Origin of the sequence: Rhabdonatronobacter sediminivivens (assembly GCF_013415485.1) — a bacterium.
Taxonomy (GTDB): Bacteria; Pseudomonadota; Alphaproteobacteria; order Rhodobacterales; family Rhodobacteraceae; genus Rhabdonatronobacter; species Rhabdonatronobacter sediminivivens.
In genome coordinates this window covers 1-42,594 of the sequence record NZ_JACBXS010000031.1, presented here as the reverse complement: position 1 = coordinate 42,594, position 42,594 = coordinate 1, and the positions used below count along the sequence as shown (strand labels likewise).

Annotated in this window: 35 protein-coding genes, 2 pseudogenes and 1 CRISPR repeat array; of the genes and pseudogenes, 16 read left to right on the top strand and 21 right to left on the bottom strand. The window is 64.0% G+C overall.

Going from position 1 to position 42,594, the window contains the following annotated elements:
* Positions 1-416: 416 nt before the first annotated feature.
* From HUK65_RS13820 to HUK65_RS13785, 8 genes and pseudogenes are all read right to left on the bottom strand, one after another.
* Entirely contained in the window at positions 417-1,835 is a 1,419-nt protein-coding gene (locus tag HUK65_RS13820) for an OmpA family protein (RefSeq protein ID WP_179906860.1), read from the bottom strand.
* A gap of 171 nt (positions 1,836-2,006) precedes the next feature.
* Positions 2,007-2,639: a DUF6441 family protein gene (locus HUK65_RS13815; RefSeq protein ID WP_179906859.1), complete on the bottom strand. Its 633-nt coding sequence runs from the start codon at positions 2,637-2,639 to the stop codon at positions 2,007-2,009.
* Positions 2,636-2,932, bottom strand: a pseudogene (locus tag HUK65_RS19270) (head-tail joining protein). The gene HUK65_RS13815 and the pseudogene HUK65_RS19270 overlap by 4 nt, the downstream one beginning before the upstream one ends.
* Before the next feature lie 14 nt (positions 2,933-2,946).
* Entirely contained in the window at positions 2,947-3,960 is a 1,014-nt protein-coding gene (locus tag HUK65_RS13805) for a major capsid protein (protein ID WP_179906858.1), read from the bottom strand.
* Between the two features lie 25 nt (positions 3,961-3,985).
* Positions 3,986-4,357: a head decoration protein gene (locus HUK65_RS13800; RefSeq protein ID WP_179906857.1), complete on the bottom strand. Its 372-nt coding sequence runs from the start codon at positions 4,355-4,357 to the stop codon at positions 3,986-3,988.
* A gap of 6 nt (positions 4,358-4,363) precedes the next feature.
* On the bottom strand, positions 4,364-5,461 hold the full coding sequence (locus tag HUK65_RS13795; protein WP_179906856.1) for a head maturation protease, ClpP-related: 1,098 nt from the start codon (positions 5,459-5,461) through the stop codon (positions 4,364-4,366).
* Positions 5,462-5,465: 4 nt separating this feature from the next.
* A complete protein-coding gene (locus tag HUK65_RS13790; protein ID WP_179906855.1) occupies positions 5,466-6,989 on the bottom strand; it encodes a phage portal protein in 1,524 nt (507 codons plus the stop codon).
* A gap of 2 nt (positions 6,990-6,991) precedes the next feature.
* Complete coding sequence (locus HUK65_RS13785) at positions 6,992-7,207, bottom strand: phage head-tail joining protein (RefSeq protein ID WP_179906854.1); 216 nt, start codon at positions 7,205-7,207, stop codon at positions 6,992-6,994.
* A 93-nt stretch (positions 7,208-7,300) separates the two neighbouring features.
* Here HUK65_RS13785 and HUK65_RS13780 point away from each other — a divergent pair, with 93 nt between their 5' ends.
* Positions 7,301-8,197: a DUF1186 domain-containing protein gene (locus tag HUK65_RS13780; protein WP_179906853.1), complete on the top strand. Its 897-nt coding sequence runs from the start codon at positions 7,301-7,303 to the stop codon at positions 8,195-8,197.
* A 24-nt stretch (positions 8,198-8,221) separates the two neighbouring features.
* Here HUK65_RS13780 and HUK65_RS13775 read toward each other — a convergent pair whose 3' ends face one another.
* The 9 genes and pseudogenes from HUK65_RS13775 to cas6 all read right to left on the bottom strand — a co-directional run bounded on the left by HUK65_RS13775 (position 8,222) and on the right by cas6 (position 19,410).
* Entirely contained in the window at positions 8,222-8,839 is a 618-nt protein-coding gene (locus HUK65_RS13775) for a DUF1989 domain-containing protein (protein ID WP_179906852.1), read from the bottom strand.
* Positions 8,840-8,923: 84 nt separating this feature from the next.
* Positions 8,924-9,475: pseudogene (locus HUK65_RS13770) on the bottom strand (terminase gpA endonuclease subunit); the annotation flags it as partial.
* A gap of 226 nt (positions 9,476-9,701) precedes the next feature.
* Positions 9,702-9,935, bottom strand: a complete 234-nt coding sequence (locus tag HUK65_RS13765) for a hypothetical protein (protein ID WP_179906851.1) — start codon at positions 9,933-9,935, stop codon at positions 9,702-9,704.
* 652 nt (positions 9,936-10,587) lie between these two features.
* Positions 10,588-12,696 carry a hypothetical protein gene (locus tag HUK65_RS13760; protein WP_179906850.1) on the bottom strand — a complete coding sequence of 703 codons (2,109 nt, stop codon included), beginning with the start codon at positions 12,694-12,696 and terminating at the stop codon, positions 10,588-10,590.
* Complete coding sequence (locus HUK65_RS13755) at positions 12,689-13,207, bottom strand: hypothetical protein (protein ID WP_179906849.1); 519 nt, start codon at positions 13,205-13,207, stop codon at positions 12,689-12,691. Before HUK65_RS13755 ends, HUK65_RS13760 begins: the two co-directional genes overlap by 8 nt.
* Complete coding sequence (locus HUK65_RS13750) at positions 13,204-14,655, bottom strand: RAMP superfamily CRISPR-associated protein (protein ID WP_179906848.1); 1,452 nt, start codon at positions 14,653-14,655, stop codon at positions 13,204-13,206. Before HUK65_RS13750 ends, HUK65_RS13755 begins: the two co-directional genes overlap by 4 nt.
* On the bottom strand, positions 14,633-16,759 hold the full coding sequence (locus tag HUK65_RS13745; protein ID WP_179906847.1) for a hypothetical protein: 2,127 nt from the start codon (positions 16,757-16,759) through the stop codon (positions 14,633-14,635). Before HUK65_RS13745 ends, HUK65_RS13750 begins: the two co-directional genes overlap by 23 nt.
* Positions 16,756-18,435 carry a Cas10/Cmr2 second palm domain-containing protein gene (locus tag HUK65_RS13740; RefSeq protein ID WP_179906846.1) on the bottom strand — a complete coding sequence of 560 codons (1,680 nt, stop codon included), beginning with the start codon at positions 18,433-18,435 and terminating at the stop codon, positions 16,756-16,758. The genes HUK65_RS13745 and HUK65_RS13740 overlap by 4 nt, the downstream gene beginning before the upstream one ends.
* Before the next feature lie 156 nt (positions 18,436-18,591).
* Positions 18,592-19,410: a CRISPR system precrRNA processing endoribonuclease RAMP protein Cas6 gene (gene cas6 / locus HUK65_RS13735; protein WP_179906845.1), complete on the bottom strand. Its 819-nt coding sequence runs from the start codon at positions 19,408-19,410 to the stop codon at positions 18,592-18,594.
* Between the two features lie 237 nt (positions 19,411-19,647).
* Positions 19,648-19,949: direct repeats of the CRISPR family, unit length 36 nt; unit sequence GTCTCTAGGCGTCCCACAACAGGACGCTCTGACAGG.
* Between the two features lie 560 nt (positions 19,950-20,509).
* Between cas6 and cas1 the strand changes: the two genes are divergently transcribed.
* Positions 20,510-22,252 (top strand): CRISPR-associated endonuclease Cas1, encoded by a 1,743-nt coding sequence (gene cas1, locus HUK65_RS13730; protein WP_179906844.1) that lies wholly within the window; start codon positions 20,510-20,512, stop codon positions 22,250-22,252.
* Positions 22,253-22,274: 22 nt separating this feature from the next.
* On the top strand, positions 22,275-22,541 hold the full coding sequence (cas2, locus tag HUK65_RS13725; RefSeq protein WP_327787129.1) for a CRISPR-associated endonuclease Cas2: 267 nt from the start codon (positions 22,275-22,277) through the stop codon (positions 22,539-22,541).
* Positions 22,542-22,965: 424 nt separating this feature from the next.
* Here cas2 and HUK65_RS13720 read toward each other — a convergent pair whose 3' ends face one another.
* Complete coding sequence (locus tag HUK65_RS13720; RefSeq protein ID WP_179906842.1) at positions 22,966-23,946, bottom strand: MYG1 family protein; 981 nt, start codon at positions 23,944-23,946, stop codon at positions 22,966-22,968.
* 117 nt (positions 23,947-24,063) lie between these two features.
* Here HUK65_RS13720 and HUK65_RS13715 point away from each other — a divergent pair, with 117 nt between their 5' ends.
* Together HUK65_RS13715 and HUK65_RS13710 are read left to right on the top strand one after the other, a co-directional pair.
* Positions 24,064-27,267, top strand: coding sequence for a DNA-directed RNA polymerase (locus HUK65_RS13715; protein ID WP_179906841.1), 3,204 nt, complete (start codon positions 24,064-24,066; stop codon positions 27,265-27,267).
* A gap of 54 nt (positions 27,268-27,321) precedes the next feature.
* Complete coding sequence (locus HUK65_RS13710) at positions 27,322-28,719, top strand: hypothetical protein (protein ID WP_179906840.1); 1,398 nt, start codon at positions 27,322-27,324, stop codon at positions 28,717-28,719.
* A 36-nt stretch (positions 28,720-28,755) separates the two neighbouring features.
* Here the strand turns inward: HUK65_RS13710 and HUK65_RS13705 are convergent, their stop codons facing one another.
* Positions 28,756-30,393, bottom strand: a complete 1,638-nt coding sequence (locus HUK65_RS13705) for a hypothetical protein (protein ID WP_179906839.1) — start codon at positions 30,391-30,393, stop codon at positions 28,756-28,758.
* 231 nt (positions 30,394-30,624) lie between these two features.
* On the opposite strand from HUK65_RS13705, the gene HUK65_RS13700 reads away from it, so the two are divergent.
* From HUK65_RS13700 to HUK65_RS13650, 11 genes are all read left to right on the top strand, one after another.
* The gene (locus HUK65_RS13700) at positions 30,625-30,975 is read left to right on the top strand and encodes a hypothetical protein (RefSeq protein ID WP_179906832.1); all 351 of its coding nucleotides are present in this window, start codon (positions 30,625-30,627) and stop codon (positions 30,973-30,975) included.
* A gap of 104 nt (positions 30,976-31,079) precedes the next feature.
* Entirely contained in the window at positions 31,080-31,859 is a 780-nt protein-coding gene (locus HUK65_RS13695; protein ID WP_179906831.1) for a VWA domain-containing protein, read from the top strand.
* Between the two features lie 283 nt (positions 31,860-32,142).
* Positions 32,143-32,325 carry a hypothetical protein gene (locus tag HUK65_RS13690; RefSeq protein ID WP_179906838.1) on the top strand — a complete coding sequence of 61 codons (183 nt, stop codon included), beginning with the start codon at positions 32,143-32,145 and terminating at the stop codon, positions 32,323-32,325.
* 32 nt (positions 32,326-32,357) lie between these two features.
* On the top strand, positions 32,358-34,556 hold the full coding sequence (locus HUK65_RS13685) for a helicase HerA-like domain-containing protein (protein ID WP_179906837.1): 2,199 nt from the start codon (positions 32,358-32,360) through the stop codon (positions 34,554-34,556).
* A gap of 215 nt (positions 34,557-34,771) precedes the next feature.
* Positions 34,772-35,236, top strand: coding sequence for a hypothetical protein (locus HUK65_RS13680; protein ID WP_179906836.1), 465 nt, complete (start codon positions 34,772-34,774; stop codon positions 35,234-35,236).
* A gap of 1 nt (position 35,237) precedes the next feature.
* A complete protein-coding gene (locus HUK65_RS13675; RefSeq protein WP_179906835.1) occupies positions 35,238-35,549 on the top strand; it encodes a hypothetical protein in 312 nt (103 codons plus the stop codon).
* A gap of 57 nt (positions 35,550-35,606) precedes the next feature.
* Positions 35,607-35,900 (top strand): hypothetical protein, encoded by a 294-nt coding sequence (locus HUK65_RS13670; RefSeq protein ID WP_179906834.1) that lies wholly within the window; start codon positions 35,607-35,609, stop codon positions 35,898-35,900.
* Positions 35,897-37,834, top strand: coding sequence for a transglycosylase domain-containing protein (locus tag HUK65_RS13665; RefSeq protein ID WP_179906833.1), 1,938 nt, complete (start codon positions 35,897-35,899; stop codon positions 37,832-37,834). The genes HUK65_RS13670 and HUK65_RS13665 overlap by 4 nt, the downstream gene beginning before the upstream one ends.
* Positions 37,835-38,011: 177 nt before the next feature.
* A complete protein-coding gene (locus HUK65_RS13660) occupies positions 38,012-38,362 on the top strand; it encodes a hypothetical protein (protein WP_179906832.1) in 351 nt (116 codons plus the stop codon).
* 104 nt (positions 38,363-38,466) lie between these two features.
* Positions 38,467-39,246: a VWA domain-containing protein gene (locus tag HUK65_RS13655; RefSeq protein WP_179906831.1), complete on the top strand. Its 780-nt coding sequence runs from the start codon at positions 38,467-38,469 to the stop codon at positions 39,244-39,246.
* A gap of 296 nt (positions 39,247-39,542) precedes the next feature.
* Entirely contained in the window at positions 39,543-40,187 is a 645-nt protein-coding gene (locus tag HUK65_RS13650; RefSeq protein ID WP_179906830.1) for a PIN domain-containing protein, read from the top strand.
* Between the two features lie 69 nt (positions 40,188-40,256).
* On the opposite strand, the gene HUK65_RS13645 is transcribed toward HUK65_RS13650, so the two are convergent.
* The gene (locus HUK65_RS13645; RefSeq protein ID WP_179906829.1) at positions 40,257-42,125 is read right to left on the bottom strand and encodes a phage terminase large subunit family protein; all 1,869 of its coding nucleotides are present in this window, start codon (positions 42,123-42,125) and stop codon (positions 40,257-40,259) included.
* On the bottom strand, positions 42,073-42,594 hold a 522-nt coding region (locus tag HUK65_RS13640), incomplete at its 5' end, for a hypothetical protein (protein ID WP_179906828.1). The genes HUK65_RS13645 and HUK65_RS13640, both read right to left, overlap by 53 nt.

Genomic DNA, 42,594 nt, shown 5'->3' with positions numbered 1-42,594 from the left:
GAAAGTGTTCCTCTCCGCCGTCGCGCTCGCCGCAACCGTCCTCTTCTGGCTTTGAATATCAATGAGTCTGGAGCCTAAAAGAATCTTCCCCAGATCGGAGGCTCATACCAGAGAGAGTTCGCGGCAATAGGCGATTGGCTTGCTGTGATAGAAGACGGAGAGAAAGGCCATATAGGAATGCGCCCCCGGCGCGCCTGCAAATCTGGGAATGATTGGTGGTCTCATGGTTATCGATATGGAGTGCGCTCTGTCATCTTTGGGGTTTTCTGCAAGCTCGGAACTCCCCCTGACGAAACAGGTCGCGCTGGCAGCCCTCTCGATGCAACCGCAAAATTGCAGATGGCGCTATTGTCGCGCAGTTGGTCCGCCCCTTCCGGGACGGACCATGTCATGTCTGCACACAAGAGGAAGACTCGTTATTGGGCAGCGGCGTGTTGTAGCAGCGGGGTGATCCGGCGGACAGTCGCCCGGCGGTTGGCCAGCTCTGCTTCTTGGGTTTCGACCTTGAGAAACTGCTCACCATAGCCCTGTACAAGCAGGTTTTCCGGCGCGATAGCAAAGTTCTCGATCAGGGCGAGCGCTACTGTTTCGGCCCGACGGTCCGAAAGGGTGAGATTGCTCACCGCGTCGCCCACTGCGTCAGTATGGCCCTCGATCATGAAGACCTCACCTGGCGTGGCGCTCAGTATCTCTTCCAATGTGGCGCCTACGCTTCTCAGGGTTTCGACATCACCTTGGCGAAGCGCGGACGATCCGGTAGCGAAGTTGATCGTATCGAGGTCGATGCCGGCCACGAGGTTGCGCACTTCTTCATTCTCTCGGATCTGGCGCACGGTGAAGCGACGGTCCGGATTCGTCTCGGACATCAGAGCCGTGCGCAGCGCCGCTTGATCAGCAGTGCTGAAAAGAATGCTGTCGGCCCTTGCGTAGTTGGCCAGTTGCGAGGCGTCGATGGCCTGGGCTTCTATCGTGTCGTCGAATAGCCGCACTTCTGTGCCGTCTGTGGCAACCTGCGTCCGGCGCAAAACACGGCCTTCCCTGTCGCGGATAGTGACAATCTGGCCACCATCAGCACGTGCCACGAAAGTTCGTGTCGAGCCGTCCGCGAACGTCTCGGTGCGCACATTTGAACCCTCGCGGAACAGCAATGCATTGTCATCTTTGTAGACAACCAGCTGCCCGTTGCGGTTCACGACCACACGGTCGCCTGTGTTGGCGACGACTTCACTGCCATCATTGAGTAGCGAGCCTACGGCGACGGCACCAAGCCCAAGCATGAGCGCTTGATCGAAGCGGGTCATGCCGTCATCTGCGGTCGATGTCGTCCCGGCACTCGCGCCAGTCTCTTCACCTGCCACAACGGCGGAGCCATCGATCTGCGTGTCAAATTCTTGTGTGCTCGTACGTACGCCACCAGTACCGATGGTGCCCTCGGTGACCTCAGTCGGCTCGGCATCGGTGCTTGCGTCTGCTACGACCCCTTCCTGTGGGTTGGTCTCAACCTGCGCGCTGGGATCCGCTGTTACCGCTGCATCAGCATCTGTGCCTGCTGCGGCCCCTTGTGCGTTAGGGTCCACCTGCGCGCTGGGATCCGCTGTTACCGCTGCATCAGCACTTGCGCCTGCTGCGGCCCCTTGTGCGTTAGGGTCCACCTGCGCGCTGGGATCCGCTGTTGCCGCTGCATCAGCACCTGTGCCTGCTGCGGCCCCTTGTGCGTTAGGGTCCACCTGCGCGCTGGGATCCGCTGTCGCGTCCTGCGCCAGCGCGACATGGGGAAAGCCCAAGGCGAGCGTGGCCACAAGAGCCGTTGTCGTGTAATAGTTTCTGCGTGACATTTTGATTATCCTTGTCTGTGAAACCTCAGATGGTTCATATGTTTAATCGTCATGGCGCTTGTTTCGTTCCGCCACCGTCCGCGCGGGGTTGTGACGAGTAGTAGGGCGATTGGACTTGATGCTACCTCAGTTGGCTGTTGGAATGCAGATCCGGTCATCAAATGATGAGCTTCACGGTATCTTGCCGTCTGCCCACTTCGCCACGATCAGCCCCGGCAGCGCGTCCTGCGCCTGACCGGCATCCCGCGCCAGATCGAGCCGCTTGGGCAGCCTGACCTGCGGCACCAGCAGGAAGATCGGCACCGTGGTCACGCCCCGCCCGGTCTTCGATCTGGACGCCACAGCCCGCCCGTGCGCGTTCAGTCGCCCCTCTGCTACCAACAGGCTGGGTCCCGCACGCCGATAGACAAAGCGCAGGCGCAGCCCGGACCGCCGCTCCCATTCCGCTGGGGTGATCTTGCCACCGCGCGAGGATTTTCCGGCGGCGGGCGTGGGGATCGTCAGCCAGAACCCGCTTTTCGAGCGAATGAGCGGCCCGGTATCATGCGCACCAACAATCACGGGCGCTTTCGACCACACCAGCGCCGCCGCGTTCAGGCTCGGCTTTCCCTTCGGGAACTGCTCCGACCGGATGGTGCGGGCCAGCCTCTGGCCCAGCCCTGCGCCGGTGATCTGCGCGCGCCAGGCGGATTTCAGGTTGTTGCCAGCCTCGCGCGTGGCAGTGCTGACGGCGCGTTCGCCCGCCTTGATCTCGGCGGCCATCATGGCGACCATGTCCGGGGTGATGTCGATCTTCAGCTTCATGCTGGCCTCAGATCGACGGTCCAGATCAGCCGCTCGCGGTCGCGCACCGGCTCGCCCTGGATCAAGAAGGGCTCGCCCTCGATCTCGACCCGGTCGCCCGGACGCGGATCTACCACTTCCGCCACGCGCAGATCAACGCGCGTGGTTTACGACCATAGCCGGGCGTCACCGAAGCCCGTGACCTCGTCCGCGCGGCGGGTGACCACGCGGACGAGTTGGGGCGCGCCACCGTCGGCAATATAGATGCCATAGCGGGCGATGTTGCCGTCCGCGAACAACGCATCGAGCGCCATGCCGACGGCGTTCATCAGGTCCGCCTTGCGCTGCGCAACACCTGCGGGCGGGTGCAGATGGGCAGCGGGTTGCTCTCGATCTCCAGCCGCACCCATTCATCGCGATCGCGATCGGGGATCATGCGCGCATAGAGCGGCTGTCCGACGGTGTTGACCGTCTCGAAGGTGTCGGCGGGGGCGTAGTAGATCTCGAACAGCCCCTCGACGCCTTCGGGATAGAAATACGCCTTGTCGGTCGGCACGCCGAAACCGAGGCCGCCCCGGTAGCGGCGGAAGGTGATGCCGCCAAAGCTGACCTCTTCGCCCACACGCCCACGCAGATCAGCGGCGGCGGCAGTGTTGAGATAGGTCTCGCGCACCTCCTTGTGGGCCACCAGATCGGCGAAGAAGGCCGAGCCGCATTCGGCGCGCAGCTGCACCTGACCGGCGGCAAGTCCACCCAGCGTATCCTCGACGCTTTCGATCAGCGCCTGGCAGCGCTTGCGCAGCGCGCCGGAGCCGGGCGTGGCATTGTCGAGGTCGAAATCCACCTCTGCAGCGGGCGTGATGTTGAACTCGGTGTAGTAGTTGATCACCGTGGCCCCGTCCCTGGGGTCTTTCACGACGCCCTGAATGCCGTTGAAGAGGTGGAATTCGAAGGTGGCCTCGGCATCATTGCGCAAGCGGCCCAGCTTGCGGGCGACCTCGGTCTGCACCTGCTGCACGGCGGTTTCCGAGCCGTGATCGCGCACACTCTGGATTTCCGAGGCCCAGAGCACGTCCTGCTTCTTGAACTGGCGCACCACAAAGGCGCGCATTTCACGCCGCTCGGGGATCTGGGACTCGTAAGCCGAGCCGCGTTCCGAGAACGGGATCAATTGCAGCGTGCCGTCGCGGCTCTCGATCATGACGGTGCGCGTGCGCACGCCGCGCGATCCGAACAGCGCTGCGCCCGAGAGGATCGCGGGTTTGAAGGGGATGTTTTCGAGCGCGCGGGTCAGCTCGATGATGGAGAAGGCATCGCCTTCAAAGATGTCCATGGTGGCCATGGGTATGTCCTTTCCTCTGTTGCGCTCAGCGCTGGATGATGCCGAGGGCTGCGAGCGCCGTCAGTGCGGTGTTGGTCTGGCCCTCGGTGATCCCCTCGGGCCAGATGATCTCATGGCGGTTGACGATGGCGGGGCCGCGGACCAGCACCACAGCGGGCGCATCGGCATCGGTGGCATCCGCCTGGCTCCAGAGGAGGCCGGCGGCGGTCTGACTGCCATTCGAGGCACCCGGCGTCAGCACAGTGTAGTTGCCGCCCGTGGTGATCCGGCCCAGCACGGTGCCGGGGGCGAGCTTGCCTGCGCCGGACGTGATGGTGACAGTTTCACGGGTGAAGTCGCGCAGGACTTCCCAGACGAGGAAACCGCCGGGGTATTGGCCTTTCACAAGCGTAGTCATGGGAGATCAGCCTTTCAGTCTGAAGGTGCGGGCGATGACATCGCCCCAGGGGCGCGCGGTCGGGTTCGGCCCGGGTTGCGGGTGATGGGAGGTGATCAGCGGGGTGGCTTCGGCCCTGGCGGCCAGCAGCTTCGCGCGGACGGCGTCCAGGCTCGCATCCTCCTCCAGAAACTTGCCTGCCATCTGCGGCTGGCCCGCCAGGCGGCAGAGGTCGATCACGGCGCGGGCATGGGCAATGGCTTCGGCGCGGATCGTGCTGGCATCAGGGGCTGCGTTGGCGGCTGCAACGCAGCTCTCCGGGGGCGCGGCGCATGGGAGGGTGTTGGCGTCTGCAACACCCTCGCCTTGCCCGGTCGACAGCGATGGATCGGCGACAGATGCCACCGGATCAACGTTCCCGGCGGGAACCTTGGTCGCGGGATCGGGTGCGGTGAGCGGATCGCCCCCCGCCGCAACATCGGCACCACCCGCACTGCTGTCAGGCTCTGCAGGCCCGTGATCCGGTTCCGCAATCGCCTCGACCAGTTCAGGCGGCGCATTGCGAAACTGCCCGATGTCGAAACTGGCGGCAATGCGCACCGGCTCCGCCATGCGCGTGGCGAGGCCCAGTTCCAGCGCGTCCCTGGCGTCGAACCAGGTCTCTGCGGCCATGAGAGCGGCAATCTCCGCCTCGGGCTTGCCCGCCTTGGCCGCATAGCCGCGCGTCATGCTGGCGGCCAGTTTGTCGAGCGCCCCGGCCATGTCGCGCATGTCCGCCGCCGTGCCCATGACAATTCCAGACGGGTCATGGATCATCAGGAAGGCATTCTCGGGCATGATGATCTCATCGCCCGCCATGGCGATGTAGCTGGCCGCCGAGGCGGCAATCCCATCGATCCAGACCGTGACAGTGCCTGCATGCCGGGTCAGCGCATTGTAGATCGCCACCGCATCGAAGACCGACCCGCCGGGGCTGTTGAGGCGCAGATCGATGGGCGCGTCCTCGGGCAGCGCGCCCAGTTCGGCCAGAAACCCCTTTGCGCTGACGCCATAGGCGCCGATTTCGTCATAGATCAGCACTTCCGCCCCGGAAGCCCGGGCGCGGATCGTGTACCAGCTGTTCATCGCTCTACTCCTGATTTGTGGTCCCGCCGCCCGCCGTCGCATCTGTGCGCTCGGTATCGTCGTCGGCACTGCCCGCATCGGGCCGCCGCGACGGTGTCGCCCGCGCGCCCTGCGTTTCACCGGGGCTGGTGCGGTAGCGCAGGCCAAGTCCCTCGGCGCGTTTGGCATCAACCGCATTCTCGCGGTCGACTTCCTCGACATCGTAGCCGGTGCCCTCGACCACCTTGCGCCGCGAGGTGATGCCCGCTTCCATCGCAAGGATCTGCGCCTGGATATCCTTCAGCGGATCGACCCAGTCCCAGCGCGGTGGGATCCATTGCACCGCGCGCGCGGCAACCGGATCGGACAGGTCGAGTCGTCCGGCCAGCTGCGCGGTCTCCAGCCAGCGCGCCCATATGGGCCGGCAGAGCTGATGCGCGATCACGCCATGCTGCAACTGCTGCACACGACGGCGGAATTCGACCAGTTCCGCGCGCAAGCTGGAATAGTTGGCCTGCCGCACATCGCCGGTCACCAGATGATAGGGCAGCCCCAGCGACGCGGACACTGCCAGCAGTGTCCGGTACTGAAACGCCTCATAGCCGCCGCCGACGTCCGCCGGGGACGAGAACTTCACGTCTTCGCCCGGCAGCAGAACCTGCATGGTGCCGGGCTCGAGGCTGGCGATCGCTGCGCCGTCAAGATCGGCAGCACCTTCGCCCATCATCGGCTCTTCGGGTGCCGTCTTGGTGATGAAGCCCGCGAACATCGCCGCGGTCTTCTTGCGGTCGAGTTCGGCATCGTCGTACTGATCGAGCAGGAAGAGCCGCACCATCGCAGGTGCCACATGCGGCAAGCCCCTGATCTGGCCTGCATCCAGCGGGCGGTAGATGTGCAGCACGTCCTCGGCGGGCACGCGCACGGTCTCTGGCACAGCCACGAGCCGATCCGTGCTGTCGCCCGGATGGCTGCGGCGGAAGTGATAGGCCACGCGCCGCCCGATCAGGTCGAACTCGATCCCGCAGCGGATGCGGTTGCCATTGGCCGCTGTCTCGGTCTTCTCAAAGGGCAGCATCTCTGATTGCAGCAGCTGCAACTGAAATGGCACCAGCAATCCGTCCTCGGCGCGGCGCGGTCGCAGGCGCACGAAACACTCGCCCGCGACAAACATCTCGCGCGCGACCATGGCCTGCAGGCCGTAGAAGTCGGTCAGCCCGTCGGCATCCGCCTCGTCGGTCCATGCCAGCCAGAGCTTCTGCACCCAGTCGCGCAAGGTGGCGTCGTTGATAAGCGAGGACGGCTTAATCCCGTCGCCGACCAGATTGGCAGCGAACGCTTCGCAGGCATTTGCGGCATAGCCGTTGGTGACGACAAGTTCCCGCGCCCGGGCCAGGAGGCGCGGGCCGCCGGATGCCACCAGCGCGTTGATATTCTCCAGCGGCGGGTTCCAGCCGCGCAACCTGCGGCGGGACATTGCGCCCTCAAGCCGCGCGCGAATGGCTTCCGGGCCGACGGTCGTCCGGCGGCGGAACCTGTCGAAGAATCGCATGCTCACAGCCCCTTGGACGTGGTGACGCGCACCTGCCGCACCATGCGCCGCCCCTCGACGCTTGCGATTTCACGATCCAGCGCCTCGAGCGCACGGTCGATCTCTGCCACGCTGCGGTACTCCACGGTCTTGCCGTCGTAGCTGACCCGGGCCACGCCCGAGGACCGTTGCGCGGCAAGTGCGTCGCGGCGGGCGCGGAGTTCTGCAGCCGTGGTCATGGATGGCTCCTGGCGGCGTTTTTCCCGGTGGCGGAGGCGCCGCGGGACGGATACTTCCTTCCGAAAATCCGGAATGGGAATCGGAGATCAGGCATGTCCCCCAATGAAATCTTCACCACCCTGGCCGTCTCTGAAGGCCTCCCGCGCGACGCCCTGGTCGCGGCGGGCGAGCGCCGTGACGAGATGGTTCCGCTGTTTCTCGACCAGATCGAGCGGCTGCGAAATGCAGACGCCGACACGTCCAGCGAAGCAGACATCTCCGCCTTCCTTTTCGTCTACTACCTGCTCGGCGAATGGCGCGACGCCCGCGCCTATCGCCCGCTCGCCGCGTTGCTGCGGCAGGATCCTGACTTTCTCGAGCTGCTTCTCGGTGATACCATCACCGAAGGCACCAAGCGCGTCATCGCCGGTGTCTTCGATGGTGACCTGCAGCCGATCCTTGACGCGATCGAGGATCCGGCCGCCGACCAGTTCGTGCGCTGCGAGATGATTGACGCGCTCGTTATCATCGCCCGGCAGCACCCCGAAACCCGACCGGACGTCGAGGACTACTTTGAGCGGTTCCATGCGTCCGAATTCGAGAAGCCGGAGATCCTCTGGGGCTGTTGGGCCTTCGCTATCGCCGACCTCGGCCTTGCGCATCTGGAGCCGCAGGTGCGGGAAGCCTTCGAGAAGGAGTGGATCTCGCCGGAAGATGCCGACTTCGACTTCTTCCAGCAGGAGCTGCGCAAGTCAGTGGAGGGCGTCCAGTCGCCGTGGTTCCACCGCAGCCGCGAAAGCTGGCTGATCGACAGCGCCGTCGACGAACTCGCGCGTTGGCATTGCTTCTCCGAAGAGTTTCTGAAGGCGCGGGCGAAGGAACGTGCCTCCGGTACCGCGCTGCCGCAGTTCTTCAGCGACTCCTTCGAACGCGAGACGCCCAATATCGGACGGAACGACCCCTGTCCCTGCGGCAGCGGCAGGAAGTACAAGAAGTGCTGCCTGCAGTGATCGGTCCGGGCGTTCGTCTGCAGATCAGCTTCGCCGATCGAGGATCATGTAATGCGCCTCGGTGGGCTGACAGGCCGCACCGTTGATCGGCAGGATATCCTGCGGGCAGGCCGACATGGCGACCACGCAGTCCATCCGGGCGCGCAATATGACATGATCACCCGGTTTCGACAGGGGTTCGCCCCAGCCGGTGACGCCATCGGCCCCGACCGGGATGTTCATCCACAGGTTCAGCGGGCTGGGGCACTCCGGCGCCTCAAGCCCGATCTGCCGCATCGCGGCGTGCAGATTGTCGGTGCAGTTGTCGTGATACTCGGTGCAACCGAGCAGGCCGTAGCGATAATTGTCGCACGCCGCCATCAGCGTGTCATGGCGGCCGGGGGACGTATCCTCTTCCATGACCATGATCGGTCGGCGTCGGTTGGTGATGAGGACATCGCCCTTGCCGGGCCACAGCTTGCCGAGGGTCGGACGCATGTGCTCGTTCGACAGGAATTCCGTCAGGTCTTCGGCGCTGAACACCCATGTATCCACGACCTGGGAGCCATGCGTATTGATGATCTTTATCGCTTCGCCAGTGCCGAGCCGGATTGCGCGTCCCCGTCGCGCCGGAAGCGTGAAGACTTCAGGTTCACTAGACAATATCCTTCCTCCGCTCTTTGGTGCGCACAGCCAGACAGAGAAAAGGCAGGCTCGCAAGCAGGCCTGCCCCGTCCACTCCCGATTTCACCCCATGTAACTTGATCGCACTGTCCGCCGTCGCGCTGGAGCCCGAGACGACGCAATCGCTGCTGCGACCTGTGATAAGGTCCTTGTTTCCACCGCCAACTGTCGCTCCAACTCCTGCCACCGCGCTTCAGACCACCGATCCGTGCCGGCAATCCAGGCGGCGGCGCGCGCATAGACACGGCAGTCCAACGCTTCGTTGCGCTCGCGCAGTTTCTGCCATTCGAGCTTGCTGAACCCACGCTTGCTCTTGACCGTGATCAGCTGTTCCGCCGTCAACTGTTTCAGCCATTCGCCGTCGGCCCATGATGGCAGATGCACACTGCCGGGTGGACACACGGCGCCTGCTGCGATCTCCTCCACTGTTGGTCGGTCCTGCCGCAGGAAGCGATAGGTCTCGGCCTTGAAGGTCGATGTCGCCACGGACCACAGACGCGCACCGCGCCGCAGGCGCTTGCCGCCAATGGTGGCATCAACATAGGTCGGGCCGGTGACAGGGCTGGACCGGTTGAACCCTTCCAGACCCTTCACGGGTGCGACCTGCGCAAAACCCCGGAGGGGATGGGTCTGAGATCGAACGTTCTCTACCATGTAAGCTATTGTTTTAATTGATATGACTGATGGTTTGAATCGCCATTTGGTTCAGTCGCGACTGGCAGCGAAACGCGCGCCAAGGCACCGTCGTATTTCAGGTTCGGATTTTTCGCGGCCACAATCAGGACCCAGCGTTTTTGCCCTTCCTGAGCGGGGTGCCAAAATGTAAGCGAGGCCCATCACGCTAAAATGGCGGCATTTTTTTTAAGGCGCCGTGGTGGAGCCTGGCAAGATGAATTCGACGTTCTCCCTCCTGGTCGTCTTCCTGACCCAGCTTTTCATGCCGCGGCACAACGCGCAGCTGAGGCTGCTCAAGGCCCAGATCCAGATCCTGCGGACCCGCGTCCCGACGCAGAGGATAATCCTGTCTCCCGAAGAGAAAGCCGAGCTGCTGCGCATCGTAGCGGAATTCGGGCATGATATCGACGGGCTCATGGAGGTGGCAAAGCCCGCGACCTACAAGCGTTGGCTCGCCCAGATGCGCAGTGGGCGCCCCTTCAAGGCCGTGGGCAGGCCGCGCCTGACACAGGAGTTGCGCGACGTTGTCATTCGCATCGGGTCCGAAAACCTTCTGTGGGGCTATAAGCGGATCGCGGGGGAGTTGAAAAAGCTGGGGCTCTACGCCGGCGCCAATTCTGTCAGACGCATCCTGAATGAGGCAGGCATCCACCCGAGCCCTGAGAAGCACAAGAAGAAGCCTGCACTGCCATGGACCACTTTCGTCCGGGCACATATGGAGAGCATGGTTGCCTGCGACTTCTTCACCAAAACTGTGCTCACTGCCCGTGGGCCGTTGACAACTTATGTGCTGATCTTCATCCACCTCGGCAGTCGCCGCGTGTATTGCAGTGCTCCGACCTATGCCCCGGACTCGGCATGGGTGACGCAGCAGGCACGCAACACGCTTATGTGGTGCACAAATCAGGGAATCGCGCCGGACTTCCTCATCCGAGACGCCGACCGGTTGGCACCCTCCGGTCGCTGTTTGCTGCAGCGTGCCATGACGGTTTCGAGCAAGGGAAGCTGGAAGCCCGGTTGGCGCCCTCCGGGTGTTCGCCATAACGTTGGGCCTATAAGCGTCGGCTGCGCGAGTCGCGGGCCTCCTGTCGTCGTAGATTGGTGTAATGGGCGTAGATGGAGCGGCCGTTGCGGTCAGTCGCGGTCGGATAGGCGGCGTATGTGCGCCCCTTGTAGCGGTGAACGTCCAACCAAGCGGCCAGGACTTCTGGGGCAATCGGGATCGCGCTGAAGGCGTCAAGGGCGTCCGCCCCGAGGCCTGCATCCGCATCGAGTTCGCCGGTGACGGGGTCATGCTGGTGCAGGCTGTCGATATCGACCCGGATGCTGCCCAGGCCCAGCGGGCGCCCATGGCCCAGTTTCACCGCGAAGTCAGGGGTCTTGTTGTTCGGCTCGGCCAGGGGCGCCGCCGGGTCCTCCAGCAGCTTCGGGCAGAGCGCGGTCATCAGCGCTCCGAGTTCCCACAGGCGCAGGTCACGAAAGCGGATCGTGACCCCGAACTGCGCGCCGGGGCTGGAGATGAAGCGGGCGAGACCGGCCTGGTTCTTCTGAATGATTTCGAGATCTTCGGTATGGTTGGGGTGGCAACGGTAAAGACTCGGATGTTTGGCGGCGTCGGGCTGGTGAAGAGGGAAGATGCGGGCCAACTCGCCGGTTGGGTCCGATGGCAGATGGCCATAGCCGGCCCCTTCGAGACGATCGAAATCATTGGATGCCTTTGGCCCGCCCAGAATGCGCAGCGGCACCACGGCGCCCTGCTTGCCGCTGCGAAACCGTGTGATATCGGCGGCCTGCGCATCGCTGACGCGCTCTACCGCATGCCCTGGCGCGATCCGACCCGCCAGCTGGGTGAAATCGCCTTTTCCGATCCCGGTGGTCGATGAGTTGCGCGTCTCGGCGACATAGCCGAAGAGCAGCCGACCCGCAGTGAGCGCCTCGGGCGGGCTGTGCTCCATATCCGGGTCGAGCACGCGTCGCTCGGATTCCAGCGGCAGAAGAATGGGGCGCTCCTTGCCCTTCGGGCCACTGCGTTTGCGCACGCTGTTCTGCTTCATCCAGTAATAGCGGAAATTCTGGCCGAGCGAGACGACCCGCATTTCCCCTGCCGGCATCTTCTCAACTTCGACATAGATCAGCTGACCGGGCCGGCGGATGGTTTTCTTGCGGCGCTGGATGCCGTTCGCGATCTCCTGTTTCCGTCTGGAAAAATTATCGCCGCTCAGCGGATGGCGCGCGCTCAGATGCCCCTGTTGCGCGTCAGCCAGCTTGTCGGCTGTCATGTCGTGCCAGGCGAGCACATCTGCGGTTACGTCGAGGTTTTCCCCCGCCTCGAACTCCGCCGCCTTGACCAGCGCGTGCCGATAATCCTTCGGCGCGCCGAAAACCCGTGCCAGTTCGCCCTCTCCATCCGTTCCGGTGGCGTAGGTGAAGTGAACCCAGTCATTCAGGTCCAGTTCTTGATGACGCGACCCGGGAAGAATAGTGGTGGTTTTCTGATTTCCTCGTCGGTCAGGCTTGGGATATTGAAGGCCCGTCATGGCAGCGCTTTGCCGACCGCCGATTTCAGTATTCAGCCTCGCGCCCGCTTTCGCCGTTGCAAACTTGACCTGAGATCGATGCATCTGCGGCAGCACCCGGATAGTCAGCGTGTCATTTTCGTCTTGGTGCTTCAGGACGACAGCCACTCTGGGCTCCAGCCGCGCATTCTTGTCGCTGCTGGAGACGTCCAGATTGGGCCGGTAGAAAAAAAACTGCTCCTCCACCCGAGTCATGGGCGCGCCCATGAGGGCTGCCAGCGAATGGTGCAGCATGCCTTTCAACCCGCTGCCTGAAAGCACGATGCGGCCACAGGGCAGACGCCACGGCTCAAGGACTGTCTTGTCACTGGCGACCGGGACGGGAACGCCCCAGTCACTGGGCAGTTCGACCATGCCATCGCCGCAATCACGGGCGCCTTTCACCGCTTTGGCGCTGAAGTGCTCATTGGCGACCAGAAGCGGGGTGAGCGCCGTCAGCGTGCAGCGCAACTCGCCGGAGACAAGCTTTTCGTCGGCCCTGCTGCCATCGTGGAAAACGGGCGACGCCGTCACGGATAGCGGATTTGCGCTCTCGTCCGTAGGGATCAAAACCCTTGCATAGGGGTGCGGCGGTTTTTCAGCCATTCTGTCGTCCCTGTTGCTCTGGCGAAATCGTCAGCCACCAAGCCACGGTGCGCGGCCCCCGATCAAAGCGGCGCAGAAACATCTCGGGCAGATCGCTCGCCCCGTTCGCACCGGGAGCGAGGAACCGTCTAGAGAGATCGTTGCGCCAAATCACCTTTTGGTCCGCGGCTGCACGCACCCCGGGGACCGGGGCGGTCTGTGCCGCGACGGGACAACGGACTGCCTGTGGCTGGACACCGCAGGCGACCCACCGGATACCGTGCGCGTCCGCGACAAGGTGAACAACTCCATCGCGCCAGCACAGCCGCAACTCGGCGACCGGCGCGCCCATGAGATCCGGTGGCCCGAGTGTTACCGTGCGCAAGTTGCGTAACGGCCCACCCCGCCCATTATTGGTGATCGACACGGCTGGCTCGAAAAGGGAAATCTCGGGGGCAAGCGCCTCGACGAGATCATCGAGCAGCGTATCGGACGGTAGCACGCCGCTCGCGGCATAAAGCGTCTCTGTCATGTCGTGACCCCGATGAGCGGCTCGGGCTCTACACTGCCCGCCCGGTAGAAAACCGGGGGATCGAATGCCCAAGCGGGCCATCCATTGCCGCTTGTTTTTCTGGCACCGATCGGCAAATGCCCGTTCTCGGCCGTTTTTCGCAACCCGGCGAGCGCTTCATGGAGCCTGGTGTCGTGCAGCAAGGTCAACGGCGCATCGATGACCATGCGGACGGCGAATACCCCTTCTGTCAACACCAGGCGATCATATTTCGCCGATTTGTAGACCCCACTGGTGAAATCATTCGCTGCATGGTGCTGCAGCCAGACCCCCCGCCAATCGGGCGTCTCTGGGTCAAGATGCGCGTCGCGCACGAGGAGGGCAGAGCTGGTCGATAGCGTGCCGAACAGCCGTTCTGCGGGATCGCGTTCTTTTCCGCGTTTTTGTGAAAGCGTTGCGTTTGGGTCACCCACGGCCACGCCGCTGCGTCGCAGCCCACGTGAGAGGGCATGGCGCAGCGGACCGCGTAAGGACGACCCCGGAATGAGCGGCTCGGCAGCCTTTTCAGGGCCAGAGCGCGACATTGCAATCGTGGCATCAGGGGCGAAGCGCAAATCCGCGAGGTCTTTCGGTCGGTCTATGTTCTCTAAGCTCTCCCAAAACAACTCAGGCACCGAATTGCCGCTGACGGCCAGTGTTTCGAGCCCATAACCATCGTCGCGCAGGCCGAGCCGGATGCGCGCGGTTATCTCCAGAAAGCCCCAGCGGTCACTGACAGGCATGCCTGCGAAGGTTTGCTCGAATTGCGCCGCCGGAGCCCACTCATCCGGCAGGTCAGCAAGGATTTCCCGCGGCTCCTTGCTGTTGTCCGGCCACAGATCGACCGCGCTGGTATCGAGTCGCAGTGCCTCGAGATCTCGCAAGGACACCCATCCAAGGCCGCGCGCGACATCGCCACCAAGCCAGGCCCGGCCGCGCGACCACTCAAGCAATGCCGCCGCAGCAAGTCGCTCGGCTTCGGCCCCGGCGCCGGTGCCATCGGGGTCAAACGTGTCGACTTCCATCAGGAAGTCCCACGATGTTCCGCGTGGCGTCACCTCAACATCGTAGAGCACGCCGGCGGCGCGCGCACCGGTGTCCTGACGTATCCCCACCCCGGTTCGCAACTCGGTGCGGGTATCAGGGGCGCAATGCGCGTGATGAAATATCCAGCGCGAGCGCTTGAGATCCCTGTTGGTGGCCCCGCCACTGATATGGTCCGGAATATTGCGCTGGATCCGACGCAGGGTGCTCAGCAGCGCGCCGGCCAGCCCGGTTCCACGAACGGTCAGGCGCCCGGCGCCGTCGCGAAAGAACGGGCTATCCTCGATCTCAAACTCGTCGTGATCGCCGGATATGTTCAGCGCGGAAGTCTGAACCAAGGTCCCGCGGAAGAGGGTCGTATACCTACCCATGACCGCCGTCCCCATTCATGTCGTCTTTTTCGGGGCGGCTCATCATCGCCAGGGCAACCACATAGAGCCTTGCTTCACGCAAGTGCAGTGCCGCAACCCGATCATTGTCGTCGTCGGGGCCGTCCGCCATGTCCTGCGTCGCGGCCGCGATGTCAGCGATGGCCTCTTTCATGGCGACCAGATCGACCTTCTGCCAAGCCACGCCACCGAGTTTCTCGGCATGGTCCAGACGCGTGCCGATCAACGCGTTAAGCTCATCAACGGAAGATGCGCCAAGCGCCTGCTTCGCGAAATCGGTCCACTGCTTCCGGCTTGGGCCATTTGGCTCGATCAAGCGTCTGTCCGCCTCGGCACGATGCAGCGCACGTTCGTTAAGCGACACGATCGGATCGGCAGGCTTGTCTTCTTGGGAGGCACGCGCATCGCTTGACTCGACACGTATCCGGCCGAAGCCCTCTTTCGAGCGCTCCCCCAGCACCGGGCGCGCACTCAAGGCGGCTGCCAGCGCCCGCAATGCCGCCTCTGGACCGGTGACCTCCAGAACCGAACCGCGCCTCAGGGCAATGGCCGGTTGGCGCGGCCCGGCACTGACGGGGTTGAAACCGTGAATTTCGACCGTATCGAATGTGGCCCGCTCCTCTTTGAGCTTGGCCGCTTGCTCCGGATCGAAACCGGAAGCGTCCGCGAGCAACTCTAGATCGAGCTTGTCGCGAAATCCCAACAAGGGGCCGCGCATGATCAGATCGCTGTCGAGTATCACCCGAAGGCCCTTGGGCGGACGCTCGCTCCTGTCGCGTGTCGATGGCTGCTGCGAGGAAAGCCATTCGGCCTTCAGGATGCGCGCCAGCCCGCCTCCACGCCCGAGAGTCAACCAGGACTTCCCCTCGATCACCGCCGCGAAAGCCAATTCGAAGGATCGCGCCTGAGCCGGATCCGTGAAGATGATTTCGGCAAGGAAGAGCGTATGCTCGGCGATTTCCTCGACGGTGTAGAGTTGCTGCTCGTCGCCTGTCCGCTGACTATGGCCGGCGTCATTTCGCATATATGGACGGATCAGCGGGATATATCTTGTGTATGACTCGGCCGTATTCGACCGAAACAGGAACTCGTGGTCGCCCGGTCGCTTGGGTTTCGCAGCTGTCTCATCCTGCGTCTTCTCGGACGCGCTCTCGGCCCACCACGGCCAGCCGCTGTCACTCTGAGGTGGCGGTTTGGACGTCATCGTATCGAGCGGGACAGGCCGGACATCAAGGCTTTGCATTGCTGCCTGCGCGCCGACCGGATCGAGTATAGGCAACGGATAGGAATTGCTGAATTCCGGCGCATCCTCAGTTGCCAACAGTTGGGCTGCCGCCACGGGCTGTCCCCGACGTAGCGCCCAGCTGACAAAGGCACCCTGCACAGCCTGCCCGCGAACATAGCATTCCGTCGGGATCACGTTATCGGGCGTTGCGGTGTTCGCCATGCAGATCGGCTCTTCCGCACGGATCAGCAGGCGCAACCGACAGGTGCCCGCTTCGGGCTCACCGGTGACTCCACAAGCCGTGGGCGCCGCCTTTTCCGGCAAGGCTTGAAATTTCGCCAGAATCGTGCCGTCACCCCGCGTCCGGTTTGCGCCGATCGCACTGACCCGGCGCATGCATCGCTCAAGGAGCGGTGTGAGTTCAGGGTCGAGCAATTCCATTTCGGCGGCGAATTCGGTATGAGCCGCGACATGCTCCTGCAGTCGCAGTGTGTCCTCCAACGGCCCGCGATCAAGCGAGCGCCGCGCGGTGCTCGCAATCTGGCGCAGCTCATGCCACACACCGGGCGAAAGACGCAGCGAACTGATCAATACCGAGCTGCGTGTATCATTGCCGGGCTGCCCGAAGAGACGGTTGACGTCCCGCATGGTCGCCGCGCCCATCTTGACCAGAGCATAGCCCTCCTCACGCAGCAGTCCACGCAGATGACGGTCGCGGACCACGGGGTTGCCATACCGATCCCGCTGTTGCACTGCATCAAGCTCATGAACCGTGCTACCGCTGCCGCTGTGCATATCCTCAAGGAGGCGGACCGACAGGCTGAAACGCTGCGTGTCGGGCTTGACGGAGGCGGAGGCGGTGCCCGCGCCAGTCATGAAGCCTCGGCGGTCGGTCGGCCCGCCGTCGCAAGCCGATCGATTTCGAAGATCTCGACAAGGTCGGGGATCGGGGTGATCCAGCAGCCCGGGGCGCTCTGCCGCCAGGGCTCTTGCAGCCCGACTTTGGCCGTGTCGCCCAGTATCTTGAGCAGATCACTCGGGGCGTCGCGATAGGTGAACGTGCTCAACCGGCGCCCACGCCCCAGCGCGGGCACCAGCGCGCGCAGCTGCGAGCGCGCCACGCGGTGGGCATGCAACTCCGCTGCCGCATCCACCAGCCCGTTCAGACAGCTCAGGTCTGGTCCAACCTGCTCTGCTTCCCCTTGCCCTTGGCGGCCCGCGGCATCGGGCAGGATCGGTATCGGCCGCTGGATGGTGACGCAGTGCTCTCGGCCATCAGGCGTTTCACTGACGATCAGGTGATGGCGCCGTCGCTGTGCCAGTGGGTCATTGCTCCAGCTTCCGGTCTCCACATGCCAGTCGATGACACTTGCCGGTCGCCTCACGCCTTCCAGGCATCGATATAGACGCTTCGCGCTTGCCGTTAATGTCTCGGCAAGTCCATTCAGGTGATGGAATGGCACGTTCGGCGAGGCGATCGCCACACCAACGCCAATCGTCGGTGCCCCAGAGAGTTTTTTCAACTCTTGGGTGATCTCCAGGACCAGTCGCATCGCATCGCGGGCGCGGCAGACCATGAGAAGATCGTCGCCACCAAGCATCAGCAACTGGTATGGGCGGGTGCGACCCTCGGTCTTCGGATCCCCATCCTTGCCAGCAAATCTGCCTTTCAGCGCCGTGTTCACTGCCTTGCGAAAGGCGAGTCTGTTCTCGAAGAAAAACTTTTCGACCGCCGCCTCGCGAGTGAGGAAAGAGGCGTCATCGTTGACGATGTGGCGATCGATGATCTGCTTGACCGCGTTACCGATACTGTTCCCGTCGGCATGAATCACCGCCATGTATTCTCGGCCGCAAAGCGCCTTCAGGTCTTTGGGCAAGCAACCATGCTCGCGAAGCCCGGGCTCCATGAGCCCGATCACGTCGCCGGTCGTCGCGGCGGCCCTCTCACCGAAATTCCGGAAATCCTCATACGCCTGGCGCCGGTTCAGGACGCCGTCGGAAACCGGCTCGTTCCTGTATGTGTCTACGGCGCGCCCGCTGCCAAGGCCCGAGCATACGGCGAACATCGGTGCCGCGATGATCGCATCCTCCTGCACATGGTCGACCGCCTCGTCGAACGGAACCTTCTGATCGTGGGCGAATTGCCCTGCCGCGAGATCGCGCCAGTGGATGGTGAAACGCAATCCTGGAAGCTGGCTCAACAGGAACGACTGCGCGTCGCTGCAAAACGCCTGCGCGGTGGAAAGATCAGGAAAGCAGGCCCGGAAATGACCGCCCTCGCGTGCCAGGATGCCGTATCGCGCCAGAGCTGCCGGATCATCGGAATCGAATTCCTCACCCGCCCGCGGCCTTGCCGGATCCTCGGGGTCCGCGCCGGGGAGTTGCAGATCGAAAGCGGAAAGATCGGCGCTGCCGTGTCTGATCGCCTTACGCGTCAGGCCCAGCCGGATGGCCTCGCCCAGCATCACGTTAGCGCCGACCATGTCCCGCAATTTCGGCGACGCGAAAAGGAAACCCTGTATGCGCCGAAGTTTTATCTCGACAAGAATCAAAGCTCGTCCACCCGGAAATCAGCAGATTGGAAATCTGTTCAGAGACAAAAGGGGTCCTCCCATAAAAAAACTGCTTCGATGGGTAAGCTAACAAGAAGCAACACCTGTGTCACGCTTTTGCGATCAGTTCTGTTCCACAAAGGGGAGGGCGGCGCATCAGCTCACCGCGCAGCACAACCGACCCGCACCCTGCGCCGTCATTGATCCGGCGTGGAAAACCTCGGCAAAGGCAAGCAGCGGCATGAACGGCATCGGGTTGCCGATAAAGACAATGCTGCCGCCCAACATCACGAATTGCATGCCCTCGGGATGCGTCCGGCTGTAGCGCTGATAGTTGACGGGGTGCAGCCGCGCCTCATGCACGCGCAACCCCTGCGAAAGCGGCCCCGGGCTTGTCACATCCACCCCGGTATCTGTCCAGAGGCGCGAGAGCCAGTGAAGCCGCCGCGCAATGACGTGCGGCAGAGGGTCAAGACTTCCGGCGACGCCGTGGCGCCCGTGTCGCAGCAAAAGGGGCGTCACAAGGCGGATATGCAGCCGGGTCGCGCTGCCCGGCCCGCATGGGGTGAAGCCGACATGCCGTTCGAACACCGGGTCCTCGCATTGCAGCAGCGCCCGGCGCTTGTTATTTGGCGCGACCCGGATGCCGCCCTGCAGCGCCGCGACCAGCCCCGCTCCTGCGGCATCAAGCAGACTGGCCGCGCCGCCAAGCAGGTTGAGGGTCACCTCGGTCCGGCCGCCCCTGCTGTCGCATTGTATCGTGAAAGGTCGCAGGCTGCTGCCATCTTGCGCGACCGCGCCGAACAGGATGCGGTGCAGGGCGGCGGCATCGCGATGCGTCTTGTGATCGGCCAGCGCCCGGCCCAGCGCGCCCCGGATGCGATCGGGCAGCGTGACACTGTCCCGCAGCGGTTCAGGCGAGGTGGCGCTGACCTGCACCCGCGCCCATTCGATGGCATTTCCCTGCGCCGACATAACCGTGCTGCGCCCCTGTTACTGCGCCGAGCATCGCGGTTGGACACAGCGCGGTCAAGGAGCGCAGGAGGGAAATGCCTTGAAAAGAGGCAGTTGCCGCGCGAACTTTGGTTGGCCCTTTGGCCGGATCAATCAGCGCGTCGAAGCCGACCCCCCCCGTTGCTGATCGCCAATCCTGGTGGCGCCCACAACAGGACGCTCTGACAGGCTCTACAACGCGGTTGGCAGAATGCTCGAGTCTCTAGGCGTCCCACAACAGGACGCTCTGACAGGTCGAATTGCATATCACGAATGGCAAGGTCAGTCTCTAGGCGTCCCACAACAGGACGCTCTGACAGGTTCCGGAAAAAACTCCTAGAGGCGGAGAAAGGTCTCTAGGCGTCCCACAACAGGACGCTCTGACAGGTCATGAAAATCACAATGCCGTTCGGCTTTTGTCTCTAGGCGTCCCACAACAGGACGCTCTGACAGGGAAGAAAGGGTCTCTCATGGAGATTAAAAAAGTCTCTAGGCGTCCCACAACAGGACGCTCTGACAGGACCACCTTTACAAGTCCTTGTCAACAGAATACTAAAACCGGCGAAATCGACCGATTCAAGTCGAAAAATCAATATTCTTGCCAAATTCAACCACTCCATCGAATTCTCCAAAAAACACTCTTTAAGCCTCGCATATCCGGTCAGGGCCGGCTGCCCGCTCTTGCACAACACCCACCGCCTCCACCGATCGGTCATGCCTGAACTGCGCTATCCGAATCGACCGAGTAACGCTATGTTCTTAACATCGCTCTACAACAAGCAATACTCCATCGATCATGTCACCTGCCGGACACGCTGACAACGCCCTACCTGATCCTCGCCCGGCCCATGTCGTGGCCGGTCGCCCGCGCTGGGCAGCGTCGCAGAGCGGAGACTATTTCGCCCGCCTGATCGCCCCGGACGCGCTTGAAGCCGGCTGGGCGCGTGTCGCGGCTAATGCTGGTGGCCCGGGCGGTGATGGTGAAACTGTCGCCGAATTCGCCCAGCACGCCGGGTCGGCGCTCCGTCAGCTTGGCTTCGATCTGCGCCGAAAACTCTACCGGCCAGGCCCGGTCAAACCCATGCCAATCAGAAAGGGCAATGGCGGAACACGATGGCTGCGCATCCCCTGCGTGCGTGATCGCGTGGTGCAGAGCGCCGCGCATCGGTTGCTGTCTGAGGGGTTGGAACCGGAATTCGAGGCATGGAGCTTCGGCTACCGGCCCGGACGCTCAGCGGCACAGGCAATTGCGCTGGCGCAAGAATGGCTCGGGGCTGGTTTCACCCATGTCATCGATGCCGATATCGAGAATTTCTTTGATTCGGTTCCACATCGGCCTTTGCTCGACCTTGCGAAGACGGCAACCGCCGATCCCGATCTTTGCGAGCTGGTCTATTACTGGCTCGACACGGCGGCGCCGATGGGCGTGGGACTGCCGCAGGGCTCTCCGATCTCGCCGATCCTCGCCAACCTCTATCTCGATGAACTGGATGAAGTCTTTTCCGGTCATGGCGCGCGCATGGTCCGCTTTGCGGATGATTTCCTTATCTTCCTGCGCAGCCCGGACGATGCGCGACGTGCATTGCGCCGATTGACCGCGTTCATGGAAAACTCCGGCTTGCGTCTGCACCCCGAAAAGACACGGCTTGTACCACCCGGTGAGGTGCTTGCCTTTCTGGGTGGGGTGGTCGGGCGCGCAGTGGTGAACCCCGAGCGCCCGGTGCTGGCGCCGCTGGGCGATGTGCCCGATCTGGTTGCCGAGGACCCGGCGCTTGCCAAGGCCGTGCCACCTGCTGCTGCGGGGCCGCTGTTCCTGTTTGAACCAAACCGCCGCCTGAGCCGCACACATCAGAGCTTTGTCGTGCAGGACACGGGCACAGAGGTTGCACGCATCCACGCGGGCCTCGTGCAGCGCATCGAGGTTGGGCCATCGGCGGATATCGACAGCGATGCCTTGCGGCTTGCGATCGAGCGCGGCATCCCCGTGACGCTGCTCTCCGAAAGCGGCATGCCCGAGGCCCGGGTCCATGCCGCACGCGAGCGACACGGCGCGCGCCATCTGGCGCAGGCACGTGCCTGTCTTGACCCGGCGCGCAGCACGCACCTCGCTGCCGCACTGGTGCAGGGGAGGATCAATGGGCAGAAGCAACTGCTTTATGATATTCGTCATGCATTGCGGCGCAGCGCGCCAGAGGATCCGCGCGCCGAAGAGGTGCGCCGCGCCGCGCGAAACCTGACCCGGCTGATCCGACAGCTGCAGAATGCTGAAAGCGTCGCGCAGGTGCTTCAGATCGAAGCCCGGGCTGCCGCGATCTACTGGACACATTATGGCATGGGACTGTCCGAGGGCTTTGAATTGTCGCGCCGCGCGCGGCGCGAACGGACATCGCCGACAGCGCTGCTACTCGATCTCGCCTCGGCCCTGCTGCTGCGCGAGGTCGAAGCAGCAGTGCTGGGTGCTGGCCTTCACCCTGGTTTCGGTGTTCTGCATGTTGCATCGGACCGCGGTCAGCCCTGCGTCTGGGATCTGGCTGAACCGTTTCGTGTACCCGTGGCCGAGACCGCTGTCAGACTTGCCGTGAATCAGGGCAGGCGCCCCAGTATCACGCTGGCCGATTTCGTGCGCGACGGCGATCAGTTCCGACTGTTGCCGACCGGGCGTGAGGCCATGATCCGGGCGCAGGAACGCGTGTTGCGTATGCTGTCCGAAGACCACCGGACCGGGCAGCGCACAAGCTGGCGCGAACGGATACGGCGGGAGGCGCAGGCCTTCGCTCGGGCTTTTGAAACAGGCGAGCCCTTCATTGCCTCCGAGAAACGCTGACATGGCCCAACGCTTGCTGCATGTGATCTGTTACGACATCTCCGCCTCCCGAATTCGGGGGCGGGTGGCCGCACGGCTGGAGGCGCGCGGCGTGCGCGTGCAGCGCTCGGTTTATGAGCTGTGGCTGACCACAGCGCAGGCGCGGCGGCTTGGCAAGGAACTGAGCGGGATGTTGGCGCCCGGGGACAGTCTGCGAATCTACCCGCTGAGCAATCGTAGCCTCGACCGCGTCCAAACAAAAGGGCCCGGGTTGGCCCCGCGCGCGCTGGGCGATGTGCTGTTGTTCTGACGGCAGACGGGGTTCTGCGTTTTCGACCAGAATACAGCCGGTCAAGGTGCGCTGGAAGTGCACCAGCGCAGAAGCTTATATCCAGTCCGGCAGAAACGTTGATTGGTTTCTAGGTGCGCGAAAGTGCACCAGCGCAGAAGCAGCAACGCACGCGTCGTTAGGCGAGGAAGGTTTCTAGGTGCGCGAAAGTGCACCAGCGCAGAAGATACAACCAATCCGTTCAGTGGAAAGGAGGTTTCTAGGTGCGCGAAAGTGCACCAGCGCAGAAGTAACATAGCAAAAGGAGACCCAAGATGGGTAGTTTCTAGGTGCGCGAAAGTGCACCAGCGCAGAAGAGCATCTCTGCAACCGCTTGTCAACACAGGGCCGACTCGCCGATTTTCGATGGAAACAAGCAAAATCTGAAGATTCGTCGCAATTCAAATTACTCCATCGATTTTGGCGATTTTTCGCTACCGCTGTCGCGTGCAATCAGCGCATGCATCGCCATCTCCCGCGCGCCCGTGCGGCTGCGGGCAACGGCAAGGAAACGGTTGCGATGGCAGAAAACCGCGTCCGCCACACCGCTGGCGGCCGCCAGCGCCTCATTCTCCAGCGCTGACCAAGTTTGCGGGAAGGGGCAGCGCAACTCACGCGCGCCGTCGGAGGACTCTATGGCGTAAAGCACCCAGTCCTGCGCGCGCGGATGCAGGACAAAGCGCAGATGCGCGCCTTCCTCGGCCTGCACCGCGCGCGCGAACGGCATGCCGCGCGGCAGTTCCAGCACCGGATCATCCGCCTGCGCGGCGATCAGTGCCGCGACCTCGTTCCGGGCGGCGTGACCCCTCGCCACCTGATGCGCACGGGCCTGCAGAACCTGCCGGGCAAGCGCCAGGGCCGTTTCAAACCCTGCGGCCAACTCCTCAGGATCGTCATCCTCGGGGACAAGGTCGCCTATCAGGGCTGGCAGGGTCAGTGCCCCGACCGGTCCCAGATCTTGCGGGGACACGCATCCGTTGTCGATCTGGTCGATCGCAAGCACGACGCCCGCGTCGAGTTCGGCATGGGTATCGGACACCAGCGCCGCCGCGACCTCGATCCGGCGCAGCCACTCTGCGCCACAAGCCTGCCAGACCAGCCCGAAGGCGCTGAAGGGCGTGCCGTCGGCGCGACGCGGCGGGTCGGGTTGGTGGTGGTCGAAATTGCGCATCATGGGTGCGTAGTTGCCACCGACATCATAGACCACGGCCGACAGGTCCGAAGAAGCCGCAGCCACCGTATCGCGGTCGCGGGTCCGGATCAGCGATGCATCAGGCCAGAGCGTGGAGAGCACGACAGTGGCCAGAACATCATCGGCGTGGAAGGCCCCGTTGTGGGTCAGCAACCGGGTGACCGGCGGACTGACCGGCGTGATGTGCTTGGGCATCGGATCCTCTTTCATGCGTGATTGCCGACAGGTCAAGGAACGGGCGTGTTTCAGGATTCCATGTCGGAAGAAAGAACACCATGCTTGCATGCGGCTTTATGTTGCCTCCATGATGACATGGCGGATTTTTTGATCAAGGTGTGGGGAGTTTTTGCAATGAGCTTTCGGTTATTCATTCCCGAGGATCTTCAATACGGGCGGATGTCGGCCATGGATGCCCGCCCGGGGCGAATGCAGCGCACCATGCAGCAGGTCCTGATCAAGGCACTTGTGTCGGGGTTGGATCAGGAGGGCGACACCGGGGGCACTGACGCGACCGGGACGGGTGATGCCGAGGAGGCGATGTCGCCCCGGTTCCAGCAGGCACTGGCGCGATTCTCAGGCGAGCTCGCCACTCTGAGCATTGGCAAAACCAACAAGTCCGCGCGTGCCGATCTCTGGCGCCGACTGCTGGAGGCGCAGCGAATCCTCGAAGAAGCAGAGACGCAGCGAGCGCACCAGGACGGCACTGGCCGCGACATCAAGCAGATCGATGACGCGGATTCCCTGATCGATGAGGACGATGCTACACACGATCCCGTCGATCCGGTCGAGAAGCGGACAACGCGAGCACTGTTCTGCCTGGCGCTCTACGGCTTGTGCGGTGCTTTTGCCGCAGAACACCTGAAGCGTACGGAGGTCGGGTTCGAGTCAGGCCCTGAAGGGTGGGAAGATGAGGACGAAGACGAAGAGGACGGTGAAGGCAGCGCGCAGACACCGCTTCCCGATCTCGATGAGGCACTATCGGTAAGCAGGGCGTTCGTCGTGCGCACCATATCAGAGCTGCTGGAGCGCAGTTTTCCCGACCTTTTGGAAAGGGACAATCCGGATCTGGCGCGCGCAGAGCGACGATTGCTGAGTGGCGTGCTGCTCGATTGCTGCCTGAGCTCCATCGAGGACTGGGTGGACGTGGTCAAGTCGGAGGGCGTTTATCATGTAATCGTGACTGACGAGGGAATCGCCAAACGGTTCCAGCGCGTTGCCATCGAGTTGCCTTTCAGCGTACCACCGCAGCCGCTCAGGAAGCCGGTTGCGTATCCGACAGATCCAGAAGATGGTGGAAAGTCGGCTGAAGGTAATTTCACGATCGATCTGATCAGCTATCGACGTCGAAACCGATTCCTGCGTAACTTTCACGACGAAGCTGCCAGACACGCAAGCCCGCAATTCAAGAACTATATCAGGGCGGTGAACGCCCAGATGGCTGTCGGCTGGCGGCTCAACCTTCCCTTGCTGCAGGCGGTGGAGAGCCTGGTGCAGCGCGCCCGGACCGGCAGCCGGATGGATCGGACTGCACGCTGGGTTCGCGAGGCCCTGTATCTCCCGTCCCGCACAACTCCGCGACGCACATACCAGCGACCGGCGGAGTTTCTCGATCATCCGCTGATGCAGGCGGCCATCGGCGAGCTCGCCGTCAGGAATGACGACGGCAGCCAGCCAGTGTTCTACCTTCCGTGGTTTGCTGATTATCGTGGCCGCATCTATGCGGCGACTCCCTGGTTGACACCACAGGGCGGAGATGTGCAGCGGGCGCTGCTGGAATTTGCCAAGGGCCGCCCCCTCGATGGTCTTGGCTGGAAGGCGCTCCGGCGGCACGGTGCCAATCTCGTCAGCAAGAGCCGTGTGCTTTCAGACCTCAACATCATCGGCCGAACGTCGTTGACACTCGAAGAGCGGGAGCGATGGGTGGAACAGAACGAGGCGCAGATCTGGGCCAGCGCTGCCGATCCGTGTGAGGAGGACTTCTGGAGAGATGTTGCCGGGGGCAGCGAAATCCAGTTTCTGGCCTTCTGTCTCACTTACCGGCAGGCGATGGAGGAACCGCAGGCACCGGTTCACCTGCCCGTCCAGATCGATGGCACGTGTAACGGGTTGCAGCACATCTCGGCGCTGACTGGAGACGAAGAGCTGGCGTGTGCCGTCAATGTCCTCGAGGATGGAAGCGGGCTGCCGCGCGACATCTACATGGAACTTGCCGAAGCAACGCGCATGCGGATCCGCAGCGGAGAAACTGCAGTTTCGCCCAAAGACCCGGTTGGCAGGCAGGTCGAGGAATGGCTGTCGAGCTCCGGACTTCTTGACGATCTCGTCGACCGATCTACGGCGAAGAAGGTGATCATGACTATCCCATACGGCGCGGGCGAAACGGCACAGATTGCACATGTGCTCGAGCAACTGCTCCCATCGCTGCAGAATGCCACCATTGACAACCTGCCCGCTGCGCTTGATCCGAAGACGGAGCAACCGCCGATCCATAGGGACCTCTTGAAAGAGGTCCGCCGCGTGTTCCACCGCTGGCTCAGGGAGCAGCACAATCGGCTTTACGATCGCGAACTCGATGATCGCGCGCGAGATAAGAAGCGCATCCAGCTGCGCCAGTGGTACAGGTTGTGGGATCCGCGAGACTTGTTGCCTTTTCGTCTCGGCCTGCCCCTGGCAAAAGTCATCGTGGCGCACCTCCGGGCTGCACTTTCACAGAAGCACCCGAGTGTCGACGAATTCAAGAAGTTCCTCGAGACGAGTGCAAGTCGACTTAACCGGATGCCATTGCTCTGGCTGACACCTCTCGACTTTCCTGTCTGCCAGAACCAGTTCAGGCTAGAGGGCCCGCATCTGGACGCGCATATTCTGCTGCCGGAAGATAAGGCCGAAGCAGGGGGGGGCGAAACGCGCAGAGAGGTGCGCGTCGATGCCAAGTGCCTTTCCGAGGAGGTGGACAAAGGCGCCGCCAGTGCGCAGCGCAGGGCCTTGATGCCCAACCTCATCCACGCATTCGATGCGACACATCTTGCGAGCACGATGCGGGCTGCAGGGCGGCGGCAGGTGTCCCAGTTCGGATCGATCCATGACTGCTTTCTCGTGCATCCCAATGATGCCGACACGCTTGCCGAGGTGGTCAGACATACCTTTGCCCATCTGCATCGGGCCGATGAGCACGGAACCCACAAGGCGTTCGCCGACTGGTGCGGCTGCATGGAGCTTCTGCGCTTGTTGCGCACATCGGAAGCACCGAACTGGATTGTCAAAGCGCTCGATGACCCCGGATGCCTGGCGGAGACGCAATTGCGCGAAGAAGATCGCAAGGTTGTGGAAGCCTTGCGTGCCATGCCTGACAACCGGGAAATGCAGCTGGTTCTTGCAAAGTGCGCACTGCAGTTTCGCGGCGAAACCATCGGGACGCTTCCTGCCGCGCGAAAAGGAGAAATCACCCTTGAATTCCCCTCCGCGCTCTTTGCGTCTGACGGAGATCAGGACAGGGTTTCGCAATACCTTTTCTCTTGATGGGGATTCAGCATGCCGCACTGCAAAAGGCTTATCGTATCTTTTCTTGGAGGCATGGACCTGAAATGGCCCCAGCTCGATGACGATCAAAGCCCGCTTTATCGTCTTCTGTATCATCTGTTCAATAAAGAGCGAACGATCCGTCCTGAGCATACGAAACTTCTTCTATTCTGGGAGGATGATCCCAGGGAGCAGAAATGGGAGAAACTTGTCCACAGAATTGAGAAGAACATTGATGACCTCGGGTGGGACGCGATGGATTTCACACCGGTCAGGATCGACCTTCCCAAAGGCCCGACGGATCTGAACAGCCTTTACGCGACGACATGGAACACGATTGAGAAAGCGCACCACAAGAGGGAAACAAAAGAAGTGGTGTTCAACACCACCAGCGGCACGCCGGCCATGCAGGCATGTCTCCTCCTGGCCGCGGATTGCTTAACGATCAACGGTCCACGCATGTTTCAGATGTGGAGGCCACCGAAAAATAGCGAAGAGGTTGGCGTGGAAGAAATCCAGCCTCCCTGGGCCATAGGGTATCGTCCGAGATCGCGACCGCGTGGTCCGGTGAAGCGTGCGCAACTCTCCGAAAAGGCGAAGCAAACACTGCTGCCTGGTACTGTTGTCGGGGATGCCATTGCACAGGAAGCCTTTGCGGCGATTCACAATGCAGCAGTTGCCAGCAAACGCAACGGACCGCCGCGGCTACTGGTGACAGGGCCAATCGGCAGCGGCAAGTGGCATGCAGCCCGGCAGTTTGCCAAATGGTATGGCGGTGCGGTTTCCGAGTTGCTTGAACCATCCGAGGGAATCGAAATCGCGCAAGGAGGCTGTCTTCTGGTGCGCTGGCTTGACACGTGGTCAGAAGAGCAGGCCGATGCGTTGACCCTGATCTCGGAACGCAGCGACATTGCCATCGTGGCAACCTTCAGGACCGACAGACCAAATGCCATTCACAAGATTGGCACGGCCCGTGCAAGCCTGCGCGGCGCTGTGCGTGACGTTGATCTTCCCCCCGCATCTCGACGCGATGATTTCGTCGACCTCGCCGAGGCTCTAGCGGCGAGACATGGTATCTTGCAGGGCAAAATGAAGGAACGGTTACAATACCCTCTGACCGAGTATCTGCCGCTCGGATTGCACGGCCTCGAAGCGGCACTGCTATCAACGGCGGACCACAGCAAAGAACGACATCCTGATCAGTCAGTATTCGAGAACAAGCTGGTGGTCGCACAGGCCGAGGACGTTCTCTCCGAATGCATTCGACGGATCATGAACCTCAACTGCTCCAAGGATTACGGGCTACCCGAGATCGCGAAGGATATGGAAAAGGCAGTCGTGATGCTCGCCCTCAGGGGGCGGAGGTCGGACAAGGAGGTAGCCGATCTGCTCTATACCACCCGAACCCGGATCTCTACGATCAAGAACCGAAACTGGGAGATTGACCGGTAGTCGTACCGCACGGCGAACATTACCGGTAGAAGCCTGTCAGGGCTGCTCCTTCTCATAGCGGTGATTGTCGAGCTGTGCGCAAATTCCGGCGACGAGGTCCTCGTAGATTTCGGCGGGATCGCACCCTGTGAGACTGCCGATCAGATCATGCACATGAAGATTCTCCAGCAGAAACGGACTCTCGTCGCTCCACAAACCAGCGCCTCTGAATGATTTCACGACCCAGCTTGCGGCCTCGGCGGGCAATGCACCGTGCGAGATGACGTTACGGATCTGCCGCAGCCGAATCCCCGGCCCGTCTGTCTGTTGTGCGCCGGAGGGGCTGCCTGATGCCTCGGCTCCCATCGCTTCGTGATAACCGCGCAGCCCCCTTTCAGCGTCCTCGGGAAAAAATCTGTAAAAAACCTCCCGCTCTGGGTAACTGTTCCGATAGAGATAGTTTCGGCCATTCCTTTCGATCGGCAATCCGCTTCCCTTGCCTCCCACGAGTCCAGCTGGAAACCCCTTGCCGGGCTTTGGAAAGATCCGTCGTTGTACTTCGTCGACGCTTTCGACGAACTCCAGCCGCTCGAGAAGGTCGATGTAGGCCGCATCTGGAAAAGTTGATGTCCAAAGAACGGCTTCCAGAAACCGCTCGGAGCGCAATGCGGCCTCCGCCCGGAAGGCAGCGAGCAGACACCGCGGAGTCTGCGCGTTGTCGACACCTCCCGTCAGGCCCGGCACCGTCGCTTTGCTGCGCAGTTGCCCGTCGAGGAATCTGAAGATCTTCCTTGTCGCGACGGCCCACCGTTTTTCGTCCGGCTGCTTGATGAACTGTCCGGCCAGAACGCTTGCCCCATGAAAATCGCCTTTCTGCACGAGCCGACGCACCTCACCGCGAGCGTGAAACGAGTCCGATGGCAAGAATGTGGGCGCATGCGATGTCAGAAGACCGTGCTCGGGATCATCGATGCGTACGCAATCGAAAAACCGCGCTGACGCGAAGCGGAAGCGGGCACAGGCCCGGATCTGATCACGGTAGACGGGTATGCCGCCGCTCAGGGCGAAGACGACATTTGATGCAGCCTCACTCGAAATTCGGGCCAGAACATCATCGATCCGTTGCACCGCCGCCGGATTGACCGCCCTGCCGCGCTTGCCGTCTGCCGGGACGGTGTCGTCGATGTAATCAACGGCACAGACCGTCCCGCAACCGACCTCCCCGGGTCCTTCCACCAGCCGCAATTCGAACAGATCAGCCAACCATGCCGCTAGAATTCGGCCGGTCGCGATCGGTTCGTCGGCGCGGTGGCTACGTTTTGTATTGAAAACCACGATGGTGTCCGGCGGGGGCGTCTTCCCCTCCGTCCCAGGCTGGAAGAGCCGATCGAGCCCTGCCAGTTTCACCGGGACAAGCGGCAACGTTGCGTCGCAAAGCTCATGAGGAACAGCGGTTTCGGGGGCGTCTCCAACAGCAAGACTGCCCTCCTTGTCCCAGAGCTTCGATCCGCCGAGACGGGGCAGGTCAGCGGCGTCGGGCCGCATCTCATACCTCAGATCACCCGACAGCAGGCGCTCATGGATCGCCCGCTGGGTGTCGGAGCCCATCCGGATCAGCCGGGATGTTTCGGCGTCTCCCGGAAGGACGATCTGAAGATCGCTGTCGCCACAGGTCACGAGTAGCAAACTGGCCACGAGATATCCTCCTTCCCCGAACGCGCGGCGCGCTGTCGCAAGCCGCCTGTTTGATCATGCCGGACTGGCGCGCTTTTGCCAACCGCGTTGGCATCGGGGGGGCATTTCGCGCTTGCGTGGTGCGCCATCCAGGCAAACCCCCGGTGTTTTACCTGTGCGCCGGAATGAAGTGGCCCGCCCGAGCGGCGGGGCGCCTCGACGCCCACACTGCTCAACAAAAGGAGAGATCACATGGCATTCTTCAGCGACACGCCCGCCGGTCCGAACACGCGGCGCGCGCACGATCCCCAGCGCCGCTACGGCACCGTTGCCCGCGGTGGCGGCGATACCCGCAGCGCCCCGCGCGCAAACGCCGTCGTCGTGTTCACCGACGACATGGCACGCGACATGTTCGCGCGCACCACCGTCCTGCTCGAGGACGGTGTCCTCCCGGTCAAGGGCAAGCAGATCGGCTGGAAGCGGACCAACCGCGGTCTGCTCGGCGCCATCTACGTCAACCCCAACACCGGCGCGCGCTTCCTCTTCGCGCCCGACCTGCGCAAGCAGTGCGCCGAGCCGACCTGCATCGCCCGCCTGGCCTGATGCAGGCCCGCCCCGGGGCCGACCGTGTGTCGGCTCCGGGTGCGGCGGACCAGCCGCACGACACACCCGACCACAGCACCCCCTCCGACAGAAAGGACACCGCTATGTTCCGCACCCTTCTCGCCGCCCTGCTCCGCAGCCTGAGCGCAGCACCGCAACCCGCCGCGCCCACGCCGACCAGGCCCGTCCTGCCACGCCACCAGGTGATCATGACGGATGCTCCCGCCAGCCCGGCCGTCGCCACGCCGCCGCGCCCCACGACGCGTTCCGGCAAGATCTACTGCCCCGACCGGCTCGCCCTCGTGGTCTTCGACCAGGAGGCCAGGCTCGCAGCCCCCTTCATGGGCGCTTTCGACCCGCGCTTGGTCGACGCGGTGCAGGGGCTGCCCGGCCTGGTGCGCGACTCGATCACCGATATTGCCGCCGGGCTGTCCATGGCAAACGACCTGCTCGCCGACCAGCATCCCGGACTGCTGCGCCGCATCTGGCTGCTCTCGGACGGCTATCCCAACCCGGAGAACCAGCCGATCGACCGCATGGTCAGCCGCGCGATCGCGCAGCGCACCAACATCAACACCATCGGCATCGGCCTGCCTGGCGGCTACGACCGCGCACTACTCGAGCGCATCGCCGCCCGCACTCATAACGGCCGCTTTGCCGAGGCACAGACAGCGGCCGATCTGAACCGCATCTTCGGCGGCGCCGCGCGACCGCGCAAGCCCGGCAGCCATCGCGGCGAGGCCACGGTCTTCGTCGTCGATGTCTCGGGCTCGATGCGCACGCCGATGGGTCCGCCCCAGCGCATGGGGGCAACCCAGCGCATCGACGCGGTCAGCGAAGCCATGAGCGGCCTGCTGCGCTACAAGCAGGCCCGCTGGGCCTGAGCCCGCGCCCCGCGCGCCCCGCGCAAGCCTCCCCCTCCCAACGCCCCGCGGTCGACCTCCCCGAACCTGCAGCGCGCCCCCGAAAGGGGGCCGCGGCACACCAACATGCTGCCCCAGAGCTGCGCCCGTGGCCCGCTGTATTCCCGAACAGACGCGCCGCGCCATCACCCGCACAATCCCCGCCACCGACAAACCCCCCGGATTCTTCCGCTGCGCCCGGATGAGGCGTGCCCGCACGCGCGCCCAGACTTCGCAACACCACCCACAAGACAGGAGCCTTGCCATGCTGAAGCAGCACAAGTGCGCATACGCACCGAGCCGAGCCGTGTGCGATTGTCCGGCAGTTGCCGAGATCGCCGAATTCGCCCGCCGAGCGCCGCATCTCGATTTTTCTGCTGCTCACGCGCGCGCAGTGACGGACGCGCTGAAACGCGCGATCGACCGAAGCGACAGCGCGATTTCCTGACCATCCCCTTCCCGAACCCTGCGAGGTTAACCATGGACTATCAACACCATGCCGCATCGACCCGTGATACGCCGTGCGCCGAAGATGTTCCGGACCATCCCGACCCACATGGCCCGGAATATCCCTTTGCCGCACCGTCGGTCGAAACGCGCTGTACTGCGTTGCGCCTGAGACCCGTCGGTGCAGCCCCCGCAGCGATCCTGCCGGCCCGCAGTGCCCTGCTGTGGGACCTTCCCGCAGCAGGGTCGGCGTTCACCCGCCGCCTCGAACTCACCTACCTGCTTCGGCGTGCGCATCCGCTGGAGCTGGCGCTGAACGTCATCACAAGCTGGACACCTGGTTTCGATGGGGCCCCATCGCGCGTGCCGCTGCGTGAGCTTCAGGCTCTCGCCGGTGTTGCACTGCCCGGCTTCGCTCCGGTTGCTCCGGAACTGCCTGTGCTGGTCGGCGAGACCTTGCGTCTGCCGCCACCCTGTGTCGATGTCCTGGACTCGGCGCGGACAACCGATGGCACACGGCCAGCGCCGCATTGCGCTTTGCAGTCGGCGGCGCGCGCCCTTCTGATCGCCCGGCACGACACCATCATGCCGGGCCTTGACCCCTGCCTCGTTGCCCTGACGGAGACCGGTCACGATCTTGATCTCGTGCTCGAGCTGTCGGCCGGTCCGATCCCCGCCGCCACTCTGCGCGCCCTGCGCGAGGCCGCGGCGCGCCTGCAGGCCGTGCTTCACACCGGTGCTGCGCAGGCGCCCGAGCAACTCGCCTGGTGCTTTGCCCGGGTGCGGCGCTGGCTCGCAGGCGTGGGGCTGCTGCGCAATGTCGAGATCCGGCTGCGGTTTCACAGGGACGCGGATCCGGGCGTGGCGCGGATTGCAGCAACCATGCTCTACAGCACCAGCCGAGGCAGTGCCGCCATTTCCCCGGCGCACATCGATCTCTCGACGGCCCTGCCGCCCGAAACGCCCGCTCCTGCGATAGTGCCCGATTACCGCACCCTTGAGGCGGTCCGGCGCGTCGCCGCGACCCGGTACCGTCGACCCCCACGCGGCCCCGGCCTCTTGCTCGGCAGCGATGCGGCGGGGCGCAAACAGATGATCGCTGCGGACGACCTGCGCCAGCACTGTTACGTCATCGGCGCTACCGGCACCGGCAAAAGCAGCCTGCTCAGATCCATGATCCGCCAGGACATGGTCGCCGGTGTACCTGTGGTCGTCTGCGATCCCCACGGAGATCTGCATTCTGAGGTCCTCGCGGACATGTCGCCGGAGCAGCGCTACAGGGCGATCATCGCCGACGTGGCGGACTTCGAGCATCCCTTCACCCTCAATATCCTCGATGTCCGCGGGCCACACCCGTCCATTCAGCGCAACTTCATCGCCAATCAGTTGATCGCCTTGTTCAAGACTGTCTATGGCGCGAACAAGGAAGCCTTCGGCCCCATGTTCGAGAGCTACTTCCGCGCGGCGCTGTTGTTGCTGATGGAGGGCAATGGCAGCGCGGCCAGTCTGGCCGACATGGAGCGCGTGTTCGGCGATACCGCGTTTCGGCGCACGCTGCTCGAGCAGTGCCAGGATCCGCAGATACGCAGCTTCTGGCACAACATCGCCCTGAAGGCCGGGGGCGACGCCTCACTCAACACCATCGCACCCTACATCACCAGCAAGCTGGCCCAGCTGTCGGGCAATGCACTGATCCGCCCGATCCTGTGTACTGCCCGAACGAGCCTCGATCTGTCCGCGGCACTGTCCGAGGGGCGCAGTGTCTTCGTCAATCTCGCCAAAGGGCTGGTCGGTGGACCCGACGCAAGTATTCTCGGAGGCATCATCACCGTCCGGCTGATCGCCGCTGCCATGGCCCGCACGCGCGAGAGCCGGGAGCGGCGGCTGGTGCGCGTCTATCTCGACGAGTTCCCGTCCTACGGGGCCCATGGGCTCCTGGCCGATGCGATGGCCGAGATCCGCAAGTTCGGGCTCAGCCTGGTTCTCGCCAACCAGTCTGTTGCCCAGATCGACGGACGCGGCCCAGACCTCGCCCATGCCATTCTGGCCAACTGCGGCACGCTGCTGGGATTTCGACTGGGCCCGCAGGACGCCAGCGACATCGCGCACTGGTTAGGCCCCGAAGTCGCGCCGGACCAGCTGCTGCGCCTTCCCAACTACCAGTTCGTCGCACGCACCCTGCGCGATGGCGTTCCGCAGGCCCCCGTACGGTTAACCTGCGCTCAGGGCTGATCGCCTGCCGCGCCGAACACGTGTCGCGGCGAACTCAGCGCCTGCGTGTCGGCCCGGTCGCCCGGTCGCTATGACCGGGTTTCGACAGGTTTTGGCGGCAAACCCCCGGGTTTTTTCCTGCGCGCCGGAGTGAAGCGAGCAGAGCGACACGCAACCGTGCCGCAGCGCGCCTTGGAAACTATCCGATCCATTCAATCAAAAGGAGGGTCCTGCCCATGCTGCAGACACTGGAAGACCAGCTTCCGTTCAGCCTCGAGGACATCCTCGGGCTGGACAGCGCGGGGCTTGGTGACGCCTGGCGCGCCGGCATCGCGCCGGCACTCGCCGAGATCGGTGCATCGTTCGATCCGATGCTCGCCGGGGCGTTTCTCGCCGGTGGTCTCGCCATGGCGGCGGGCGCCCGGCTCGCACTGCTCGGCGCTCTCGTCCTGCTGGGCGCGCACATCGCAGTCGCACAGGGCATCGTGCCCGAAATCCCGGCTTGGGCGCTTCCCGCCGCGAGCGGGCTGCTGCTGCTCGGCGTTGCGCAGGGTCTGCTGACCCTTGTCGCCGGTGAGCAGACAGCCGGAACACTGATCGCGGCCAGCATCGTCGCGATCATCCTCTTCATCATCTGGCGCGGCCCCATGAAGGCGCTGCGCCTCGTTCTTCTCCTCTTCCACCGCAACGGAGGTCGCTGACATGGATACACCCGAAATCGCCTTCGCTTTCGACCACGGCCAGGTCCTTGCAGGGGCCGTCTCAGGCCTCGCCCTCGGCGTCCTGCTGCGCAACCGCAGCGTCGCCACCCTCGTCGCCACCGGCCTGGCCGGGTGCCTTCTGTGGTTCATTCTCGGCGACCCCGGGGGCCCCACGGTGCTCTTCGAAGCAGCTGCGAACCGGCTGACTGAGCTTGCCACACAGGGCTTCCTGACAGGCGCCTTGCTGGCCAAGGCCGCCGTCAGCCTCGTGCAGGGACTGTCCAGGGCCGGTGGCGGCAGATCACGCCGATAGTCCCGAACGACAGCGCCAAGACCATCAAACTCAACCCATGAAAGAAGGAGGAGCGCCATGACACCGCTTGTGACCGATTTTCTCGTCGGGGGCATGCTCGGCGGCATCAGCATGCTGGCACTGACCAGGTTCCCCCGCGTCAGCTACATCATTTTCCTTCTCGCCCTCACCGGCCTCGCCGCGATCATCGCGCTCGAAGGCTCTGCCGGCTTCATCGCCATCGTCGACCGGGCGATCGCCGAGCTGCTTGCAGCGATACCGGAACCGCGTCTCGCAGGTCTGAGTGCCGGCATGATGCTAGTGGCGATGTTCAACACCCTGTCCTCCCCAGAGCCGAGGTACCCGAAATGACCCATCGCACCACCACCCACCGGCACAAGGCCGGACTCGGCAAGGCGCCCCCGAAGGCGAACACCTCCCGGAACCGGCCGCCATCGCCACCCAAGTCCCCGTGTCCCCGAACCCGGCACAACGCCACATCACGCAGCCCCGACCAGCGCGGGCATCGTTCGAAGACGCGCAACCGACCCGGAGATATCCGGACGATCTGGCAGCGCCTCCGGAAGGCATGCCGCCACCCGTGGCGCCTGCTCGCGCTCGGTATGCTCGCCGCGATCACTCTTGGCACTGCGGGGCCGCAGCTCATCCTGGCCGCCCATGGCTGGCGCTCCGATCTTCCGCGTTCCGCAGAGGTGCAGCAGTTTTTCGAACAGCCCACCCTTACGCTGGAAATCCAGGACGACGGCAGCTTCCCGCAGCACTGCGCCTGTTTCCTGCCAGTGGACGCGCAGGATGTACCCGCGCACCTGCGGAACGCGCTGCTGGCCTCGGAGGATCGCCGCTTCGACACGCATCAAGGCATCGATCTGATCGGAACCCTGCGCGCACTGCGCGCCAACCTTGCCGCCGCGAGGGTGGTTCAGGGCGGTTCGACAATCACCCAGCAACTGGCAAAGTCCCTAACCGGAAACCAGAGGACCCGCCATCGCAAGATCAGGGAACTGGTTCTGGCAAGGCGGATCGAAGCGAGCATCGACAAAGAGGAAATCCTGCGCCTCTACCTCGACAGAGCATACTTCGGGCGGAGCGCAACGGGTATCGAGGCTGCTGCCAGGGCGTTCTTCTCGAAACCCGCGCGTGCGCTGACCCTGTTCGAGGGAGCTGCCCTTGTCGGCCGACTGCCCAAGCCAAGTGGCCGAAGCGACCAAGCTGCACTCGAAGCTGACGCCAGGCGGACACTCGACCGGATGGTTGCGGCAGAGATGATCACCCGTGCTGAAGCCACGGCCGCACTCGCCGAGGGTCCGCAACCTGGCGGCTTGCCTCCGCTGTCGTTCAACATTCGCCACTACCAGGACTGGGTTGGGCGTGCACTGCACAAGCAGGGGCTCAGGGGGCGCTTTCAAGTGGTCCTGGCGCTGGACCTGCGCCACCAGATGGCGGCGCGTGGCGCGATCGCAGACGCCATTGCACAAGGGCACCTGGACGCGGATCAGGAGGTGGCGCTCGCTGCGATCGCCCCGGACGGCCGCGTCACCGCGCTCATCGGCGGGCGCGATTATCGCATCAGCCAGTTTGACCGCGCGAGCCTTGCACGACGTCAGCCAGGCTCGACGGTCAAGCCCTTCACCTTTCTCACCGCGCTCGAGCAGGGATGGTCCCCCGAGCAGTTCATCGATGATGCGCCGATCCTTCTCGATGGATGGCAACCGCGCAATCATGACCGGCTGTACATGGGCAAGATGACGTTGTCCGAGGCCCTCGAGCACTCGCGCAACGCCGCAACAGTGCGTCTTGCCAAGCAGGTCGGGATTTCGGAGGTCGCTGATCTGTTCGAGCGCTTCGGGCTGCCCGGGACTCCCGCACGCCCCGCCTTCCTCCTCGGCGCCGAAGCAACCGGGGTGCTCGATGTGGCCAACGCCTATGCCGGTCTGGCCGCAGACGGCCGACGCATCATGTCAACAGGCATCCTGGGCGTCCTTGCCCCTGACGGCAACGTCGTGTTGCGGCGGGCCCGGCAGCCGCAAGACCAGATCGCCAGTCCTCATGCCGTGGCGGCGCTGAACACGATGCTCCATGCCGCCGCACCCTGGGACGGGTTCGCGGGCAAGTCCGGAACAAGCCAGAAAAACCGCGACGCCTGGTTCGCGGGATTTTCCGGGCAGGCAACCGCAGTGGTCTGGGTCGGGCGCGATGACGCGGGCCCCATGCCCGGAACCTTCGGCGGCGGGATCAGCGCGCGGATCTGGCGGCAGTTCCTCGAAGCCCTGGAACCGCCTGTTTGATCATGCCGGACCGGCGCGCTTTTGCCAACCGCGTTGGCATCGGGGGGGCATTTCGCGCTTGCGTGGTGCGCCATCCAGGCAAACCCCCGGTGTTTTACCTGTGCGCCGGAATGAAGTGGCCCGCCCGAGCGGCGGGGCGCCTCGACGCCCACACTGCTCAACAAAAGGAGAGATCACATGGCATTCTTCAGCGACACGCCCGCCGGTCCGAACACGCGGCGCGCGCACGATCCCCAGCGCCGCTACGGCACCGTTGCCCGCGGTGGCGGCGATACCCGCAGCGCCCCGCGCGCAAACGCCGTCGTCGTGTTCACCGACGACATGGCACGCGACATGTTCGCGCGCACCACCGTCCTGCTCGAGGACGGTGTCCTCCCGGTCAAGGGCAAGCAGATCGGCTGGAAGCGGACCAACCGCGGTCTGCTCGGCGCCATCTACGTCAACCCCAACACCGGCGCGCGCTTCCTCTTCGCGCCCGACCTGCGCAAGCAGTGCGCCGAGCCGACCTGCATCGCCCGCCTGGCCTGATGCAGGCCCGCCCCGGGGCCGACCGTGTGTCGGCTCCGGGTGCGGCGGACCAGCCGCACGACACACCCGACCACAGCACCCCCTCCGACAGAAAGGACACCGCTATGTTCCGCACCCTTCTCGCCGCCCTGCTCCGCAGCCTGAGCGCAGCACCGCAACCCGCCGCGCCCACGCCGACCAGGCCCGTCCTGCCACGCCACCAGGTGATCATGACGGATGCTCCCGCCAGCCCGGCCGTCGCCACGCCGCCGCGCCCCACGACGCGTTCCGGCAAGATCTACTGCCCCGACCGGCTCGCCCTCGTGGTCTTCGACCAGGAGGCCAGGCTCGCAGCCCCCTTCATGGGCGCTTTCGACCCGCGCTTGGTCGACGCGGTGCAGGGGCTGCCCGGCCTGGTGCGCGACTCGATCACCGATATTGCCGCCGGGCTGTCCATGGCAAACGACCTGCTCGCCGACCAGCATCCCGGACTGCTGCGCCGCATCTGGCTGCTCTCGGACGGCTATCCCAACCCGGAGAACCAGCCGATCGACCGCATGGTCAGCCGCGCGATCGCGCAGCGCACCAACATCAACACCATCGGCATCGGCCTGCCTGGCGGCTACGACCGCGCACTACTCGAGCGCATCGCCGCCCGCACTCATAACGGCCGCTTTGCCGAGGCACAGACAGCGGCCGATCTGAACCGCATCTTCGGCGGCGCCGCGCGACCGCGCAAGCCCGGCAGCCATCGCGGCGAGGCCACGGTCTTCGTCGTCGATGTCTCGGGCTCGATGCGCACGCCGATGGGTCCGCCCCAGCGCATGGGGGCAACCCAGCGCATCGACGCGGTCAGCGAAGCCATGAGCGGCCTGCTGCGCTACAAGCAGGCCCGCTGGGCCTGAGCCCGCGCCCCGCGCGCCCCGCGCAAGCCTCCCCCTCCCAACGCCCCGCGGTCGACCTCCCCGAACCTGCAGCGCGCCCCCGAAAGGGGGCCGCGGCACACCAACATGCTGCCCCAGAGCTGCGCCCGTGGCCCGCTGTATTCCCGAACAGACGCGCCGCGCCATCACCCGCACAATCCCCGCCACCGACAAACCCCCCGGATTCTTCCGCTGCGCCCGGATGAGGCGTGCCCGCACGCGCGCCCTCAGGCGAACGCCTCACCCCACCGCACATGTTTCAGACCAGGAGACCGAAGATGACCATACTGCACAGAACCCTCGGCCGCATCATGCCGACGCCCTGCCAGATTCAAGACCCGCACCGGAGCCGCCAGGCCCCGGCCACACCCGGCCGCTCCCATGATTGCCTGCCTGCGGCGACAGGAGATTTCGGCGCTCTGGCGCGCGCGCGACGCGTCGCCGTCATCCTCGATGCCGAGAACCTCGTCTACTCCGCGCGAGATTATGACTGGCGGCTGGACTTCGTACGTCTTGGCCAGCTCCTGCGCAGGCATTTCCGCCGCGTCGAAATGCATGCGGTCGTGTCGGTGGCCCCTGATCAGGTCGATGCGACGCGCCGCGATGCCGAACGCGTAGGTTGGGTCGGGCACGCCCGGCCGATCGTTACCACCCCCCGGCACCGGTGCGCCAACGGGGATGTCACCTGCGCCTTCGTCACGGCCACCCTGCTTGCCCGTTTCAAGGCCGACACGCTCCTGCTCGGCACCGGCGACGGCCCCCTCGGTCTGGACATTGCGCGCGCCGCCCGCACCAGCTTCCCCAGTTGCCGGCAGATCGCGACCCTCTCGCTCAAGGCAACGACAAGCCGCCTGCTGAACCGGGAAAATGCGCCCGAGATTGATGCAAATCTCTACCTCGGACAGGATGTTCTCAGGATCTAGACCAAGATAATGGGGGCTGCCGCTCTTAAAATACTGGCAGTAGAAACTCTCAGGTGCCGCCAGGCGGTGTCAGAAAACAGTGCTAGTTAGCACTTTGTTCCTGTGCGCCAGTGAGGTATGCCGAGGCTTCCGAGGCCCGAGGAGACTTGCCATGCCCCGCTTCGATCCGAGCGGATTCGGTCGCCTGCTTGCCCGCCTGCTCTTCACCGTCACCAGCTGTTCGGCGGTCAGCTGCTTCAGCCATTCGCTGTCGGCCCATGTCGGCAGATGCACTGTTCCCGGCGGGAACGAGGCACCGGCGGTGATCTCTTCCGGTGTTGGCCGGTCCTGGCGCAGGAAGCGATAGGTCTCGGCCTTGAAGGTCGATGTGGCCACCGACCAGAGCCGCGCACCGCGCCGCAGCCGCTTGCCGCCAATGGTGGCATCAACATAGGTCGGGCCGGTCACCGGGCTGGACCGGTTGAAGCCCTCGAGGCCCTTGACCGGGGCCACCTGCGCAAAGCCGACCTGCCGCGCCCACGCATAAACGGCGCTCGTCTCATAGCCCGTGTCGATGGCTAGCCGCGCGATGGTCAGGTGCTGGCCGCTCTCGTGCGTCCAGACCCGGCCCAGCAGATCGGTCAGCTTCTGCCAGCAGGTCGGATCGCCGGGGCCGCCCTCGATGACAATGTGATCGACCAGCCAGCTTTCCAGCCCACGGCCCCAGGCCCAGACATCGACCTCGATCCGGTCTTTCTGCCCATCGGCCCCAGCGGTCAGGAAGAGCCCGCCCGCGGGCACCGTGCCCGGTGTCCATGTCTCCCGCCGCTCTGCCAGCCGCTGCCAGTCCGGGGCTTCGCCGGTTTCGAACCAGGTCTCGCCAAGGATCGTATTGCGAAACGCGCGCATGGCCTCGTCATTGCCTTGTGCCGCCTCCCAGGCGCGTGCGATCCGCGCCCAGCTGAGCCAGCCGATGGGCGAGTAAAGCGCCGAGAGGTGATAGCCGACTGTGTGCGGGTCGGAGGATTGTGCCGTTGCACGCCATTCGCCCTCGGCCAGCATCGCCGTCTTGTGGTGTTCCGCGATGGGTTTCTCGCAGCCCTCGCAGTGGTATTCTGCCTTCTCGGGCTGCCCCTTGTCCCAGCGCAGGCGTTCGAACCGCAGCCATTGCGCATGGCCGCAATGCGGGCACGGCACGACATAGCGCCGCTGGTCGCTGGCCTCGAACTCCCGCTCGATCCGGCTCAGCCCCCGGATGGTCGGCGTGGAGATCAACAGCGCCTTGCGCCGATGCGCAAAGGTCAGCGAGCGGGCTTCGGCCAGGCTGACCGGATCGCCTTCCTCATCCGCCGAGGCCGGATAAGCGTCGACCTCATCGAGAAACAGATAGCGTGCCGGGGTGGAGCGCAGCCCCACGGCGGAATTCGCCCCGGTCATGATCAGGATGCCGCCCGCGAATTCCTTCGACAGCATGGTATTGCCCGCGTCCCGCGAGCGCGCAGGCTTGATCCGCTCCCGCAGTTCGGGGCTCTCGTCGATCAGCGGGTCGATCCGCTGGCGCGAGTTGCGCTTGGCCAGTTCCACGGTCGGCTGCACCGCCAGCATCGGGCCTGGCGCGTGATGCATGACAAAGCCGATGAAGCAGTTCCCGGCTTCTGTCGCACCGACCTGAGCCGCCTTCATGAACACCACCCGCTGCACCGGGCTGACCGGAGACAGCGCATCCATGATCTCGCGCATATAGGGCGTGCGCGCGGTGCGATACCGCCCCGGCTCGGCCGAAGCGCGCGAGGACAGCCAGCGATGCCGGTCCGCCCATTCCGAAACGGTCAGGTCCGGGTCTGGCCGGATGCCACGCGACCAGGCGCGCAGCAGGTCCCTTGCGCCATCGAACCCGGCAACTTCTTCATCCAAGGCCGCTGCGAATATCGGCAAGGCTGTCGAGCTGGGCGCGGACATGGGCTTCCAGGACTTTCTGCATCTGCGCCGCCTCCACCGTGATCCCCTCCCCCAAGGCCGCGGACAGTTCCGATGCCATCAGCGCCGCGACCCGCGCAGGCCAGGTCACCCAGGCATCGCGCTCCTCGCGCGCCAGCCGGAACATCAGGGTTTCGGCGCGCGCGCGATCCACCAGCTCGCCCTTCAGCTTCTGGAGCCGGATGCGCCGCTCCTGCGCCTTCATCACCTCGTTCGCGGTCCTGGCCTGCAGGAAAGTCGTGCCACCACTGGTGACAGGGGCGGCCAGACCCTCCTCGCGCAGGGTTTCGCCAACGGATGCAACAGCCGCTTCGGGGACGGGTTTCAGTTTCGGCTTGGGTGCGGTAGGTGTCTTTGGCGCTGCGCGTGATTTCGCCGGATCGGTCATGGCTGCGCGACGCTGATCAGACGCCTCGGCGTCAATGCTGCCATCGGCAAAGAGCACCAGCCG

Excerpts from the sequence above, each read along its gene's own strand:
- HUK65_RS13820 (WP_179906860.1), bottom strand. The coding sequence starts at position 1,835 with ATGTCACGCAGAAACTATTACACGACAACGGCTCTTGTGGCCACGCTC.
- HUK65_RS13815 (WP_179906859.1), bottom strand. The coding sequence starts at position 2,639 with ATGAAGCTGAAGATCGACATCACCCCGGACATGGTCGCCATGATGGCC.
- HUK65_RS13805 (WP_179906858.1), bottom strand. The coding sequence starts at position 3,960 with ATGGCCACCATGGACATCTTTGAAGGCGATGCCTTCTCCATCATCGAG.
- HUK65_RS13800 (WP_179906857.1), bottom strand. The coding sequence starts at position 4,357 with ATGACTACGCTTGTGAAAGGCCAATACCCCGGCGGTTTCCTCGTCTGG.
- HUK65_RS13795 (WP_179906856.1), bottom strand. The coding sequence starts at position 5,461 with ATGAACAGCTGGTACACGATCCGCGCCCGGGCTTCCGGGGCGGAAGTG.
- HUK65_RS13790 (WP_179906855.1), bottom strand. The coding sequence starts at position 6,989 with ATGCGATTCTTCGACAGGTTCCGCCGCCGGACGACCGTCGGCCCGGAA.
- HUK65_RS13785 (WP_179906854.1), bottom strand. The coding sequence starts at position 7,207 with ATGACCACGGCTGCAGAACTCCGCGCCCGCCGCGACGCACTTGCCGCG.
- HUK65_RS13780 (WP_179906853.1), top strand. The coding sequence starts at position 7,301 with ATGTCCCCCAATGAAATCTTCACCACCCTGGCCGTCTCTGAAGGCCTC.
- HUK65_RS13765 (WP_179906851.1), bottom strand. The coding sequence starts at position 9,935 with ATGCCCGAATTCCGCTACGATGCGCAGCAGCTCGGCTTTCTCTTCGGG.
- HUK65_RS13760 (WP_179906850.1), bottom strand. The coding sequence starts at position 12,696 with ATGGCTGAAAAACCGCCGCACCCCTATGCAAGGGTTTTGATCCCTACG.
- HUK65_RS13755 (WP_179906849.1), bottom strand. The coding sequence starts at position 13,207 with ATGACAGAGACGCTTTATGCCGCGAGCGGCGTGCTACCGTCCGATACG.
- HUK65_RS13750 (WP_179906848.1), bottom strand. The coding sequence starts at position 14,655 with ATGGGGACGGCGGTCATGGGTAGGTATACGACCCTCTTCCGCGGGACC.
- HUK65_RS13745 (WP_179906847.1), bottom strand. The coding sequence starts at position 16,759 with ATGACTGGCGCGGGCACCGCCTCCGCCTCCGTCAAGCCCGACACGCAG.
- cas6 (WP_179906845.1), bottom strand. The coding sequence starts at position 19,410 with ATGTCGGCGCAGGGAAATGCCATCGAATGGGCGCGGGTGCAGGTCAGC.
- cas1 (WP_179906844.1), top strand. The coding sequence starts at position 20,510 with ATGCCAATCAGAAAGGGCAATGGCGGAACACGATGGCTGCGCATCCCC.
- HUK65_RS13720 (WP_179906842.1), bottom strand. The coding sequence starts at position 23,946 with ATGCCCAAGCACATCACGCCGGTCAGTCCGCCGGTCACCCGGTTGCTG.
- HUK65_RS13715 (WP_179906841.1), top strand. The coding sequence starts at position 24,064 with ATGGCGGATTTTTTGATCAAGGTGTGGGGAGTTTTTGCAATGAGCTTT.
- HUK65_RS13710 (WP_179906840.1), top strand. The coding sequence starts at position 27,322 with ATGGACCTGAAATGGCCCCAGCTCGATGACGATCAAAGCCCGCTTTAT.
- HUK65_RS13700 (WP_179906832.1), top strand. The coding sequence starts at position 30,625 with ATGGCATTCTTCAGCGACACGCCCGCCGGTCCGAACACGCGGCGCGCG.
- HUK65_RS13695 (WP_179906831.1), top strand. The coding sequence starts at position 31,080 with ATGTTCCGCACCCTTCTCGCCGCCCTGCTCCGCAGCCTGAGCGCAGCA.
- HUK65_RS13690 (WP_179906838.1), top strand. The coding sequence starts at position 32,143 with ATGCTGAAGCAGCACAAGTGCGCATACGCACCGAGCCGAGCCGTGTGC.
- HUK65_RS13685 (WP_179906837.1), top strand. The coding sequence starts at position 32,358 with ATGGACTATCAACACCATGCCGCATCGACCCGTGATACGCCGTGCGCC.
- HUK65_RS13680 (WP_179906836.1), top strand. The coding sequence starts at position 34,772 with ATGCTGCAGACACTGGAAGACCAGCTTCCGTTCAGCCTCGAGGACATC.
- HUK65_RS13675 (WP_179906835.1), top strand. The coding sequence starts at position 35,238 with ATGGATACACCCGAAATCGCCTTCGCTTTCGACCACGGCCAGGTCCTT.
- HUK65_RS13670 (WP_179906834.1), top strand. The coding sequence starts at position 35,607 with ATGACACCGCTTGTGACCGATTTTCTCGTCGGGGGCATGCTCGGCGGC.
- HUK65_RS13665 (WP_179906833.1), top strand. The coding sequence starts at position 35,897 with ATGACCCATCGCACCACCACCCACCGGCACAAGGCCGGACTCGGCAAG.
- HUK65_RS13660 (WP_179906832.1), top strand. The coding sequence starts at position 38,012 with ATGGCATTCTTCAGCGACACGCCCGCCGGTCCGAACACGCGGCGCGCG.
- HUK65_RS13655 (WP_179906831.1), top strand. The coding sequence starts at position 38,467 with ATGTTCCGCACCCTTCTCGCCGCCCTGCTCCGCAGCCTGAGCGCAGCA.
- HUK65_RS13650 (WP_179906830.1), top strand. The coding sequence starts at position 39,543 with ATGACCATACTGCACAGAACCCTCGGCCGCATCATGCCGACGCCCTGC.
- HUK65_RS13645 (WP_179906829.1), bottom strand. The coding sequence starts at position 42,125 with ATGTCCGCGCCCAGCTCGACAGCCTTGCCGATATTCGCAGCGGCCTTG.